55 protein-coding genes and 1 tRNA gene (2 of these 56 only partly in view) are annotated in these 55,393 nt (G+C 68.1%); 32 read left to right on the top strand and 24 right to left on the bottom strand.

What is annotated here, in order from left to right; genetic code table 11:
• On the top strand, positions 1-1,360 hold the 3' portion of the coding sequence (locus Q8K84_RS01480; RefSeq protein WP_305279910.1) for an amidase. 68 nt of this gene lie to the left of the window's left edge; the window shows 1,360 of its 1,428 coding nt (coding positions 69-1,428); the start codon falls outside the window, past its left edge; its stop codon occupies positions 1,358-1,360.
• Between the two features lie 161 nt (positions 1,361-1,521).
• Here Q8K84_RS01480 and Q8K84_RS01475 read toward each other — a convergent pair whose 3' ends face one another.
• Genes Q8K84_RS01475 through Q8K84_RS01465 form a run of 3 tightly spaced genes read right to left on the bottom strand, consistent with a single transcriptional unit; the run spans position 1,522 to position 3,498 of the window.
• On the bottom strand, positions 1,522-2,262 hold the full coding sequence (locus Q8K84_RS01475) for a hypothetical protein (protein WP_305279908.1): 741 nt from the start codon (positions 2,260-2,262) through the stop codon (positions 1,522-1,524).
• Between the two features lie 31 nt (positions 2,263-2,293).
• Positions 2,294-3,130, bottom strand: a complete 837-nt coding sequence (locus tag Q8K84_RS01470) for a heme-dependent oxidative N-demethylase subunit alpha family protein (RefSeq protein WP_305279906.1) — start codon at positions 3,128-3,130, stop codon at positions 2,294-2,296.
• Positions 3,127-3,498, bottom strand: coding sequence for a hypothetical protein (locus Q8K84_RS01465; RefSeq protein WP_305279901.1), 372 nt, complete (start codon positions 3,496-3,498; stop codon positions 3,127-3,129). Before Q8K84_RS01465 ends, Q8K84_RS01470 begins: the two co-directional genes overlap by 4 nt.
• 73 nt (positions 3,499-3,571) lie before the next feature.
• Between Q8K84_RS01465 and Q8K84_RS01460 the strand changes: the two genes are divergently transcribed.
• From Q8K84_RS01460 to Q8K84_RS01450, 3 genes are read left to right on the top strand one after another with little or no spacing between them, the layout of a single operon-like run.
• Positions 3,572-4,234, top strand: coding sequence for an HAD-IA family hydrolase (locus Q8K84_RS01460; protein ID WP_305279897.1), 663 nt, complete (start codon positions 3,572-3,574; stop codon positions 4,232-4,234).
• Positions 4,231-4,524 (top strand): 4a-hydroxytetrahydrobiopterin dehydratase, encoded by a 294-nt coding sequence (locus Q8K84_RS01455; RefSeq protein WP_305279894.1) that lies wholly within the window; start codon positions 4,231-4,233, stop codon positions 4,522-4,524. The genes Q8K84_RS01460 and Q8K84_RS01455 overlap by 4 nt, the downstream gene beginning before the upstream one ends.
• Before the next feature lie 47 nt (positions 4,525-4,571).
• Positions 4,572-5,348, top strand: coding sequence for an SDR family oxidoreductase (locus tag Q8K84_RS01450; protein WP_305279892.1), 777 nt, complete (start codon positions 4,572-4,574; stop codon positions 5,346-5,348).
• Between the two features lie 11 nt (positions 5,349-5,359).
• Here the strand turns inward: Q8K84_RS01450 and Q8K84_RS01445 are convergent, their stop codons facing one another.
• The gene (locus Q8K84_RS01445) at positions 5,360-5,788 is read right to left on the bottom strand and encodes a hypothetical protein (RefSeq protein ID WP_305279890.1); all 429 of its coding nucleotides are present in this window, start codon (positions 5,786-5,788) and stop codon (positions 5,360-5,362) included.
• Between the two features lie 95 nt (positions 5,789-5,883).
• Here Q8K84_RS01445 and pseB point away from each other — a divergent pair, with 95 nt between their 5' ends.
• Both pseB and pseC read left to right on the top strand, forming a co-directional pair.
• A complete protein-coding gene (gene pseB / locus Q8K84_RS01440) occupies positions 5,884-6,939 on the top strand; it encodes a UDP-N-acetylglucosamine 4,6-dehydratase (inverting) (RefSeq protein ID WP_305279888.1) in 1,056 nt (351 codons plus the stop codon).
• A 6-nt stretch (positions 6,940-6,945) separates the two neighbouring features.
• Positions 6,946-8,118, top strand: a complete 1,173-nt coding sequence (gene pseC, locus Q8K84_RS01435) for a UDP-4-amino-4,6-dideoxy-N-acetyl-beta-L-altrosamine transaminase (protein ID WP_305279886.1) — start codon at positions 6,946-6,948, stop codon at positions 8,116-8,118.
• On the opposite strand, the gene Q8K84_RS01430 is transcribed toward pseC, so the two are convergent.
• On the bottom strand, positions 8,115-9,827 hold the full coding sequence (locus Q8K84_RS01430) for a hypothetical protein (protein ID WP_305279884.1): 1,713 nt from the start codon (positions 9,825-9,827) through the stop codon (positions 8,115-8,117). The genes pseC and Q8K84_RS01430 overlap by 4 nt on opposite strands.
• A 181-nt stretch (positions 9,828-10,008) precedes the next feature.
• On the opposite strand from Q8K84_RS01430, the gene Q8K84_RS01425 reads away from it, so the two are divergent.
• From Q8K84_RS01425 to Q8K84_RS01405, 5 genes are all read left to right on the top strand, one after another.
• Positions 10,009-10,719 (top strand): response regulator transcription factor, encoded by a 711-nt coding sequence (locus Q8K84_RS01425; protein WP_305279881.1) that lies wholly within the window; start codon positions 10,009-10,011, stop codon positions 10,717-10,719.
• Positions 10,688-12,325 (top strand): stimulus-sensing domain-containing protein, encoded by a 1,638-nt coding sequence (locus Q8K84_RS01420; protein WP_305279878.1) that lies wholly within the window; start codon positions 10,688-10,690, stop codon positions 12,323-12,325. The genes Q8K84_RS01425 and Q8K84_RS01420 overlap by 32 nt, the downstream gene beginning before the upstream one ends.
• Positions 12,322-12,735 (top strand): HPr kinase/phosphorylase, encoded by a 414-nt coding sequence (locus Q8K84_RS01415; protein ID WP_305279875.1) that lies wholly within the window; start codon positions 12,322-12,324, stop codon positions 12,733-12,735. The genes Q8K84_RS01420 and Q8K84_RS01415 overlap by 4 nt, the downstream gene beginning before the upstream one ends.
• Positions 12,736-12,822: 87 nt before the next feature.
• Positions 12,823-13,227 carry a PTS sugar transporter subunit IIA gene (locus tag Q8K84_RS01410; protein WP_305279872.1) on the top strand — a complete coding sequence of 135 codons (405 nt, stop codon included), beginning with the start codon at positions 12,823-12,825 and terminating at the stop codon, positions 13,225-13,227.
• Positions 13,224-13,496, top strand: coding sequence for an HPr family phosphocarrier protein (locus Q8K84_RS01405; RefSeq protein WP_305279869.1), 273 nt, complete (start codon positions 13,224-13,226; stop codon positions 13,494-13,496). The genes Q8K84_RS01410 and Q8K84_RS01405 overlap by 4 nt, the downstream gene beginning before the upstream one ends.
• A 12-nt stretch (positions 13,497-13,508) precedes the next feature.
• Here Q8K84_RS01405 and Q8K84_RS01400 read toward each other — a convergent pair whose 3' ends face one another.
• The 3 genes from Q8K84_RS01400 to bioB all read right to left on the bottom strand — a co-directional run bounded on the left by Q8K84_RS01400 (position 13,509) and on the right by bioB (position 16,308).
• The gene (locus tag Q8K84_RS01400) at positions 13,509-14,270 is read right to left on the bottom strand and encodes an ABC transporter permease (protein WP_305279867.1); all 762 of its coding nucleotides are present in this window, start codon (positions 14,268-14,270) and stop codon (positions 13,509-13,511) included.
• Positions 14,267-15,202 (bottom strand): ABC transporter ATP-binding protein, encoded by a 936-nt coding sequence (locus Q8K84_RS01395; RefSeq protein WP_305280036.1) that lies wholly within the window; start codon positions 15,200-15,202, stop codon positions 14,267-14,269. Before Q8K84_RS01395 ends, Q8K84_RS01400 begins: the two co-directional genes overlap by 4 nt.
• Positions 15,203-15,312: 110 nt before the next feature.
• Positions 15,313-16,308 carry a biotin synthase BioB gene (bioB, locus tag Q8K84_RS01390; protein WP_305279865.1) on the bottom strand — a complete coding sequence of 332 codons (996 nt, stop codon included), beginning with the start codon at positions 16,306-16,308 and terminating at the stop codon, positions 15,313-15,315.
• A 98-nt stretch (positions 16,309-16,406) separates the two neighbouring features.
• Between bioB and Q8K84_RS01385 the strand changes: the two genes are divergently transcribed.
• From Q8K84_RS01385 to Q8K84_RS01370, 4 genes are all read left to right on the top strand, one after another.
• Entirely contained in the window at positions 16,407-17,882 is a 1,476-nt protein-coding gene (locus Q8K84_RS01385; RefSeq protein WP_305279864.1) for a CHAD domain-containing protein, read from the top strand.
• 125 nt (positions 17,883-18,007) lie between these two features.
• On the top strand, positions 18,008-19,399 hold the full coding sequence (gene ahcY, locus Q8K84_RS01380) for an adenosylhomocysteinase (protein ID WP_305279863.1): 1,392 nt from the start codon (positions 18,008-18,010) through the stop codon (positions 19,397-19,399).
• Positions 19,400-19,498: 99 nt separating this feature from the next.
• Complete coding sequence (locus Q8K84_RS01375) at positions 19,499-20,344, top strand: pyridoxal kinase (protein ID WP_305279861.1); 846 nt, start codon at positions 19,499-19,501, stop codon at positions 20,342-20,344.
• Complete coding sequence (locus Q8K84_RS01370; RefSeq protein ID WP_370867813.1) at positions 20,341-21,477, top strand: serine hydrolase domain-containing protein; 1,137 nt, start codon at positions 20,341-20,343, stop codon at positions 21,475-21,477. Before Q8K84_RS01375 ends, Q8K84_RS01370 begins: the two co-directional genes overlap by 4 nt.
• Here the strand turns inward: Q8K84_RS01370 and Q8K84_RS01365 are convergent.
• Together Q8K84_RS01365 and Q8K84_RS01360 are read right to left on the bottom strand one after the other, a co-directional pair.
• Positions 21,474-22,649, bottom strand: coding sequence for a carboxynorspermidine decarboxylase (locus tag Q8K84_RS01365; RefSeq protein ID WP_305279859.1), 1,176 nt, complete (start codon positions 22,647-22,649; stop codon positions 21,474-21,476). The genes Q8K84_RS01370 and Q8K84_RS01365 overlap by 4 nt on opposite strands.
• Before the next feature lie 6 nt (positions 22,650-22,655).
• Positions 22,656-23,861 (bottom strand): saccharopine dehydrogenase family protein, encoded by a 1,206-nt coding sequence (locus tag Q8K84_RS01360; protein WP_305279857.1) that lies wholly within the window; start codon positions 23,859-23,861, stop codon positions 22,656-22,658.
• A 293-nt stretch (positions 23,862-24,154) separates the two neighbouring features.
• On the opposite strand from Q8K84_RS01360, the gene Q8K84_RS01355 reads away from it, so the two are divergent.
• The 4 genes from Q8K84_RS01355 (at position 24,155) to Q8K84_RS01340 (ending at position 30,310) form a co-directional block, all read left to right on the top strand.
• Positions 24,155-24,856 carry a DUF4336 domain-containing protein gene (locus Q8K84_RS01355; protein ID WP_305279855.1) on the top strand — a complete coding sequence of 234 codons (702 nt, stop codon included), beginning with the start codon at positions 24,155-24,157 and terminating at the stop codon, positions 24,854-24,856.
• Positions 24,857-25,138: 282 nt separating this feature from the next.
• The gene (locus Q8K84_RS01350; RefSeq protein WP_305279852.1) at positions 25,139-26,362 is read left to right on the top strand and encodes a hypothetical protein; all 1,224 of its coding nucleotides are present in this window, start codon (positions 25,139-25,141) and stop codon (positions 26,360-26,362) included.
• 181 nt (positions 26,363-26,543) lie between these two features.
• Positions 26,544-29,381, top strand: a complete 2,838-nt coding sequence (gene polA, locus Q8K84_RS01345) for a DNA polymerase I (protein WP_305279849.1) — start codon at positions 26,544-26,546, stop codon at positions 29,379-29,381.
• Between the two features lie 50 nt (positions 29,382-29,431).
• Positions 29,432-30,310 (top strand): DUF1206 domain-containing protein, encoded by an 879-nt coding sequence (locus Q8K84_RS01340; protein ID WP_305279848.1) that lies wholly within the window; start codon positions 29,432-29,434, stop codon positions 30,308-30,310.
• Here Q8K84_RS01340 and Q8K84_RS01335 read toward each other — a convergent pair.
• The 6 genes from Q8K84_RS01335 to Q8K84_RS01310 all read right to left on the bottom strand — a co-directional run bounded on the left by Q8K84_RS01335 (position 30,307) and on the right by Q8K84_RS01310 (position 37,037).
• Positions 30,307-31,086 carry a metallophosphoesterase family protein gene (locus Q8K84_RS01335; protein ID WP_305279846.1) on the bottom strand — a complete coding sequence of 260 codons (780 nt, stop codon included), beginning with the start codon at positions 31,084-31,086 and terminating at the stop codon, positions 30,307-30,309. The genes Q8K84_RS01340 and Q8K84_RS01335 overlap by 4 nt on opposite strands.
• 69 nt (positions 31,087-31,155) lie before the next feature.
• Positions 31,156-32,907 (bottom strand): SLC13 family permease, encoded by a 1,752-nt coding sequence (locus tag Q8K84_RS01330; protein ID WP_305279843.1) that lies wholly within the window; start codon positions 32,905-32,907, stop codon positions 31,156-31,158.
• A complete protein-coding gene (locus tag Q8K84_RS01325; RefSeq protein WP_305279842.1) occupies positions 32,904-34,547 on the bottom strand; it encodes a DUF389 domain-containing protein in 1,644 nt (547 codons plus the stop codon). The genes Q8K84_RS01330 and Q8K84_RS01325 overlap by 4 nt, the downstream gene beginning before the upstream one ends.
• Before the next feature lie 34 nt (positions 34,548-34,581).
• Positions 34,582-36,186, bottom strand: a complete 1,605-nt coding sequence (locus Q8K84_RS01320; RefSeq protein ID WP_305279839.1) for a methyl-accepting chemotaxis protein — start codon at positions 36,184-36,186, stop codon at positions 34,582-34,584.
• Positions 36,187-36,265: 79 nt separating this feature from the next.
• A complete protein-coding gene (locus Q8K84_RS01315) occupies positions 36,266-36,577 on the bottom strand; it encodes a hypothetical protein (protein WP_305279836.1) in 312 nt (103 codons plus the stop codon).
• A gap of 384 nt (positions 36,578-36,961) precedes the next feature.
• Positions 36,962-37,037 (bottom strand) — tRNA-Ala (locus Q8K84_RS01310).
• A gap of 130 nt (positions 37,038-37,167) precedes the next feature.
• Between Q8K84_RS01310 and Q8K84_RS01305 the strand changes: the two genes are divergently transcribed.
• The 8 genes from Q8K84_RS01305 to pnp all read left to right on the top strand — a co-directional run bounded on the left by Q8K84_RS01305 (position 37,168) and on the right by pnp (position 43,337).
• A complete protein-coding gene (locus Q8K84_RS01305) occupies positions 37,168-37,482 on the top strand; it encodes a YggT family protein (RefSeq protein ID WP_305279833.1) in 315 nt (104 codons plus the stop codon).
• A gap of 7 nt (positions 37,483-37,489) precedes the next feature.
• On the top strand, positions 37,490-37,768 hold the full coding sequence (locus Q8K84_RS01300) for a DUF167 family protein (protein WP_305279830.1): 279 nt from the start codon (positions 37,490-37,492) through the stop codon (positions 37,766-37,768).
• Between the two features lie 34 nt (positions 37,769-37,802).
• Positions 37,803-38,318: a DUF2939 domain-containing protein gene (locus Q8K84_RS01295; protein WP_305279827.1), complete on the top strand. Its 516-nt coding sequence runs from the start codon at positions 37,803-37,805 to the stop codon at positions 38,316-38,318.
• 36 nt (positions 38,319-38,354) lie between these two features.
• A complete protein-coding gene (locus tag Q8K84_RS01290) occupies positions 38,355-39,143 on the top strand; it encodes a dienelactone hydrolase family protein (protein ID WP_305279823.1) in 789 nt (262 codons plus the stop codon).
• Between the two features lie 122 nt (positions 39,144-39,265).
• Positions 39,266-39,709, top strand: coding sequence for a 30S ribosome-binding factor RbfA (gene rbfA / locus Q8K84_RS01285; RefSeq protein WP_305279820.1), 444 nt, complete (start codon positions 39,266-39,268; stop codon positions 39,707-39,709).
• Positions 39,710-39,713: 4 nt separating this feature from the next.
• Entirely contained in the window at positions 39,714-40,646 is a 933-nt protein-coding gene (gene truB, locus Q8K84_RS01280; RefSeq protein ID WP_305279818.1) for a tRNA pseudouridine(55) synthase TruB, read from the top strand.
• Between the two features lie 14 nt (positions 40,647-40,660).
• Complete coding sequence (gene rpsO / locus Q8K84_RS01275; RefSeq protein WP_305279816.1) at positions 40,661-40,930, top strand: 30S ribosomal protein S15; 270 nt, start codon at positions 40,661-40,663, stop codon at positions 40,928-40,930.
• 268 nt (positions 40,931-41,198) lie between these two features.
• The gene (pnp, locus tag Q8K84_RS01270) at positions 41,199-43,337 is read left to right on the top strand and encodes a polyribonucleotide nucleotidyltransferase (protein WP_305279812.1); all 2,139 of its coding nucleotides are present in this window, start codon (positions 41,199-41,201) and stop codon (positions 43,335-43,337) included.
• Between the two features lie 210 nt (positions 43,338-43,547).
• Here the strand turns inward: pnp and dnaA are convergent, their stop codons facing one another.
• The 6 genes from dnaA to mutM form a co-directional block, all read right to left on the bottom strand.
• On the bottom strand, positions 43,548-45,002 hold the full coding sequence (gene dnaA / locus Q8K84_RS01265; RefSeq protein ID WP_305279809.1) for a chromosomal replication initiator protein DnaA: 1,455 nt from the start codon (positions 45,000-45,002) through the stop codon (positions 43,548-43,550).
• Between the two features lie 420 nt (positions 45,003-45,422).
• The gene (gene rpsT, locus Q8K84_RS01260; RefSeq protein ID WP_293321062.1) at positions 45,423-45,692 is read right to left on the bottom strand and encodes a 30S ribosomal protein S20; all 270 of its coding nucleotides are present in this window, start codon (positions 45,690-45,692) and stop codon (positions 45,423-45,425) included.
• Between the two features lie 105 nt (positions 45,693-45,797).
• Entirely contained in the window at positions 45,798-46,391 is a 594-nt protein-coding gene (locus Q8K84_RS01255; RefSeq protein ID WP_305279801.1) for a GDSL-type esterase/lipase family protein, read from the bottom strand.
• A 2-nt stretch (positions 46,392-46,393) separates the two neighbouring features.
• Complete coding sequence (locus Q8K84_RS01250; RefSeq protein ID WP_305279799.1) at positions 46,394-47,179, bottom strand: enoyl-CoA hydratase; 786 nt, start codon at positions 47,177-47,179, stop codon at positions 46,394-46,396.
• A gap of 35 nt (positions 47,180-47,214) precedes the next feature.
• Positions 47,215-48,093, bottom strand: a complete 879-nt coding sequence (locus tag Q8K84_RS01245) for a TraB/GumN family protein (RefSeq protein ID WP_305279796.1) — start codon at positions 48,091-48,093, stop codon at positions 47,215-47,217.
• Positions 48,094-48,098: 5 nt separating this feature from the next.
• Positions 48,099-48,962, bottom strand: a complete 864-nt coding sequence (mutM, locus tag Q8K84_RS01240; RefSeq protein WP_305279793.1) for a bifunctional DNA-formamidopyrimidine glycosylase/DNA-(apurinic or apyrimidinic site) lyase — start codon at positions 48,960-48,962, stop codon at positions 48,099-48,101.
• Positions 48,963-49,061: 99 nt separating this feature from the next.
• Here mutM and Q8K84_RS01235 point away from each other — a divergent pair, with 99 nt between their 5' ends.
• Positions 49,062-49,820, top strand: coding sequence for a class I SAM-dependent methyltransferase (locus Q8K84_RS01235; RefSeq protein ID WP_305279792.1), 759 nt, complete (start codon positions 49,062-49,064; stop codon positions 49,818-49,820).
• A gap of 1 nt (position 49,821) precedes the next feature.
• Positions 49,822-51,324, top strand: a complete 1,503-nt coding sequence (gene ubiB, locus Q8K84_RS01230; RefSeq protein ID WP_305279789.1) for a 2-polyprenylphenol 6-hydroxylase — start codon at positions 49,822-49,824, stop codon at positions 51,322-51,324.
• Between the two features lie 12 nt (positions 51,325-51,336).
• Here ubiB and Q8K84_RS01225 read toward each other — a convergent pair whose 3' ends face one another.
• Positions 51,337-51,837: a hypothetical protein gene (locus Q8K84_RS01225; RefSeq protein WP_305279787.1), complete on the bottom strand. Its 501-nt coding sequence runs from the start codon at positions 51,835-51,837 to the stop codon at positions 51,337-51,339.
• Positions 51,838-51,962: 125 nt separating this feature from the next.
• Here Q8K84_RS01225 and coaBC point away from each other — a divergent pair, with 125 nt between their 5' ends.
• A complete protein-coding gene (gene coaBC, locus Q8K84_RS01220) occupies positions 51,963-53,159 on the top strand; it encodes a bifunctional phosphopantothenoylcysteine decarboxylase/phosphopantothenate--cysteine ligase CoaBC (RefSeq protein ID WP_305279784.1) in 1,197 nt (398 codons plus the stop codon).
• Positions 53,156-53,611, top strand: coding sequence for a dUTP diphosphatase (gene dut / locus Q8K84_RS01215; protein WP_305279781.1), 456 nt, complete (start codon positions 53,156-53,158; stop codon positions 53,609-53,611). The genes coaBC and dut overlap by 4 nt, the downstream gene beginning before the upstream one ends.
• Positions 53,612-53,678: 67 nt before the next feature.
• Here the strand turns inward: dut and zwf are convergent, their stop codons facing one another.
• Entirely contained in the window at positions 53,679-55,148 is a 1,470-nt protein-coding gene (gene zwf, locus Q8K84_RS01210; RefSeq protein ID WP_305279780.1) for a glucose-6-phosphate dehydrogenase, read from the bottom strand.
• Between the two features lie 180 nt (positions 55,149-55,328).
• Here zwf and otsB point away from each other — a divergent pair, with 180 nt between their 5' ends.
• Positions 55,329-55,393: the beginning of a trehalose-phosphatase gene (gene otsB, locus Q8K84_RS01205; RefSeq protein ID WP_305279778.1), read on the top strand. Its footprint extends 685 nt past the window's final position; the window shows 65 of its 750 coding nt (coding positions 1-65); its start codon is at positions 55,329-55,331; its stop codon lies beyond the right edge, outside the window.

The following is a 55,393-nucleotide window of genomic DNA, read 5'->3' as shown; positions in this document are numbered from 1 at the left end:
CAGCCCCGCAGAACTGGTCGAGGCCGCCATCGAGCGGGTCGAACGGCACAACGGCGTCCTCAACGCCGTCGTCCACAAGGCCTATGACGAGGCCCGGACCACCGCCGCAGGCGACCTGCCCGACGGGCCTTTCAAGGGCGTGCCCTTCCTGATCAAGGACCTGGGCGCCCAGGTGAAGGGCTGGCCCCGCACCTCGGGCAGCCGGTTCGCCCAGGTGGCCGCCGATGAGACCGACAGCGAACTGGTCGCCCGCTACCGCGCCGCCGGCGTCGTCCTGCTGGGCAAGTCCAACACGCCGGAATTCGGCATTCCCGGGGTGACCAATTCCGATCAGCTGGGCGCCTGCCGCAACCCCTGGAACCCCGATCACATCTCCGGCGGCTCGTCTGGCGGCGCGGCCTCGGCCACGGCGGCCGGCCTCGTCCCCCTGGCCCACGCCAGCGATGGCCTGGGTTCGATCCGCATTCCCGCCGCCTGCTGCGGTCTGTTCGGCATGAAGATCACCCGGGACCGGACCCCGATCTGCGAGGTGGTCGACGGCGCGCTGGGCTTTTCGGTCCACCATGTGGTCAGCCGCACCGTGCGCGACTCCGCCGCCATGCTGGACGCCACAGGCTATCCCCAGGCGGGAGATCCTTTCCAGGCTCCGGCCAAGGACGGCCCCTATCTGGCGGAGGTGCAAAAGAGCCCCGGGCGCCTGCGCATCGCCTGGTCGGCGGAGACCCCCAGCGGCCGGCCCGTCCCCGACGAGATGCTCGCCCACCTGATGCGCACGGTCGAGCTGTTGGAGGGCTTGGGCCACGAGGTGTTCGAGCAGGGGCTGGGCGTCGACTACCGTCAGCTCTACCGGGCCCAGAGCCTGGCCAGTGCGTCGAACTTCTCAGCCAATGTCGCCCGCTGGGTGGAGAAGTTGGGCCGTGAGCCCGGCGACGATGAGCTGGGTCCCCTGGCGCGGCGCGGCTACGAGGCCGGCAAGCGTCTGAACGGTCAGCAGGCCTTCTGGGGCTTCCAGCAGCTGCGGCTGATGAACCGGCAGATCCTGTCGGCTTTCGAGGCCTTCGATGTCTATCTGACCCCGGTGATGAGCACGCCGGCGCCCCGGATCGACTGGCTCGACCCCAACATGGCCGACACCCGGGAGTTCGATAAGCGCCAGGCGGCCACCTACGCCACCACCCCGCCGGCCAACTTCACCGGCCAGCCGTCCATGTCCGTGCCGCTTTGGGAGTCGGACGAGGGCCTGCCCGTGGGCATGATGTTCACCGGCCGCTTCGCCGACGAAGCGACCCTCTATCGCCTGGCCGGCCAGCTGGAGAAGGAACAGCCCTGGAAGGACCGCCGTCCGGCCCTCTGGAACTGAGGCCTCAGAACACCATGCCGAGCTTGGCCAGGACCAGGGCCACGCTGCCAAAGGCGACGAAAGCCACCACCTCGTACCACTTGAACCAAGGGCCGCTCGGCGAACGCATTCTCATAGTTTTTCCCCCCCGGGAATACGGATCGATGTGAGAGCCCGGCGGCTCAGTAGTAGGGCGCAGGCGGGCGCTTGCCGGGCCAGGTGAGATAGCCGCCGGAATCCCGGCCAGCGGCCTGGACCGGCGGGCCGGCGCAACAGGGACCGGCGGCGACCCCATGGGCGTAGCCGCTGGATTGCTGCGAATAGCTGCGATGTTCGCTGTAGGACTGATGCTGCTCGGCATAGCCCCGCACTTGCGGCGGCGGCGGCGGCGCGTAGGCGTAGCGATCCTCGCGGTAGGCCTGGCCCCGATACTGTTCTTGGTGGCCCTGGTAGGCGTCCGCCCGGCGCTCATAGCCGCCGCGGGTGGCGATATCGGGGCCCTGGTAGCGGCGATAGTCCTGCTGATGGCCCGTCCGCGGCGCCTGATGGGCGTAGTCGCGGGGGGCCGGGGCGGGATGTCGGGGCGCAGGCTGGCGGGGCGCAGGGGCGCGGGCGGCCTGGCGGACCGGCGCAGCCCGTTGTCGGGTGGCGGGCTTGGCCGGCGCCTTGGCGGTCTTCGCGGGCTTGGCGTCCGGGCAGGCGGCGGCGGCAGGCGGACAGGCGCAACAGTTGGCCGCCTGAGCCGGCGGCGGCAGGGTCAGCGGCGCGGCGCCCTGACCGGACGCCGCCTCAGTGGACGGGGCGGCGGCGGTCGGGGCCGACTTGTCCGCGAAGGGCGGCTTGGGCGGCTGCTCATCGCAGGCGGACAGGGCCAGGGCCAAGCCCAGGGCGGCGATGATCGACGAAACTGTACACGTACGCATAGCGAAACTCCCTCGCCCGCACGCTGCGCGTTTACACCTCGTTAACGCTGTAGGATTCTCCTCTTGCGCGAAGAAACCCCTCGACCAAGGTGTCGTAGGAGGCGAACCCCTTGTAATTGCGAAACTCTGCCGTAGCGCCCCGCCAGGCCCTGGCGAAGGCCGCCAGGCGCTCCGGGTCCTGATCCAGGGTCTCCAGGGGCGCGCGCCAGATGCGGATGGTGAACAGGGCGCCGCCGGTGGCGGGAAGGCGGCGCAGGGTCTGGCGCTCCACCCGCAGGTGGAGAGCCCGGCCGGCCTCTTGGACGGGGATGTAGGGAATCTCAGCGCGGATCGGCGCAGAGTCCGGCGTGAAGAGAGCGTCGGTGTTCACCACCGTCCAGTTGCGGCGCTCCAGGATCAGGTCCGGCCGCAGACCTGCAAAGACGCGCTCCAGCCGCCCGCCGAACCGTGCGGCGAAGCCATCGACCGGAGCATGCAATTCGGCCAGGCTTCGCCCCAGGGCGGCCTCTGCGGTGAAAAAACTCGGCGCGCACAGGCTGAGCGCGGTCAGCCGCCAGACTCCGTCCCGTGGCTCCATCAGGCAGAGATCGTCCGGCACCCTGCGGGCCGCCGCCAGCAGGGGCGGCAGGCCCGCCTCCCCGCCCTGTTGTCCCCGCACCGCATCGATCAGGGCCAGGACCTCAGCCTGACCGGGACGCGAGCCAGGCGTCTCGCCCCAGACGATCGCAGGGGACTTGGCGATCAACGGGTCCTTGCGGCCGGCAGGATCGTCCTCGCCGCCCTCCAGCCAGGCGGCGGCGGGAATAGGGCGCAGGCCGATGGCGAAGTCGCCGCCCGCCTCGACCCAGGGGCTGTGGGGCAGGCTCACCGCCGCAACCTCAGTCGCTCCCAGCCCAGCCAGACCAGAAGCGCCAGGGCCTCGCCGCTCAGATTGGCCGCCAGATCCGCAAGGTCCCCCTCGCGACCCAGGCCCATGGACGCCTGGGCGATCTCCACCCCGGCCCCGAGTAGCAAGACGCCCCCCAGGAGGACGAGGCGCGGGCCGAACGCGAAGAGACCTAGTCCCGTGAGAACGAAGTAGGCCAGGGCGTGGCGGATCTTGTCGCCGCCCAGGTCCGGCGCCGGCGTAACCGCCGTCGGCGCGAGGGACAGGAACAGGATGGCCAGGAGGCAGAGCCCGAAGGCCGCGCCCCCGTAGCGGCGGGCCAATGGGGAGAGGTGGGGACGAAAGACCATGGCCCTAGCTTGCACGTCAGTCGCGCCGTCTCTAGCTTCGCGGCGTAAAACAGGCGTTTGAAGGACGGGTGTGATGGTGATCGAGGCGGTGATCTGGGACTTCGGCGGCGTGTTCACCACTTCCCCCTTCGAGGCCTTCGCCCGGCATGAAGCCGCTATCGGGGCGCCCAAGGATCACATCCGCCGGGTCAATGCGACCAATCCCGACACCAATGCCTGGGCCCTGTTCGAGCGCAATGAGGTCGACGCTGCGGGGTTTGACGCCCTGTTCCTGGAGGAGTCCTCGGCTCTGGGCTTTCCCATCCGCGGCGCCGACGTCCTGCCCCTGATCTCCGGGACCGTGCGGCCGCGCATGGTCGAGGCGCTGAAGCTCTGCAAGGCGCGATTCAAGGTCGGCTGCATCACCAACAACATGGTCAGCCACCACAGCCCGGGCCCCGATGGCGCGCAGAAGCCCCGCGGCCTGATGGGCGAGATCATGCCCCTGTTCGACCATGTGATCGAAAGCTCCAAGGCCGGCGTGCGCAAGCCCGACCCGCGCATCTATCAGATGATGTGCGAGGTCCTGGCCGTGGCGCCGGGGAATTGCGTCTATCTCGATGACCTCGGGGTCAATTGCAAACCTGCCGCCCAACTGGGGATGAAGGCCATCAAGGTGATCGACGTGGACCAGACCCTGGCCGAGCTTTCAGCGGCCACTGGCCTGGTCTTTCCGGTCGCAGAGCCCGCCCAGTGAGCCGCCCGGAGCGCATGGGCGCAGACGCCGCCCTGGCCCAGTTGCCGCAGTGGCGAGCCGGCGAAGGGGCCCGTGAGGCCCTGGTGCGGACCTATCGGTTTGAAGACTTCAACGCCGCCTTTGGCTTCATGACCCAGGTCGCCCTGATGGCCGAGAAACTCGACCACCACCCCGAATGGTTCAATGTCTACAACCGGGTGGACGTGACCTTGACGACCCACGACGCGGGCGGCGTGACCGAGCTCGACCTGAAGCTGGCGCGGTTCATGGACCAGATCGCCGGCGGTTGAGGCGAGACCTCACCACCACACAAGAACAGATCCCAGGGAGGGACCAGATGAGCGGACGGGTCGCAGGAAAGAAGGCCTTCATTACCGGGGGCGCCCAGGGACTCGGCGCGGCCATGGCCGCAGCCCTGGCGGCGGAAGGGGCCAAGGTCACCCTGGCCGACATCAATCATGAAGGGGCCAAGGCCCAGGCCGCGGAGATCAACGCCGCGATCGGCGCCGAGGTCGCCTTCGCCCTGCCCCTGGACGTGACCCGGGAGGATCAGTGGATCTACGCCCTGGAGGAGGCTGACGCCGCCATGGGTGGGCTGTCGGTGCTGGTCAACAATGCCGGGATCAGCCGCGGCGGCGACATCGAGCAGCTGTCCTATGAGGACTGGAAGCTGGTGATGAACGTCAATGTGGACTCCGTCTTCCTGGGGACCAAGCACGCCCTGAAGTACATGCGCCGCTGTCAGCCGGGATCGATCATCAATATCAGCTCCATCGCCGGCCTGATCGCCGCACACAACAGCCCGGTCTACAACGCGTCCAAGGCCGCGGTCTGGCTGCTGTCCAAGGGCATCGCCCTGCACTGCGCCAAGCAGGGTCTGGATATCCGCTCAAACTCGATCCACCCGACCTTCGTGGACACGCCGATCCTCGACCCCCTGCGCCAGCGGTTCGGCAAGGAGGTGGCCGAGGGAAAGCTCGCCCGGCAGGTGCCGCTGGGGCGCATCGGCGCGCCCTCGGACATCGCCAATGCGGCCCTCTACCTGGCGTCGGACGAAAGCCGGTTCATGACCGGGGCCGAGCTCAAGCTGGACGGCGGCATTTCGGCCATGTGAGCTGGGCCGGGTCAGTTCACCAGGATGGTGCCGAGCAGCAGGGTGGCGCCGCTCTTGCCCAGGACCCGGTCGGCGTCCCGCTGCAGCTGGCGGCCGATATAGTCGGCGTCTGGCAGCCCGGCGGGCGCAAGGCCAGCGGCATAGACCCGCAGGGTCTGGGAGAAGGACGCCCGCAGGCGTGGCTCTGACAGCTCGGCATGGGCCCGCAGCTTCTCGTCGGGGATGTCGAGGCCGACCTCCAGGGTCAACACCGCCCGGCGCCCCCGCTCACCGGCGACCGTGGCGGTCAGGGTCTGGAACTGCAGAAAGGTGAGCCCGCCGCCCTTTTTCTTGTCACCGCCCTTCGGGGGGCCGGCCGCGGCGGCCGGGCTGGCGGTCAGGGCGACAAGGCCGCTGAACAGGACGGGCAGGGCGAGGCGCAGGCGATGGATCTGTTCCATACGCGTCGGTGTGCCGCATTCATGGTTAGCGGTCTCTTTACGCGAGCGGCCGAAGACTGCGACCAAGATTCGCACCGACCGCATCGGAGGCCGCCTTGGGCCGTTTCGCGCCAGATTCTCTCGACCTCGACGGCAAGGTCATCCTTGTCACCGGCGGCACCGGCTCATTCGGCCGCCGCTTCATCGACACGGTGCTCAGCCGCGCCGCGCCGCGAAAGCTGATCGTCTACAGCCGCGACGAACTCAAACAGCATGACATGCAGATTGACCTGGCCGAGCGCTACGGGCCTGAGGACATGGCCAGGATGCGGTTCTTCCTCGGAGACGTCCGGGACCGTGAGCGCCTGACCCTGGCCCTGCGGGGCGTCGACATCGTCATCCACGCCGCGGCCCTCAAGCAGGTGCCCGCCGCGGAGTACAATCCCTCCGAATGCATCCACACCAACGTCCTGGGCGCGGAGAACGTGGTCTGGGCCTGCCTGACCAACCGGGTGAAGAAGGTCGTGGCGCTCTCCACTGACAAGGCCTGCAACCCCGTCAATCTCTACGGGGCCACCAAGCTCGCCTCGGACAAGACCTTCGTCGCGGCCAATAATCTGGCCGGGGATATCGGCACGCGCTTTTCTGTCGTTCGATATGGCAACGTCGTGGGATCGCGCGGGTCCGTGGCTCCGCTTTTCCAGCGACTCCTGGACCGAGGCGCGACAGAGCTGCCGATCACCGATCCGCGCATGACCCGCTTCCTGATCACCCTGGACGAGGGGGTCGACTTCGTCCTGTCGTCCCTCGACATCATGCGCGGAGGTGAAATCTTCGTACCGAAGATCCCCTCCACCAGGATCGTCGATCTGGCGGAGGCCATGGCGCCTGGCCTGCCGCACAAGATGGTCGGCATCCGGCCCGGCGAGAAGCTGCACGAAATGATGATCTCCGCGGATGACGCCCGCTCGACCGCCGACCTGGGCGACCGCTACGCCATCGAACCGGCCTTTGTGGAGTATGCGCGGACGCCGTTCTCGACGACGTATGGGATGGTCGCCGAAGACTTCTCCTACGCCAGCGACACCAATGAGGACTGGCTGACGGGCCCTGGCCTGCTGGCCCTCCTGGACAAGGCGCCGCCCTCGCGTCGGCGTCGCGCCACAGACTGAGGTTCCATGGCCGACCCCTTCCTGCCCTACGGTCGCCAGACCATTGAGGACGACGATATCGCCGCGGTGAGTGCGGCCCTTCGCGACGACCTCTTGACCACCGGCCCCCGGGTCGAGGCCTTCGAGGCGGCGTTCGCCGAGGCGCTCGGCGCCGAGCACGCTGTGGCCTGCTCAAACGGAACCGCGGCCCTGCACCTGACCATGCTGGCCCTCGGCGTGCGTGAGGGCGATGTCTGTATCGTCCCCTCCACCACCTTTCTGGCGACCGCCAACTGCGTCCGCTATGTGGGCGCCGAGGTGGTCTTCGCCGACGTCGACCCCGACAGCGGCCTGATGCGGCCGAGCGATCTGGCCCAGGCGATCGCCAGGGCCGGCCCCCGTGCGGTGACCGCCGTGCTGCCGGTCCATCTGCGCGGCGAGGTTCTCGACCTTCCCGCCATCGCCGCCCTGGCCGACGCCGCCGGCGCTGTGGTGGTGGAAGACGCCTGCCACGCCCTGGGCTCGCGCCTGTTGAGCGGCAATATGGAAGATCCGGTGGGCTCCGGCCGCTGGTCCTCGGCCTCGACCTTTTCCTTTCACCCGGTCAAGACGATCGCCACCGGCGAGGGCGGCATGATCACCACCCCCGACGCCGGACTGGCCGAGCGGCTGCGACGCCTGCGCAGCCACGGCATGGTCCGACCACCCGGCGCTGATCCCTGGTGGTATGAAATGGCCGAGCCGGGGTTCAACTACCGCCTGCCCGACATCCTGTGCGCCCTGGGTCACTCACAGCTGGCCAAGCTGCCCCGCTTCGCCGCAGCCCGACAGGCCCTGGCGGCCCACTATGTGGAGGCTCTCGCGCCGCTGGCGCCAGCCGTGCGCCCGGCCACGTCCCCCGAGGCCAGTCTGGCGACGCCGCATCTGATGTGTGTGCTGATCGACTTCGCCGCCCTGGGTCAGTCTCGCCGGACGGTGATGGAGGCCTTGAAGGCCCGCGGGATCGGCAGCCAGGTGCATTACATCCCCGTGCACACCCAGCCCTACTACCTCGCCCGCTATGGCGCGCTCAGCCTGCCCGGCGCCGAAGCCTGGTACGAGCGGACGCTCAGCCTGCCGCTCTATCCGGGCATGGACCTGAAGGATGTCGACCGCGTGGTCAGGGCCCTCGGCGAGGTGCTCGGCCTTAACCCGGCCTAGGCCGCCAGGCCCGCGGCCTGGATCAGGGTTCGAACCTCGGCCATGCGCTCTGGCGAGCGGGCGAGTTCGGCCCGGGTGTCGTCCAGCCGCACCAGTTTCAGCGCCTCGGCCTTGGCCCGGTCGGCCGCCGGCCCCAGGGGCGCGGCCTCGCCACAGGCCAGCTTCAACAACAGGGTCAGGCGGGTGGTGGCCGGCGCATTGGCCCGGGCCAGGCCCTGGGTCACCTTGGCGTCAGCCTCGGCCAGTCCGCCCAGGTCCCCGAGCTTCTGCTGAATGGGCAGATAGTCCTCAGGGATCAGTCCCCCGCGGCCCGCGCCACGGTAAAGCTTGGCCAGGGAAAACAGTCTCTGGGCTGCGGAAACGTCGAGGTTGCGGGCGTCCTTCTCGAAGGCCAGGGAGCCGACCACCGCCGAGAGCCAGCGCACGGCCAGACGCTTGTTGGCGGCCCCGATCACATTCTCCACCAGCCACATGAGCGCCTCGGCCTCCTGCAGGGCGTTCTGGCCCTTGCCGAGATAGGCTTCCACAAAGTCGCCGGTGACCAGCATCTTGGAGCGGTTGACGAAAGCCTGATGCACATCGTCCAGGGGCACCAGGTCGCCAGCGGCGGCGGTCAGGGACATGGCCAGGCCGCGCAGCAGGTCGATCTCGCCGGCGCCGTCGCCGGGCTTCAGCCTGCGGGGGCCGTTGAGTTCCTTCAGCACTCGCTTGGTGATGGCGCCGCGAACCGCCCGGAAATCTTCGGTGGCCAGCCAGCGGGCCAGGCGCTGCGCCGGCTCCGACAGCTCGGGCATGATCTTGGCGACCGAGGGCTCAAGCCGGATCAGGGCCTCGACGGCGTCGTGGGCCGCCAGCCGGGTCATGGCCGCCAGCCGGACACCTAGGTCCAGATCCTTGCCGATGAGGCCGTCCAGGCCGGCTGAGGATCCGAGAATTTCCGCCAGCGGCTGTTCGATGGTCTGCAGGGCGAGACCCCGGGGCGGTCCGGCGATCGGCGAGGCGTCGGCCAGGTCCAGCAGCCGCGTGACCTTTTCACTCCAGTTGCGGGCCGGCGCGATAGAGGCGGCCACGCCGGCGCCCAGCAGATAGGCCCGCTCCGGCGCATGCGAAATCCGCTCGGCGGCGGCGGCGAAGCCTTCCTTGTCGACGTCGGGCAGGTCGCCCCGGCGGGCATCCCCCAGAATCCGCTCAATGGCCCGCTCCACCAGGCCCTGGAAGGCGCGCATGATTTCATGAATGGAGACGCCCCGGGCCTGGGACTCCGGCACCGCGATCTTCTGGATCGCGTGCTGAAGCTCCACGCCGGAGGCTTCCAGACGCTCCACAAGGTCGGCCCGATGCAAGAGCTCAAACGGGGTGGCGTGGTTGCGCGCGAGCCAGCCGTCCAGCAGACGGCCGATCCGCTCCCGGACATGGGCGGTGTAGAGGTCTTGCGGCGTCACACAGAGCGGATCATTCCGCTCTGGCGCCTTCTTGACCTTGGCGGTGTCGGGCAGGCCCAGGGATTGGATGACGACGCTCTGAAACTCGTTGGTCTCAGGGTCCATGGACTCCTTTGTGACGCGGGCCGAAGCCACACGCCGTTCGGCCACCAGCTCCTCGGCCACAGCCACAGCCTGGGCGCGGCTCTCCGTCGCCATTTCCAGCGTCCAGCCGGATCCGACGGTCTTTCTGACGAACACCTCAAAATGCACTTTGGCCCGTCCCATTTGGTCGCTCCCCAGGACCCGGGGCGCATACTGGGCCAATAGAATTAAGGTCCCCTTGATTGCGGAACGGCTTATTCTGTCGGGGATTTAACCTTGACCGAGTCGGCCGCGCCACATTGAGGCCATCAGGCGGAACCACTAGCTTCGCCTCAAGCCGAAGACTTCAGGAGTTCTGTTTCCCATGGCAAAGATCACCCTGGTCGATGACGACGAGAACATCGTCACCTCGGTCAGCCTCGCCCTGGAAAGCCACGGCCACACCGTGAAGGCCTTCTATGACGGCGCTGCGGGTCTGGCGGCCCTGGAGAACGAGCCCCCGGATCTGGCCATCCTCGACGTCAAGATGCCGCGGATGGACGGCATGGAGGTCCTGCGCCGTCTGCGTCGCACCAGCGACCTGCCGGTGATCATCCTGACCTCCAAGGACGACGAGATCGATGAGATCCTGGGCTTCAACCTCGGCGCCGACGACTACATGCACAAGCCGTTCAGCCAGCGCCTGCTGCTGGAGCGGGTGAAGGCGGTCCTGCGACGGGCCGGCGCCGATGGCGGCGAAGGGGTGGCTGGCCCGGTGTCCGAGGCCGAGGCCCGGGCGCTGAAGCGCGGCAAGCTGACCCTCGATCCCGCCCGTCACGACTGCCTGTGGGAGGAGCGGCCGGTAAAGCTGACCGTCACCGAGTTCCTGCTGCTGCAGTCTCTGGCCCAGCGTCCCGGCTTCGTGAAGAGCCGCGACAACCTGATGGATGCGGCCTACGACGATCAGGTCTATGTGGACGACCGCACCATCGACAGCCACATCAAGCGCATGCGCAAGAAGTTCCGCGAGCTGGACCCTGAGTTCGACGCAATCGAAACCCTCTATGGCGTCGGATACCGATATCGCGAGTCCTGAGCGACCGCCCCGGCGCGGGGGATGGCGATGGCTGCCCGGCTCGCGCCTGGGCCGGCTGATCATCGTCCTCAACCTGTTCGGTCTGACGATCCTGATCTCTGGCGCCCTGGTGCTGAATGAGCTGCGCCGGGGCCTGGTCAACGCCCGCATCGACAGCCTGACCACCCAGGGCGAGCTGCTGGCCACCATCATCGACCAGGCCGCTACGGTGGGCGAGCCGGAACCGATGATGGACGGGGCCTATGCCTCGGAAGTCCTGCAGCTTCTGTCCAATCCCCGCTCGCAGCGCGCGCGGCTGTTCGATGCCCAGGGCCGGCTGATCGCCGATTCCTACTGGGTGTCGGACCGCGTCGAGTGGCGCACGCTGCCCCCCGCCCGGGCCCGGGGGGATGGCCCCGGCCTTGACCTGAATCTGAGCAGCGGGACTGAGGAGAACGCCGACAGCACTGAGGCCGCCAAGGCCCAGGCCGCCCTGCGGGCCGAGGTGACGACCGCCCTGCGCGGCGTCCATTGGGCGGGCCTTCGGGTGGGCGCAGACGGAGAGCGCGTGGTCTCGGTGTCCATCCCGATCCAGCATGTGAAGGCGGTGCTGGGGGTGCTCACCCTGGAAGCCCGGGATGTGGACGAGATCATCGCCGCCGAACGGGCCGCTCTCCTGCCCTTCATTCTGATCGCGGTGGCGGTCTCCCTGATGTCCTCGCTGATTCTGAACCGGCTGATCGCCCACCCGGTCCGCCGGCTGGCCAGGGCCGCCGACCGGGTGCGCCTGGCCCGGGCCCGGGCGATCTCCGTCCCGGACATCTCCCGGCGGGATGACGAGCTGGGGGACCTGTCCCGCTCCCTGGAAGACATGACCCACGCCCTGTCGGAGCGGATTGACGCCATCGAGCGTTTCGCCGCCGATGTGGCCCATGAGATCCGCAATCCCCTGACCTCCCTGCGCTCGGCGGTGGAGACCCTGGGTCTGGTCGAGGAACCGGCGGCCCGGGACCGGCTGATGGCCGTGCTGCAGAACGACGTGCAGCGTCTGGACCGGCTGGTCACCGACATCTCCAACGCCTCGCGCCTGGACGCCGAACTGTCCCGGGAGCCGCCGACCCCGGTGGATCTGCGCCGGCTTATCTCTGACGTCGTCTCCCTCTACCAGGCCACCGTGCGGGCGGGGGAACCGACCGTGACCTTCACCATCCCCGAGGGTGTTGAGACCGTGATGGTGTCGGGCCAGGAAGGCGCGCTCGGCCAGGTCCTGCGCAACCTGATCGACAACGCCCGCTCCTTCAGCGCCCAGGACGGCGTCGTGCGGGTGGCCCTGGGCCGCCAGCGGGGCCTGGCGTTGATCACCGTGGATGACGATGGCCCCGGGATCCCGCCCGAGAACCTCGAGACCATCTTCGAGCGCTTCTACACCTCCCGGCCCAAGGGCACGGCCTTTGGCGGCAATTCAGGCCTGGGCCTGTCCATCGCCCGACAGATCATCCTCGCCCACGATGGAACCGTCAGGGCCGAGAACAGGCCGCGCCTCGACGACGGCGCTGGCGCGCCCGAGGCGGGGGACGAGATCGCCGGCGCCCGCTTCACCGTGATCCTCCCCGAGGCCCGCCGGTGATCCTGCATGCGGGACTGATCGCGAGGTTGGGGCCGGCCGGCTGGCGCGGCGTTCTGATCGAGGGGCCGTCGGGTTCGGGCAAGAGCGATCTGGCCCTGCGCTGCCTCCAGGAGGGCTTTCGCCTGGTGGCCGACGACCGGGTTCTGACCTGGGTTTCGGGGGGAAGGCTGTATGGCCGCGCCCCTGACAGTCTCGCCGGGCGCCTGGAGATTCGGGGGCTTGGCGTGCGGAGGATCTCAGCCCTTCCGCAGGCGCCGGTGGTCCTCTGGATCCGGCTGGGCGCCCCGGCGCGGATGCCCGATCTCGAAACTGTGACACATCTTGGGGTGGAAATACCCCTGCTGACGCTCGCGGGACTGGAGAATTCGGCCCCTGTGAAACTGAGTCACGCCCTGGACTCACTTGGATGAAGGCCGGAAGGCGCGTATCACACCCGGCTTCTGGTCCGCATTCTGCGACAGCGCGGCCGACAGGGGATAGCCTTTGAGAGCGTGGGCATGATCGGGCTCGTGATCGTCACGCACGGGCGATTGGCCGCAGAGTTCGTATCGGCGATGGAGCATGTGGTCGGACCGCAGAGCGCGGTAGAGGCCATTTGCATCGGACCCGATGACGACATGGAACGGCGACGGATGGACATCCTCGCCGCCTGCGCGCGGGCGGATTCCGGAACAGGCGTCATCCTGCTCACCGACATGTTCGGCGGCACGCCCTCCAACCTCGCCATCTCGGTGATGGAACAGACCCGGGCCGAGGTGATCGCCGGCCTCAACCTTCCCATGCTGATCAAGCTGGCCAGCGTCCGCACCCGGTGTGGTCTGGAAGACTGCGTCTCCGCCGCCCAGGAGGCGGGACGCAAGTACATCTCCGTCGCCTCCTACGTCCTGGCGGGCGAAAAATGACCGCCGAACGAACGATCGAGATCCTCAACAAGCGGGGTCTGCACGCCCGCGCCTCGGCCAAGTTCGTCAAGCTTGCCTCGGCCTATGACGCCGAGGTCCTGGTCTCCAAGGACGGCCAGAGCGTCGATGCCCGCTCGATCATGGGCCTGATGATGCTGGCCGCCGGCCCCGGCAGCACCATCCATATCGCCGCCGAGGGCGAGCAGGCCGCAGACGCCCTTGAGGCCCTCTGCGCCCTGGTCGCCGCCCGCTTCGAGGAAGACCAGTAGGTCTTCGCCGCCTCAGGCCTTCAGCTTGTAGCCGGTGCGGAAGATCCAGATGATCGCGGCCAGGCAGAGCGCCATGAAGCCGAGCGTCATGGCGATGCTGATCCCGATATCGACGTCGGAGACCCCATAGAAGCTCCAGCGGAAGCCGCTGACCAGATAGACCACCGGATTGAACAGGGTGATGGTCTGCCAGACCGGCGGCAGCATGCTGATCGAATAGAAGCTGCCGCCCAGGAAGGTGAGCGGCATCACCACCAGCATCGGGATGATCTGCAGCTTTTCCCAGCCGTCGGCCCAGACCCCGATGACGAAGCCGAACAGGCTGAAGGTCACCGCCGTCAGCACCAGAAAGCCCAGCATCACAAACGGATGGGCGATCTCGTAGGCCACAAAGATCCGGGCCGTGGCCAGGATGATGAGCCCCAGGATGATCGACTTGGTGGCCGCGGCCCCCACATAGCCCGCGACGATCTCCACCACCGAGATCGGCGCCGAGAGCACCTCATAGATGGTGCCTGAGAACTTCGGCATATAGATGCCGAACGAGGCGTTGGAGATGCTCTCCGTCAGCAGGGACAGCATGATCAGGCCGGGGATGATGAAGGCGCCGTAGCTGATCCCGTCGATCTCCACCATCCGCGAGCCGATGGCCGAACCAAACACCACGAAATAGAGCGAGGTGGAGATCACCGGCGAGGCGATGGACTGCATCAGGGTCCGCCAGGTCCGCGCCAGCTCGAACTGGTAGATGGCCTTGACCGCATAGAGGTTCATTGGGGCGCCCTCACCAGGCTGACGAAGATGTCCTCAAGCGAGCTCTGCTTGGTCTGCAGGTCCTTGAAGTCGATGCCGTAGGTCTCCAGCCGGCGCAGCAGGGCGGCGATGCCGGTGTCCTCGGCCTGGGCGTCGAAGGTGTAGATCAGCTCGTGGCCATCAGCCGCCAGCTCCAGGGGCTCCCCGGCCAATTCGGGCGGAATGGCGGCCAGCGGGCTCTGCAAGTGCAGGGTCAGGCGCCGTTCGCCCAGCTGCCGCATCAGGACGTCCTTGTCCTGGACCAGGATGATTTCGCCCTTGCGGATCACCCCGATCCGGTCGGCCATCTCCTCGGCCTCCTCGATATAGTGGGTGGTCAGGATGATGGTGACCCCGCTCTGGCGCAGGGCGCGCACCATCTCCCACATGTCCCGGCGCAGCTCGACATCGACGCCGGCCGTGGGCTCGTCGAGGAACAGGATTTTGGGCTCATGCGACAGGGCCTTGGCGATCATCACCCGGCGCTTCATGCCGCCTGAAAGCGCCATGATCTTGGAGTCCTTCTTGTCCCAGAGGGACAGGTCCTTGAGCACCTTTTCCAGATGCGCCGGATTGGGGCTCTTGCCGAACAGCCCGCGGCTGAACTTGACGGTGTCCCAGACCGTCTCGAAGGCGTCGGTGGACAGCTCCTGGGGCACCAGGCCGATCTTGGATCGCGCCGCGCGGAACTCGCGGACGATGTCGTGCCCGTCAGCCAGAACCTCGCCGGAGGTCGGATTGACGATGCCGCAGATGATCGAGATCAGGGTGGTCTTGCCGGCCCCATTCGGGCCCAGCAGGGCGAAGATTTCCCCCTCCCGGATATCCAGGTCGACGCCCTTGAGGGCGGAAAAGCCTCCGGCATAGGTCTTGGTCAGACCCTTCACGGAAATAATTGACGACAACCGCAGCACTCCCCTCGGCGTCACAGCCAGATAGGCGTCCCGACGAGGCGAGACTAGGTCCTAGGACGTCCAAAGGTTGTCCGGGCCGACAGCGCCTGTGGGAAAGTGACTGTCGCCGCCTAGACGGCCCCAGCTGAGGCGGTCCCCATGGGGCGGAGGCCAAGCTCGGCCATCAGGGCCGCGTCGGTGTCCTTGTCAGGGTTGCTGGTGGTCAGCAGCTTGCCGCCGACAAACATGGAGTTGGCGCCGGCCAGGAAGCAGAGGGCCTGCAGCTCCCGGGACATGTGCTCGCGCCCGGCCGACAGGCGGACCACCGCCTTGGGGCAGACGATCCGGGCCACGGCGATCATGCGCACGAATTCCAGCCCGTCCACCGCCTCGCTGTCGCCCAGCGGCGTACCGGGAATGGGCATCAGGTCGTTGATCGGCAGGCTGTCGGGATGGGCCGGCAGGGTGGCCAGGGCGTGCAGCAGGCCCGCGCGGTCCCGGCGGGTCTCGCCCATGCCGACAATGCCCCCGCAGCAGGTGGAGAGCCCAGCGTCCCGCACCGCGGCCAGGGTGTCCAGTCGGTCCTGATAGGTCCGCGTGGTCACCACCTGATCGTAATAGTCCGGCCCGGTGTCGAGGTTGTGATTGTAGTAGTCGAGGCCGGCGTCCTTGAGCGCCTGGGCCTGATCCGGCTTCAGCATGCCCAGCGTGGCGCAGGTCTCCAGGCCCAGCGCCTTCACGCCGGAGATCATGGCGGCGACCTTGGGCAGGTCGCGATCCTTCAGGTCGCGCCAGGCCGCCCCCATGCAGAAGCGCTGGGCGCCCCCGGCCTTGGCCTCGGCGGCGGCGGCGATCACGGTCTGCGCCTCCATCAGCTTGCTGGCGGCCACCCCGGTCTGGAAGTGCTGGGACTGGCTGCAATAGCCGCAGTTCTCGGCGCAGCCCCCGGTCTTGACCGACAGAAGCTGGGACAGCTGCACCTCGGACGGATCGAACCAGCGCCGGTGGATGGCGGCGGCCTCGAACACCAGCTCCATGAACGGACGCTCGAAAAGCGCCTCGATTTCCTCCAGCGTCCAGTTTTGACGCGGCAGGGCGGGGTCGACATGGCGGATCGGGGCGTTCATGGGGAGCACTCCTGGTCTGCGCCGCGGCGCAATCGCTATGGCCTCCCCTATAGGATGCTTGGCCGGGGAGGAAAACGCCTTCGCAACGGAGCCGACTCTTGAGCGTCACCCCGGAAGAGACCGAATTGAAATTCCTCTGCGAGCCCGCCGACATAGAGGCGGTGCTCAGCGCCGCGCCCGAGGGCGAGGACGGGGCGATCGAGCTGGCGGCCATCTATTTCGACACCCCGGAACGACGCCTGCGCGACCTTGGCGCGGGCCTGCGTATCCGCCAGGAGCCGCAGGGCCGGCGCCAGACCCTGAAGGCCGGCAAGGGCCTGCGTCGACAGGAGCATGAGATCGCCGTCGACAGCGATCAGCCTGACGCCAGCCACGGACCCCTGCGCGATCTCCTGGGCGACGAGCAGGTGGCGCGGCTGGAGCCGTTGTTCGCCGTTCAGGTGCGCCGCCGAGTGCGCAACCTCGTCTGGGACGACGCCCAGATCGAGCTGGCCCTGGACCAGGGCGAGATCCTCGCCGGGGGTCACCGGACCAGCCTCTGTGAGGTGGAACTGGAGCTCAAGACTGGTGATCCTGCCGCTCTGTTCTCCCTCGCCCGACGGCTCTTTGAGGCCGCGCCCCTCTATCTGAGTTTCGAGACCAAGGCGGACCAGGGGTTCGCCCTGGTCGAGGGCGAAGAAGACTCCCGTCGCCACGGCGTCGTGGGGCTGAACCCTGAGGTCAGCGCGGCCACCGCCTTCCAGGCCATCGCCCGCACCGCCCTGGCCCAGATCGCCGCCAACGGCCTGATCCTGCGGCGGGGCGGTGATTCCCCCGACGCCGTACATCAGCTGCGGGTGGCCGTGCGCCGCCTGCGCAGCGCCATGAGCACCTTCAAGCCCCTGGTGGCCGGAGAAGCTCTGGACATCCTCAAGGCCGAGCTCAAATGGCTGGCCGGGACCTGTGACGAGGCCCGCAACCTCGACGTCTTTCTGGAAGAGACCTATCGGCCCGCAGCGCAAGGGACCGCCGCCATTCATGGGCTCGCCGATCTCGGGCAAGCCCTGGAGGCCGCCCGGGGCAAGGCCCACGCCCGGGCCCGCGGGGCGGCGGCCTCGACCCGCTTCCGCGCCCTGCTGCTGGACCTGCACGCCTGGATCGAAACCGGTGACTGGCTCGACGGGTTGGCGGACGGGGGCGGGACGGGGGCGGATTTCGCCATCGCCGCCCTCAGCGGCCGTCGGCGCAAGCTGGCCAAGCGCGGCCGGGGCCTGATGGAGCTGTCGGACGGCGAACGCCACCAGGTGCGCATCCAGGCCAAGAAGCTGCGCTATGCCGCCGAGGCCTTCCGGCCCCTGCTCAAGGACAAGGCCGCCCGCCGGCTGATCAAGAAGACCAAGGGGCTGCAGAGCGCCCTCGGCGCCCTGAACGACGGGGCCACCGCCGAGGCCCTGCTGACCAGCCTCGCCCTGGACGGCCCGGCGCTCTATGCCGCCGGACATCTGGCCGGCGAGATCGCCAGCCATCGGGATGGCCGGCTGCGGGCTGCGGCCCGGGCCTGGAGCGCCTATCGCGACGTCGATGACCCTTGGTAAGAAAGATATAAGGATATCCTTATACGTTCCTTGCTCCGGACCGGCGTCCCGGCTATAGAGCGCCAAAACCGAACGTAGAGGCGCGCCATGCGTGCGCCGGCGACAGGACCGCAGGACCCACCGACATGACCGACTACATCGTCAGGGACATCAGCCTGGCTGACTTTGGCCGCAAGGAAATCGAGATCGCCGAGACCGAAATGCCCGGTCTGATGGCCACCCGCGAAGAGTTTGGCGCCAGCCAGCCCCTGAAGGGCGCCCGCATCGCCGGCTCCCTGCACATGACGATCCAGACCGCGGTCCTGATCCAGACCCTGGAAGCCCTGGGCGCCGAGGTCCGCTGGGCCTCGTGCAACATCTTCTCCACCCAGGACCACGCCGCCGCCGCCATCGCCGCGGCCGGCACGCCGGTGTTCGCCATCAAGGGCGAGACCCTGGTGGAGTACTGGGAGTACGCCCACAAGATCTTCGAATGGGCTGACGGCGGCTATCCCAACCTGATCCTCGACGACGGCGGCGACGCCACCCTGCTGACCGTGCTCGGTCCCAAGGCCGAGAAGGACCCCTCGGTCCTGAACAACCCGCAGAACGAAGAGGAAGAAGCCCTCTATGCGGTGATGAAGCGCTACCTCGCCGAGAAGCCCGGCTTCTATTCGGCCATCCGGGAATCCATCAAGGGCGTGTCCGAAGAGACCACCACGGGGGTTCACCGCCTCTATCAGATGGCTGAGCGGGGCGAGCTGCCCTACCCCGCCATCAATGTGAACGACAGCGTCACCAAGTCGAAGTTCGACAACCTCTATGGCTGCCGCGAGAGCCTGGTCGACGCCATCCGCCGCGGCACCGACGTCATGTTGGCCGGCAAGACTGCCGTGGTCATGGGCTATGGCGACGTGGGCAAGGGCTCGGCCGCTTCGCTGCGCAACGGCGGCGCCCGGGTCATGGTCACCGAGGTCGATCCGATCTGCGCCCTGCAGGCGGCCATGGAAGGCTATGAGGTCGTCACCGTCGAGGACGTGGCCGACAAGGCCGACATCTTCGTCACCGCCACCGGCAACAAGGATGTGCTGACCGTCGATCACATGCGGGCGATGAAGAACAACGCCATTGTCTGCAACATCGGCCACTTCGACTCCGAGATTCAGATCGCCGGCCTGCGCAACTTCAAGTGGGACAAGATCAAGGATCAGGTCCACCACGTGGAATTCCCCGACGGCAAGAAGATCATCGTCCTGTCGGAAGGCCGGCTGGTGAACCTGGGCAACGCCACGGGTCATCCGAGCTTTGTGATGAGCGCCTCCTTCACCAACCAGACCCTGGCGCAGATCGAGCTGTGGCAGAACGGCGGCCGCTACGAGACCAAGGTCTACACCCTGCCCAAGCACCTGGACGAGAAGGTCGCCATCCTTCACCTGGAAAAACTCGGCGCCAAGCTGACCCGTCTCAGCAAGGAACAGGCCGACTATATTGGCGTGCCGGAAGCTGGCCCGTTCAAGCCGGACCACTACCGATACTAGAACTGCACCTGCGACTTTCGCGGGTCTCGGGAGAATTATTTGCAACGCTGCGTCGTGTCCCCTTGCGGGACCCGGCGCGGCGCTTCTCTATGCGGCCCCATGCCGCTCGCCCTCATTATTTCCAGTCACGTCGCCGCCAGCCAGGTTGGCGGCTCCGCCCAGGCCCTGGCGCTGGCGCCCTTCAAGGTGGACGCCATGGTCGTCCCCACCGTCCTCTATGGACGTCATCCCGGCTGGGGCCCCCCTGGGGGGGCGGCCGTGCCGGTGGACGCCATTGACGGCATGCTCGATGGCATCGAGGCCAACGGCTATTTCTCCCAGATCGACCTGGTCATCACCGGCTATTTCGCCAGCGCGCTGCAGGTGCGCTCCGCGGCCCGGGCCATCGACGCCGTCCGCGCCGCCCCCCGGGACGCCGGCGCCCGCAAGCCCTTCGTCATCGTCGATCCAACCCTGGGAGACTCGGGCAAGGGCCTCTATGTGCCCATCGACGTGGCTGAGGCGGTCACCGCCGACCTGGTCCCCCGGGCCGACCTCATCGCCTGCAACACCTGGGAGCTGCAGCGGCTCACCGGCGCCGAGACCCGCAACCCCGCCCAGGCCCTGGCCGGCGCCCGGCTGCTGGGCAAGCCAGCCCTGATCTCCTCGGTCGCCCGGGGGGAGGAGATCGGCGTGATCTATGCCGACCGCAAGGAGGCCTGGCTGGCGGCTCACGCCCCCTCGCCCGACGCTCCCAAGGGAACCGGCGACCTGCTGACCGCCCTCTATGGCGCCGCCGTCCTCGACGGTCTCGCCCCGGCCTACGCCCTGCCCCGGGCCGTCGGCGGGGTGGCCGAAACGGTTTCAGCGGCCCATATGTGGAAGGCGCGGGAACTTCCCCTGGTGGCCATGGCCCAGCGGCTGAAGGCCACCTCCCCGCATGTCCGCATGGAGCGACTGAACTGACGACGACGGCGAGGGATATTCACGGCCATTGCGCGGCGGGCTTCGAGGCTGTCGCGAGCGCCTTCGAAGACAACTTCGCCCGGGGCGAGGAGCTTGGCGCGCGGTTTGCCCTGGTCAAGGATGGCGAGCTGATCGTCGACCTCTGGGCCGGCCACGCCGATCGCGCCCGCACCCAGCCGTTTACCGCCGACACCCTGACCCCGCTGTTTTCCACCACCAAGGCGCTCGCCGCCCTGATGATCGCGCGCCTCATTGAACAGGGACGCCTGGCCTATGACCAGCCGGTGGCCGAGGTCTGGCCGGAATTCGCGCAGGCCGGCAAGGGCGAGATCACCGTCGAACAGGTCCTGTCGCATCAGGCCGGCCTGTCGGGCTTTGTGGAGGCCATCGAACCGTCCCTGTGGTTCGACTGGGACGCCATCTGCGCCAGGCTGGCGGCCATGACGCCCCTGTGGCCGCCGGGAACCGCCAGCGGCTATCACCCGGTGACCTACGGCTACCTCGCCGGCGAGATCTTCCGCCGGGTCGACGGCCGGACGATGGGGACGGCCCTGCGCGAAGACATCGCCCGCCCCTTCGACCTCGACCTGTGGATCGGCCTGCCGGACTCAGAACACGGCCGTTGCGCCGACTTGCAGCGCCCGCCGGCCTTTCCCGACTTCGGCGAGATCAATGCCCCCACCAAGGCCGCCTTCCTCGAGCCCTGGTCCTCGCCGGGCGGTCGCGGTCAGGCGGAATGGCGGCGCGCCGAGATCCCGTCGGCCAACGGGCACGCCACAGCGCCTGCGCTGGCCCGGCTGATGGGCGCCCTGGCGTCCGGCGGCTGGCTGGAGGGCGAGATGATCCTGTCGCCGGCCCTGATCGCCGAGATGGCCCGCGAGCGGATCGCCGGCCAGGACCTCGTCCTGCCTTTCGTGATGAGCTGGGGGGCCGGCGTCATGCGCAATGGGCCGCTGAAACCCTGGGGGCCGGGGGAAGCGACCTTCGGCCATTCCGGCTGGGGCGGCTCATGCGCCTTTGCAGACCCTCAGACCGGGCTGGCCGGGGCCTATGTGATGAACAGGCAGTCGGCCCACCTGATGGGCGATCCCCGCGCCAAGCGGCTGATCGAGGCGGCTTACGCCAGCCTCTAGGACAGGCGGTCGCGGAACTCGGTGTAGTCGAACTCGCGCACCATCTTCAGGGCGTCGGTGTCGCTGTTCCAGAGCGCGATGGCCGGCAGGGGCACGCCGTTGAAGGTGTTGGTCTTGACCATCGAATAGTGCGCCTGATCGAGGAAGGCGATGCGGGTCCCAGGCGCCGGGCGCTGCTCAAACAGGTAGTCGCCGATGATGTCGCCGGCCAGGCAGGACGGGCCGCCCAGGCGAACGCTGACCCCGTCATCCGGCTCGCCCATCATCGCCGGGCGGTAGGGCGCCTCGATCACATCGGGCATGTGGCAGGTGGCCGAGATGTCGGTGATGCCGATGGCCATGCCGTTGTCGAAAACGTCCAGCACCTCGCCCACCAGGATGCCGGCGTCGAGCGCGATGGCTTCGCCCGGCTCCAGGAACAGCGCGATCCCATGGCGCGCCTTCACCTCGGCCAGGAAGGCCACCAGGGCCTCGCGGTCATAGTCGGCCCGGGTGATGTGGTGGCCGCCGCCTAAGTTCACCCACTTGATCTGCTGGCCCAGCACGCCGGCGAGCCGCGGCTCCAGCGAAGCCCAGATGCGGCTGAGCGGCTCGAACCCTTGTTCACAGAGCGCATGGATGTGCAGGCCATCAACGCCCCGCAGGCTTTCAGGCGTCAGTTGCGAGACCGGAAAGCCCAGGCGTGAGCCGATCTGGCAGGGGTCGTACTTGGCGACCTCGGCCTCGCTGTGCTCGGGGTTCAGCCGCAGGCCGATCTGGAAGGTCTCGCCCGCCGCCCGCGCGGCCTCGATCAGGTCTGAGAACCGCGCGATCTGGTCGGGTGAGTTGAAGATCACCGTGTCTGACAGCCGCAGAATCTCCGGCAGGTCAGCGGCCTTGTAGGCCGGCGAATAGGTGGTCAGCTCGCCGGAAAAGAACTCCCGCGCCAGCCGGGCTTCCCAGAGGCCCGAGGCGCAGACCCCGTCCAGATGCTCGCCCACCAGACCGGCCAGCGACCACATGGAAAAGGCCTTCAGCGCCAGCAGCACCTGGGCGCCGCCGCGCTCGCCCACATCGGCCAGGACGCTGAGATTGCGCGCAATCGCCGCCTCATCGACCACGAAACAGGGGGACGGCACGCGGGCCAGGTCAAACCGGGAAAACGCGCCGGCGCCGCCGGCCTTGGTCTCCATGACGCCTCAGAAGTCCAGGGGTGCGGGCAGGTCGCGGACCTTCCACGGCAGGCCGTGGGTGTTCAGCATGTCCATGAACGGGTCGGGGTCCATCTGCTCCATGTTGAACACGCCCTTGCCGGCATAGACGCCCTGCACCATCAGGGCCGCCCCGATCATGGCCGGGACGCCGGTGGTGTAGCTGACCGCCTGGCTGCCGGTCTCGGCATAGGCCTCTTCGTGGTCGCAGACATTGTTGATGTAGACGGTCTTCTGAGCGCCATCCTTCAGGCCCGTGGCGATGGTGCCGATATTGGTCTTGCCCTTGGTGCGCGGGCCGAGCGAGGCCGGCTCGGGCAGGAGCGCCTTCAGGAACTGTAGCGGGATGATCTCCCGGCCCTCGAACATCACCGGATCAATGCGCAGCATGCCCACATTGCCCAGCACGTCGAGGTGCTTGAGGTAAGCGTCGCCAAAGGTCATCCAGAACCGGATACGCTTGATTTCAGGGTAGAATTTGGCCAGGGACTCCAGCTCCTCATGGTACATGAGGTACATGTTTTTTTCGCCCACCTGGTCGAAGTCGAACACCTGCTTGTGCGCCAGGGCCGGCCCCTCGACCCACTGGCCGTTCTCCCAGTGGCGCGACGGCGCGGTCACTTCGCGCAGATTGATCTCAGGGTTGAAATTGGTGGCGAACGGGTGGCCGTGGTCGCCGCCGTTGCAGTCGAGGATGTCCAGGGTCTCGATGGAGTCCAGCAGGTGCTTGGCGGTGTAGGTGGTGAATACCGAGGTCACGCCGGGATCAAAGCCGCAGCCCAGCAGCGCCATCAGCCCGGCTTCCTTGAAGCGGTCCTGATAGGCCCACTGCCAGCTGTATTCGAACTTGGCCTCGTCGCGCGGCTCGTAATTGGCGGTGTCGAGATAGTTCACGCCCGCCGCCAGACAGGCCTCCATGATCGCCAGGTCCTGGTAGGGCAGGGCCAGATTGACCACCAGCGCCGGCTTCACCGACTGGATCAGGGCCGTGGTCGCGGCGATGTCGTCGGCGTCCAGGCTGGCGGTCTCCACCACCACGCCGGTGCGCGCCTTCACCGAGGCGGCGATGGCGTCGCACTTGGACCGCGTGCGGCTGGCCAGAGTGATGTGACTAAAGATGTCGGCCGACATGGCCATCTTATGGACCGCCACCGAGCCCACGCCGCCCGCGCCGATCACCAACACTCTGCTCATCTCGCGCCCTTCCCTGCCGCCGCCGGCAAATCACAGTCCCAAAACGCCCGCATCGCGGGGAAGGGGCCATATCACGGGACGGGGCCCGGGGCTAATGGGGCGCGACGTATCGCGGTGAAGGTTCGGTGACAGGGTGCTGGTGACGCCCCCCTCCCGTCACCCCCGGGCTTGATCCGGGGGTCCATGCACACCGCGGCCGGCCCCAGTGTTCATGGATGGTCGGATCCAGTCCGACCATGACGGTGGGGGGAGAGGTCTCTTGCCCAAGCCCCAGAGCCGTGCACCCTGCCCCCATGCTGCACCCACTGGACGAGAACATCTGGACGGCGGCGGGGCCGCAGGTGCGCGTCCTGGGGTTCGCCTATCCGACCCAACTGGTGGTGATCCGGCTGGCGAACGGCGACCTCTTCATCTGGTCGCCCACGACGCTCAGCCCTGAGCTGAAGGCCGCCGTCGACGCCCTGGGGCCCGTGCGCCACCTGGTCTCGCCCACGGCCATGCACAACCTGTTCCTGAATGAGTGGCAGGCCGCCTATCCGGACGCCCGGCTCTACGCCCCGCCGGGCCTGCGCCAGCGCCGCCCCGACCTCGCCTTCGACGGCGACCTGCAGGACGGGACGTCCCAGGACGGCGGCCACCCCTGGTCGGCGGAGATCGATCAGGTCCACATGGCCGGCAACAGGATCGCCACGGAGGTGGTCTTCTTCCACCGGGCCAGCCGCACCGCCCTGTTCGCCGACCTGATCCAGCACCTCGACCCCGCCAGCCTGAAGGGCTGGCGCGCCCTCATCGCCCGGCTGGACCTGATGACCGGGGATGCGCCCCAGACCCCGCGCAAGTTCCGCCTGGCCTTCACCGACCGGAAGGCGGCCCGGACGGCGCTCACCCGCATCACCGCCTGGCCGACCCGCCGCGTCCTCATGGCCCACGCCCCGCCGGTGCTGGAAGACGGCCAGGCCTTCATCACCCGCACCTTCGCCTGGCTGCGGGATTAGGCGCGCACCACCCCACCCCCAACGCCGTCATGCTCGCCCCTGTGGCGAGCATCCCTGTCGAAGGCGGGCGCGAGCGTCACCAGCGATCCTGGGCACAAGGCCCAGGATGACGCGGTGGAGGGCGCCGCGAGCGCCGGTCGTCAGCGCGGACTGGGATGCGCACTGACTTGAACCGGGAAAAGGGTGGGTGCCCTCACTTTTCAACTCTAACCCGTGCAACCCATTGATTACAGTTGCGCGCGCAGATGAGAGCTGATCCGCTCCTATCAAATGCTAGAGCGCGTGATTCTTCTTCCTAACGGACTTCAACTCGCCGCGTTTGCCGAGGCGCTCGTATACTATGGCCATGTCGAGATTCTATATCAGAATGGATCTCTTTGCGACCTGATAGAAGCAGTGGGAATTGATGAAACAATTCGGATTGCAGAGAGTGACCTTGTTACGATCTTATATGATTTCGGGATATCGGCAATCCTGACGGAGGAAAGCGATCTCCTACCTTATTCATTTTGCACGATAACATTGGCAGGAGATGCTTCTGGCCGCCGTGTAAACGGCGCCGAGGATGAGATGATCGTCACTACGCGGCGTCGCTTTGGTACAGGAGCTATCCCAGCGCGCAAAATTCGTCGCTTGATGGAATCTGTTCAGGTTAGAGAGACTCCAAACAAAAACGTGACGACGGCGGCGCTATCCGACATGCTTGATAGCGACTTCCTAAGCCAATGCGTTCGATTTGCTCTTCATGATATGGCACCGGAATATCCCTTCCTAAACCTCGTGCGAGCCGATTCGGTTCAGGATGATTCGAGATTCTTGGTTACGAGCAACATCAATCTGCGTCTAGCAAACCTGCTATCGAAGACCAAGCATCTAACTGAAGACGACACCATAACATATCCCCACCTCATAAACCCAATTTACAATGTTCGCGCGGAGATGTTTTTTGCGGGTGACAGTTTTTGCGATATATGGGCAAGTGATCTTCATTCATCGATTTTAAGACATAAGGTTAAAAGTTTTTTCGACAAAATTGACAGGGGCCGAGAAAATATAGACCGATTCGAGGATATTAAATTCCAAGGCCGATCCTTTGGGGTCGCCATCAATAGTGGCGAGAGAACCATTGTCGATATTCTTAACTTCGCAGAATCTAAATCAACCCGCAAATTCAAGTCATGGCTCAGAGAGCGACCATCAAATGGCGATCTCATCTCCGAATACGAGAAGTCGGTAATATCGGGGTCAAGGGTAGTTTCCGGACTTCCATATAAGATGACCAAAATCGTGCTAATGTCGGCCCTCGGGACGGCGATCGGACACTCGCTATCCGGCACCGGACTTCCAGGGCTGGCGGGTGGGATGGTCGCTAGTTTCGCTACGGATAGTCTGGATGATATTTTGCTATCTAAGCTAAACCTTGGGTGGCGACCCGATCATTGGGTTTCCGGTCCCGCGAAACATTTTCTGGGCCCACACAAGAATGTTCCCGCGCGCCCTGCGTGAGGCCATTCGCCTCTCACCAGGCGGAATTCTGAGGCCCCAACACAATGCCCTGCCGGCATCGTTTTTTAACCCTAGCGCGACGTGTCCCGTCAATTCGAGCTGCTACTCGCCAGTCCTTGCGATCAACAAGAAGTAGCTCTCCGCACGTGACCACCGCCGCCCGCGCGCCTATCTTCCGCGGATGACCGACACCCTCGACGCCGCCCCCCTGCCCGACCTGCCCAGGACGCCCACTCAGGATGGGCCGCCGGTGCGGCTCTATCTGGTGGATGGGTCGGGCTATATTTTTCGCGCCTATCACGCCCTGCCGCCGCTGACGCGCAAGAGCGACGGACTGCCCATCGGGGCGGTGTCGGGCTTTTGCAACATGCTGTGGAAGCTGCTGGTGGAGATGCGGGCCCAGGCCGATGCGCCGACCCACCTGGCGGTGATCTTCGACCATTCGGAGAAGACGTTCCGCAACAAGCTCTATGACCAGTACAAGGCCCACCGGCCGCCGCCGCCGGAGGACCTGATCCCGCAGTTTCCCCTGGTGCGGGAGGCGACCCGGGCCTTTGGCGTGCCGAGCCTGGAACTGCCCGGCTATGAGGCCGACGACCTGATCGCGGCCTATGCCTGCAAGGTGCGGGACATGGGCGGCGAGGTGACCATCATCTCGTCCGACAAGGACCTGATGCAGCTGGTCGGCGACCGGGTCTCCATGCTCGACACCATGAAGAACCTGAAGATCGGCCGCGAGCAGGTGATCGAGAAGTTCGGGGTGCCGCCGGAAAAGGTGGTGGACGTCCAGGCCCTGTGCGGCGACTCCGTCGACAATGTGCCGGGCGCGCCCGGCATCGGCGTCAAGACCGCCGCCCAGCTGATCAACGAATATGGCGACCTCGATACGCTGCTGGCGAGGGCGTCTGAGATCAAGCAGCCCAAGCGGCGCGAGACCCTGATCAACTTCGCCGACCAGATCCGCCTGTCGCGCCTGCTGGTGCAGCTGGACTGCGACACTCCCCTGCCCGCCGCCATCGACGAGCTGGTGGTGGCCGAGCCGGAACCCGCCACCCTGGCCGCCTTCCTGGAAGAGATGCAGTTCCGCAGTCTGGCCCGCCGGGTCAGCGCCGGCGACGCCGCGCCCTCCCAGCCGGCGCCGGAGCCCCGGGCCGCGCCCGAGGCGCCGCCCATCGACGTCAATGGCTATGAGTGCGTGCGCGATGTGGCCACCCTAGAGGCCTGGATCGAGAAGGCCCGGGCAGTCGGCGTCGTCGCCTTCGACACCGAGACCGACGCCCTGTCGTCAGCCAGCGCGGGCCTGTGCGGCGTGTCCCTGGCCATCGCGCCCGGCCAGGCCTGTTACATTCCCCTGGCCCATGAGGAGCTGGACGGCCTGGCGCTCGACGCCCCGTCGGACCTGACGCAGATCCCCCTGCCCATCGCCATCGAGCTCTTGAAGCCGATGCTGGAGGACCCAGCCGTCCTGAAGATCGCCCAGAACGCCAAGTACGACCTGGCCGTCCTGTCGCGCTATGGCGTGCGCGTGGCGCCGGTCGAGGACACCATGCTGATCTCCTACGTGCTGGAGGCGGGTCTGCACGGCCACGGCATGGACGAACTGTCGCGCCTGTGGCTGGGCCATGAGCCGATCCCCTTCAAGCAGGTGGCCGGGACCGGCAAGGGGCAGAAGAGCTTCAAGAAGGTCGCCCTGAAGGAGGCCACCTGTTACGCCGCCGAGGACGCCGACGTGACCCTCCGTCTCTATCAGGTGCTCAAGCCCAGGCTGGCGCCCGCAGGCCTGCTCACCGTCTATGAGACCCTGGAGCGTCCGCTGGCCGCCGTGCTGGCCGACATGGAGGTGGCCGGCATCGCCGTCGACCCCGAGCACCTGCGCAAGCTTTCCAACGACTTCGCCCTGCGCATGGCCGAGTTCGAGCAACAGGCGCATGGGTTGGCCGGCCGGCCGTTCAACCTGGGCTCGCCCAAGCAGGTCGGCGAGATCCTGTACCAGGAGATGGGGCTGGCGCCGAAGCGCACCACCGCCTCGGGCGCCTCGTCCACCGACGCCTCGGTGCTGGAGGAACTGGCCCTGCAAGGCCACGAGCTGCCGCGGGTCCTGCTGGACTGGCGCCAGCTGTCGAAGCTGAAGGGCACCTATACCGACGCGCTGGTGGCGGCCATCGCGCCCGACACCAGGCGCGTCCACACCTCGTTCGCGCTGGCGGCCACCACGACGGGGCGGCTGTCGTCCTCGGACCCCAACCTGCAGAACATCCCGATCCGCACCGAGGAGGGGCGCAAGATCCGCAAGGCCTTCGTAGCCGAGCCGGGCCACCTGCTGATCAGCGCCGACTACAGCCAGATCGAGCTGCGCATTTTGGCCCATATGGGTGACATTCCGCAGCTTAAACGCGCCTTTTTGGACGGTCTGGACATCCACGCCATGACGGCTTCGGAGATGTTCGGCGTGCCCATCGAGGGCATGCCCGCCGAGACCCGCAGGCGCGCCAAGGCGATCAATTTCGGTATCGTCTATGGCATCTCGGCCTTTGGCCTGGCCAACCAGCTGTCGATCCCGCAGGACGAGGCCGGGGCCTATATCCGCACCTATTTCGACCGCTTCCCCGGCATCCGCGACTATATGGATAAGGAGAAGGCCAAGGTCCGCGCCCAAGGCTTCGTCACCACGCTGTTTGGCCGCAAGGTGAACATCCCCGAGGTGGGCGCCAAGGCCGCCGGCATGCGCGCCTTCGCCGACCGCGCCGCCATCAACGCGCCCATCCAGGGCACGGCGGCCGACGTGATCCGCCGGGCCATGATCCGCATGCCCGGCGCGCTGGCCAGGGCGGGTCTGTCCACCCGCATGCTGCTGCAGGTCCACGACGAACTGGTGTTCGAGGCCCCTGAAGCCGAGGCGCAGGCGGCCATCGGGGTGATCAAGGCCGTGATGGAGACCGCGGCCGAACCCACCGTGGCGTTTTCCGTGCCCCTGGTGGTGGAGGCCCGGGCCGCGGCCAACTGGGACGACGCCCACTAAGCCTCAGGCGGGCCGGAACCTGCGCCGTTGCGGCGTCGTTTCTCCCGGCCATGGCCACCGCTTCCGAACACGACGCCGAGACCGCCCTACGCCAGACCCTGCGCTGGCTAGGCGAGGCGCCGCTTGGGGCCTTGGCGCAGCTGGCCTGCCGGTTCGGCTATGCCGCGCGCGGGTTTGTCTATCTCAGCATCGGCGCCATCGCGGTGATGGCCGCCCTGGAAATGACCCCGGAGGCCGAAGGATCGCTGGGGGCCGTGGAGGCCCTGGCCCAATGGCCCCTGGGCTTCATGCTGCTGGGGGCGGCCGGGTTCGGCCTCTATGGCTTTGCGGGCTGGCGTCTGCTGCAGTCGGTGTTCGACGCCGAGCGGCAGGGGACCTCGCCCAAGGCGCTCGCCACCCGGGCGGGCCAGGCGATCAGCGGCCTCGTCTATGGGACGCTGGGCTTTTCGGTGTTCAGCGCCCTGGACCTGCTGGAGGACCTCGGCGACGCCGAGGAGGGGGCGAGCGAGCAGGAGGCCGCCGCCCAGGCCCTGGCCATCCCCGGCGGCGAGTGGCTGATTGTCGGCGTCGGGGTCTTCATCCTGGCGGCCAGCGCCTCCAACATCATCAAGGCCGTCATGGGCGGGCTCTGCAAGAAACTGGTCTGCGACGGCGCTGTCGGCCGGCTGGCCGAGCCCCTGGGCCGGCTGGGCTATGGCGCCCGGGGGGCGGCCTTCGCCGTCATGGGGGTGATGCTGGTACAGGCGGGTCTGCACGCCAACGCCGCCGAGGCTGCGGGCCTGGCCGAGGCGCTCCAGGCCCTGGAGCGCGCGCCCTGGGGGGATGGTCTGCTGATCGGCGTGGGGCTGGGCCTGATTAGCTTCGGCGCCTTCGCCCTGGTGGAGGCCCGCTATCGCCACATCCCCGCCGGTGAGGTTCTTGACGACTAGGCCGCCGCGCGGCTGACCCGAGCCTGGATGATCTTCTGGCCGCTGTCGTCCAGGCGCGCGGCGGTGAGCACGCCGGTGGCGTAGGCGCCGGTGTCGAGGCCGAGACGGTGAGGCGTCATCTGCGGCTCCTCCATCGGCGTGTGCCCATGGACGATGATCTTGCCGAAGGGGCCGGGCGCCTGGAGGAATTCTCCGCGGATCCACAGCAGGTCCCGCTCAGCCTGCTGGGCCAGGGGCACGCCCGGCCGCACGCCGGCATGGACAAAGGCGTAGTCCCCCACCTCGGTCATCAGGTCGAGATCGTCATAGAAGGTCCGGTGCGCGCCGGGCAGGGCCTCGCCAAAGGCCGCCCGCGCCACCGCCCAGGCCTCGGGATCAGTGCGGGTGACCGGAGGCTGGACGCCATAGGAGGCCAGGGTGGCGTTGCCCCCATGCTCGGCCCAGGTGGCGCCGAACGCCGGCTCATCGAGAAAGCGCAGCAAGGCCTCCTCGTGATTGCCCTTCAGGGCGCGGACCTCGAAGCCGGGCTCGCGGCGCAGGGTCAGGATGGTCTCCACCACCTGATGGGAGCCAGGACCCCGATCCACATAATCGCCCAGGAAGACCAGGATCGGCTGGGCGGCTGGGGGTTCGGCGCTGACGTCCAGGGCGATCTCGCGCAGCAGGCCGACCAGCAGATCATGGCGGCCGTGGATATCGCCGACGGCATAGACCCTGCGCCCGCCAGTGGACGGCGGGGCCTTGGGCGTCTTCTTGCCGAACAGGCTTTTGAACAAGGGGCGGTCCTGGTCTCTCTGCGCGCCGACATAGTGGCGGGGCCGCGTGGCTCAATGCAAGGGCCGCGCCTAGGTATAGATCATCGAGATCATGCCTGAGGAGACCAGGACCACCAACGCGGTCAGGGCCGCCCCCACCCGGGCATAGTCGCGGAACTTGTATCCCCCCGGGGCCATGACCAGCAGGTTGTTCTGGTGGCCGATGGGGGTCAGGAAGTCCGACGAGGCGGCGATCAACACCGCCAGCAACAGGGCGTCTGGCGGAAAATTCAGCTGGACGGCCATGCCGATGGCCACCGGGCCCATGATCACGGCGGTGGCGACATTGTTCAGGAACAGCGACAGCACGATGGTCGCCACAGAGATGGCGGCCGCGGCGGCGAACAGGGGCGCCCCGCCCAGGCCAGCCCCCATGGCGTCGGCGACGTAGGCCGCCGCCCCGCTGGTCTGGAAGCTCTGGCCCACCGGGATCATGGCCGCCAGCAGCACGATGGCCGGCCAGTCGATGGACGAATAGATCTCGCCCGAGGGCAGGAAACGCAGGGCCGCCAGGCCAGCCGCCGCCGCCGCGAAGGTCAGCGCCGTGGGCATGCCAAAGGCCACGGCCGCGATCACGGCCGCCGCATAGATGCCAAGCGCCAGGGCTGCGCGCCTGGGCTGCACCACCACGGCCGACTTGCGGTCCAGCTCGAGCAGACGACCATAGCGAAGATAGGCCTCCAGCTTTTCGGCGGGCCCGTGCAGCACCAGCTGGTCGCCGGCCCGGATCTCCATGGCGCCCAGGGAGCCGTCGGCGCCGGCCGCCCGGGGACCTGCGGCCACCACCCGAAGCTCCTGGTCAGTCTCAGCGGCGATGGTGTCATAGGGCCGTCGGATCAGCGGCGAGCCGTGGGCCACGGCGACCCGGGAGGTCACCGCATCGGCGGCGGTGGAGCGCTCCACCGCCAGGCTGGCGCCCAGCTTGTTGGCCAGGTCCCAGGGGTCCTCAGGCGAGACCACCAGCACCCGGTCGGTGGGCGCCAGCCGGTCGAGCTTGTCCAGCTTGATCCGTCGATGGCGACGGATCACGGCCAGAACATGGGCGCCCGAGGCCTTGATCTCGGCGAACAGGGCCTCGTGGTCGATCTCCACCGGCTTGCCGTCTTCACCAAGCTCAGCCTTGGGCGGGATGAGCTCGAACACGTTGCGCCCGCCGCTGGCGGCTTCCTCGCCACTCCGCCGGGGGGTCAGCCGCCAGCCGATCAGGCAGAGATAGAGCAGGCCAGCGCCGGCGACGGTGACGCCGAGGGGCGACATGGCGAAGAAGCCGAAAGGCTCGCCCAGCTCCTCCCGGCGGACCGAGGACAGGATCAGGTTGGCGGGCGTGCCGATCAGGGTGGTCATGCCCCCCAGGATGGTGGCGAAGGCCAGCGGCATCAGGCCCGCAGCAGCCGGCAGGCGGGCGGCGCGACAGACGCTGGCCACCACCGGCATGGTGATCGCCAGGGCGGCGATATTGTTCATGAAGGCCGAGAGCGCCGCGGCCGCAATCAGCAGAATACTGAGCTGCAGGGGAAAGGGCATGCGCAGGGCCGCCAGCCGTGCGGTCGCCGCCGCCGCCACGCCGGTCAGCTCGATCGCCCGGCCGATGATGAGCACGGCGGCCACGACCACCACGGCGGGGTCGGAAAACCCCTGCAGGGCCTGGTCGGGGGTGGTGAGGCCGAGGATCAGACAGGCGCCCAGGGCGCAGACCGCCACCAGGTCGTGGCGCACCTTGTCCCAGGCGAACAGGGTGAGGGCGAAGATGAGGACCAGCCCGGCCAACAGAGCGTCGTTCACGGGGCGACCTCGTCAGGGCTGGAGTTTGCAGCAGGGTCAGCGGCGCCGGGCAGGCCCAGGGGGCGCACAGCGGCGAACCACAGGGCCGAGGGGTCCCGTGGCGAGACGTCCGGCGTCTCGCTTCTGATTTCAATGTCGCGCACGCCCAGGGCCTCCAGCCGATCGGCCACGGCTTGCGCTCGGGCCTCGGCCACACGGAGATCCCGGGGCCTTGGCCCCCGAGGTCCGGGGCTGGCCGACCCAACGACTTCGGCCCCCTGAATGTTCCATCGCCTGAAGGCCCAGGCGATCAGCGCCACGCGGCGCTCGGCGGCCGGGTCGAGGGTGCTGCGGCCCTCCGCAAAGGCGATCACCGGAAGATCAAGGAAGGGCGGGGTCAGGTCGAGGCTCACCTCGGGCAGGAAGCGCTGGGCGGCGGCCTCCAGAGCGGCGTAGTCGTCCAGGCTCGCGGGCCGGTTCAGGCGCACCGAGGCGCGCAGGCGGCCGGCCTCGTGCACCTCGACGGCCTCCACCACGCCCACCCCCGCAAGCATGTCCCGAAGCTTCTGTTCCGGCGTCGTGCGCAAGGGCCTGGAGGTGGCCAGCGCCCTGTTGGCCAGGGCGCCGCCGCTGGGGTCAGCCCGGGGCAGCCCATCGGCGGTGAGAATCTGTTCGATCTGCACGTCTGGGCCGCCGCCCAGGGCCTCGGCCACCCGCTGTTCAGCCTGGGCCTGGAAACGCCCCGTGACCACCACGGCGCGCACCTGCTCGACGCCGCCGCCGCCGGCGAGCACCTGCAGGTCGGTGATGTGCTGATCGCCGGCCTCGAACACCGCCTGAATCGCGCCCCGCACGCGGGCCGTTTCTCGCGCCTCAACGACGATATCGCGAAGCGAGACGGCGAGCGGCAGGGACAGCAGCAGCAGGGTCGCCACCAGGGCCATCTCTTCCCAGCGCCTGCGGCCGCGGACCGCCGGCTGGAAGCCGTAGCGCCGGGCGACGGCGAACACCGCCCCCAGGATGGCCACCACATTGGTCAGGAACAGCAGGAAGGCGCCCCCGGCCATGTTCCAGGCCCCTGTAGCCAGGCCATACCCCACCACCGCCAGTGGCGGCATCAGGGCCGTGGCGATGGCCACCCCGGCCACAACGCCCGGCCGCTTGGTGATCAGGACGTAGGCGCCGACGAACCCCGACAGGATGGCCACCACCAGATCCAACAGGGTGGGCCTGGTCCGGGCGAGGATTTCCGGGGTCACGTCCTTGAGCGGCGAGGCCCAGACGATCAGCGCCGAGGCGGCCACCGAAACCGCCGCCCCCAGGGCCAGGGCCACCGCGGCGCGCTCAAAGGCCCGGGCGTCGAGCCTGGCCACACCCATGCCCATGCCCATGATTGGCCCCATCAGAGGCGAGATCAGCATGGCGCCGATGACCACGGCGGCGGAGGATTGCAACAGCCCCAGGGCGGCGATGCCACAGGAACAAAATAGCAGGGCGAAATACCCGCCCGATATGCGGGCGCCGTCGGCGATTTCCGCCTCGATCTGCAGCCGATCGGCGTCGGTATGCGGCGCCGCCCCCTCCGACAGCAGCCTCCGGAGAGAGGCCGTGGCGAGTCGGAGACGCGCGCGCAGGCGAAGGGTAGCAGGGGCTGACAGCATACCGCCCCTTAGCGGATCAGGGCCGCGTCTGTCTTCAGGCGGCGCGTCGGCCAAGCGCCGTCGCGGCCCCCGGAGTTCCGATATCGAAGCGCGCGACACTGTCAGCCAACAAGCGCGCCTCGCTGGCCAGGGCGTGACTGGCCGCGGTGGTCTCTTCGACCATGGCGGCGTTCTGCTGGGTCACCCGGTCCATATCGTTTACCGCCGCGTTCACCTCGTGAAGGCCCGTGGCCTGCTCCTGGGCGCCGGCGGCGATCTCTCGCACCAGTCCGTCGATCTCGGCCACCTGGGCGACGATCCGCTGCAGGGCCTCGCCGGTCTGGCCGACCAAGCCGACTCCCTGGGCCACCTGCTGCGACGAAGCGCTGATCAGGGACTTGATCTCCTTGGCCGCATCGGCCGAGCGTTGGGCCAGAGCCCGGACCTCGGAGGCGACCACGGCGAAGCCACGGCCGGCGTCGCCGGCCCGGGCGGCCTCGACCCCGGCGTTCAGGGCCAGAAGGTTAGTCTGGAAGGCGATCTCGTCGATCACGCCAATGATCTGGGTGATCTGCTCGGAGGACTTTTCGATCTCACTCATAGCCTGAACGGCGTCGCCGACCACCTGGCCCGCCTTCTGGGCGTCCTGGCGGGAGCGGGCGACAACCTCGGCCGCCTCCTTGGCGCCTTCGGCGGATTTGCGCACCGTGGCGGTGACCTCGTCCAGGGCCGCAGCTGTCTCCTCCAGACCGGCGGCCTGCTGTTCGGTGCGCCGCGAGAGGTCGTCGGCGGCCTGACTGATCTCGCCTGCCCCCCCGCTCATGTTGGTCGCGGCCTGGGCGATGACGCCCAGAGCGTCCTGCAATCGCTCGGCGGCGCTGTTGAAGTCCCGACGCAGGGCCTCGTACTGGGGGGTGAAGGCCTGGCTGATGCGATAGGTGAGGACCCCCTGGGCCAGCTTGCCCAGGCCCGTCGCCAGGCCGTCGACCACGGCCTTGCGCTCCTCGTCCACCGCCTGTTGAAGGTCCAGGCGTTCCTGGGCGGCGGTGGCTTCGGCCGCCCGGGACTGTTCCACCGCCAGGGTCGCGCCCTCGGCGGCCTGGCGGGCGGCGTCGGCGTCGGCGACAGCAGCGGTGGAGGTGGCGAACATCTGCAGGATCCGCAGGGCCGCCCAGACCAGGACTGCGGCCTCGATCACCAGGATCACCGCATGGACCAGGACCCGGCCGATGTCGCCGCCGCCCGGGAACACCGCCGCAGGCAGAACAAAGCTGAGCACCAGGTGATGGACGGCCACCGTACCGGCGCCGGCCACGATGACTCGCCAGTCGCAAAACACGATCAGGGTCGCCAGGGCCGCGAAATAGGCCATGTGCATGTCCACCTGCCACGGCGCCCCGGCGAAGGCCGCGACCAGCAGGGACACCGCCCCCATCAGCGCGACGCTGAGGGTCAGCCGCGCCGCGGCCCCGCCTGTCCGTGACATCAAAAGCGAGGCGCCCGCCAAGGCCGTCGCGGCCAAGCCGAGCCCCATCCAGGGTCCGTCATTCAAGAAGGCGGCCAGACCCACGAGGGGGATGAACAGGCAGATCAGGCCATTCAGCACCTTGAGGCCAAAGGCCCGCTGGTCTTCGAGGGTGAGCGCACGGGAGCCAGTCATGGGGCGTAAACTCTTGCGAGGGCTGGCCGATCGGCCGGGAGGGCCGGGACGGCCAGGAAGGAGCGGGAAGGGCGGAGGATCATGCGGGGGTCTCGCACAGGCCTGCCAGGCCTGGATCGACCACAAGCCAAGCGCCCTGGGCGCGAAGCGACGCAGCCAGGGCGCGATCCTGTGAGCGGTTGGGGTCGCGGGTGGTTATAATGATGAAAGGTTGGGCGCCGACGCCCGTGACGGCCCCAGCCCGGTCAGCCGCAGCCAGGGCCCGCGGGGCGCTCCACCATGGGGGAAAGATGGCGGCGGCGGCGCTCGCTTCGCGTGGGGCCGCGCCGAAAACCAGGGCCGCCACGAGGCTCAGGACACCCAGACCGATCGCCAGCAGCCACGTCGCCACTGAAACAGCTCCCCAATTTGAGGAACAGTTCTAGAGGCCGGGTGATTAACCGAAGATTAGTCAGACCCTGGCCGGCCAAGTTGTCGCAGGCTCTCGACCCTGGCGTCAAGATACGGGGAAACACACCCCTGCGTGGTGTTCAGTAAGGGAGAGTCGCTGCGAGGGGAGGTTTCCAGCACTCGCAGCGGCTCACCGGGACAGCACTTGGTCTCAGAACACAAAGGCGAGCACGGCGCCTACGACGACGACCAGGCCGACAATATAGATGATCGAGTTCATGACATCTCTCCAGGGTTGCGTGTGCTGGAAGAACGTCACGCCCTGGCTTGGGTTCCCCGCCCCAGAGACCACGGCGTCATAGTCGTCTGCGTCAGGGGAGAATCCTGGTGGAGCCGAGCGGAATCGAACCGCTGACCTCCTCATTGCGAACGAGGCGCTCTACCAACTGAGCTACGGCCCCCAGGAAGGCGCGGAGTTAGGCGTGCGGTGGATTTCTGTCAAGCCGCTCAACGGATAAGCGCGCGGCGCCGCCTTGTCAGGGGGGACCGGGGGCCGCTAGAACCGGCGCTCAAGTCAGATCGGGACGCCCCATGGCCGCCATCCTCCAGTTCGTCTTCTTCATCATCGGGGCGATCCTCCAGCTGTTGATCTACGCGATCATCATCAATGCGATCCTGTCCTGGCTGGTGGCCTTCGACGTGATCAACCTGCGCAATCGGTTCGTCTACAATATCGCCCGGGCCCTGGAGGCGATCACCGCCCCGGTGATGCGGCCAGTGCAGCGGATCATCCCGCCGCTGGGTGGGGTGGATATCAGCCCGATCATCGTGATCCTGGTGCTGATCGGGACCAAGGACATCCTGTTGCCGGCGCTCTATCGCGCCCTGGTCACGCCGGTCATCTGAGCCGCCCATGCGCCTGGCCGTGCGGCTGACGCCCAGGGGCGGGCGGGACGCCGCCGACGGGTGGGGGCAGGACGGGGAGGGCCGGGCCTATCTGAAGGTCAGGGTCTCGGCCGCCCCGGTGGACGGCGCGGCCAATGACGCCCTCATCGCCTTTCTCGCCAAGTCGCTGCGCTGGCCCCGCTCCGGCATAAGGATCGTCTCCGGTGAAACCGCGCGGCTGAAGCTGGTCGAAATCGCCGATCTGGGGGATGAAGAGATCGCCCGCGCCTTCGGATCGCCACCTTGAGGCGGTCCTGATCTCCCGCTTCCGGAGGACCCCGATGCTGAAATCCCTGCGCCTGCTGATCCCGATCGCCCTTGTCCTGACGCTCAGCGCCTGCGCCGGGGGCGCCCAGCGGCTAGACGCGGCCGGGGACGTCCACACCCTGCTGACCGCCATCCGCGACGGCGACGAGGCGACCTTTGATCGCCACGTGGACCGCCCGGCCCTGCGCAGCCAGATCGAGGCCCGCATCGCCGCCGAGACCACCCGCGCCGGCGGCAATGACGAGATGCGGGCCCTGGCCGCCCTGCTCGGTCCCTCCATCGCCAAGGCCGCCAGCGAGCAGCTGGTTCGCCCACAGGTGTTCCGCGGGGTGGCCGAACACTACGGCTATGACGCCAGCCAGCCCCTGCCCGGCCGGGTGGCCATCGCCGGCTCTCTCCGGGCTCTGGACGACGGACGGGTCTGCGCGACCCGAAGCAAGGACGGGCCCTGCCTGCTGATCTTCACAGAGACCGAGGGAGTGTGGCGGCTGTCGGGCTTCGAGGGCGAGATCGACATGCTGCGCCGCTGAGCTAGTCTCCCCCTCAGACCTTGTGGGGAGCGCGACATGCCGGCGGCCGATCTGGAAGGCTTCGAGCGGTTCGAGTTCGACGACGGGCGCTGGACCCGGCCGGTCTATCGGCGGGGCTCGGGGCCTGCGGTCATTGTCATCCATGAGATGCCGGGCCTGCATCCTCTGGTCCTGGCCTTCGCCACGCGGCTGGCCGAGGCCGGGCTCACCGCCTGGTGTCCCAGCCTGTTTGGTGAGCCGGGCAAGCCGGTCAGCCAGGCCTATCTGGCCGCCGAGGCCCTGAAGGCCATCTGCGTGCGGCGGGAATTCCACGTCTGGTCCACCGACACCTCCAGCCCCATCGTCGACTGGCTGCGCGCCCTGGCCCGTCAGGCCCATGCCGAGTGCGGCGGCGCGGGGGTCGGCGCGGTGGGCATGTGCTTCACCGGGGGCTTCGCCCTGGCCATGATGACCGAGCCCGCCGTGGTGGCGCCGGTCCTGGCCCAGCCTTCCCTGCCGCTCGCCGCGGGGTCGAAGAAACGGGCGGCCGCCATCGGGGTCAGCGCGGCGGAGATCGCCTGCGCCAGGACGAGGTTCGAGACCGAGGACCTGTCGATGATCGGCCTGCGGTTCAAGGGCGACGCCCTGGTGGGCCAGGCCCGGTTCGACCGCTACCGGGCCGAGTTCGGCGAACGGTTCGAGGCCATCGAACTGGAGGACACCGACGCCGCGGCCTCGCCCATTCCGCCCCATTCCACACTCACCCTGCACTTGGCGGCTGATGGCCCGACCAAGGCCGCCGAGGCTCGGGTGATCGCCTTCTTCCGCCAGCGCACGGGGGCGTGAGCGCCCTGGCGGGCCGGGCCGACGGGGCCTAGACTTCGAAGGGCGCGGCCACTAGAAGCGCGCCCTTCCCTGCGCCGAGCGTTCGAGCCGCCGGCCAGGCCAGATCTTGCGAGAGCCTCGCCATGAAACGCCGTCCCCCTTCCCGCACGCCAGCTTCCCGCACGTCTGGCGCGCGCCCCGCCCTTCGCGGCCCCAGCCAGCGGCAACTGCGCGCTGGCGAACTGGTCCGTCACGCCCTGGTGGAGATCATGCGGGAGGAGGACCTGGACGATCCGGCCCTGGCCGGCGATCCGGTCACCATCACCGAGGTCCGCGTCAGTCCCGACCTGCGCCACGCCGTCTGCTTCATCCAGCCCCTGGGGGGCGAGAACGCCACCGAAGTGGTGGCGGCGATGAACCGGGCCTCGAAATTCTTCCGCGGGCGTCTGGGCCGGATGATCGAACTGCGCGCCACGCCGGAGCTGAAGTTCCTGCATGACGAGACCTTCGACGCCGCCGACCAGATGAGCCGGCTGTTCGATGACCCCAAGGTCCGCCAGGACCTCGACGCCCCCGAAGAGGACTGAAGCCATGGGCCGTCGGCGCAAGGGAGAGGCGGTGTCCGGCTGGATCTGCCTGGACAAGCCCTATGACCTGACCTCCACCCAGGCGGTGGGCAGGGTCCGCCGGATCTTCAACGCCCAGAAGGCTGGCCATGCGGGCACGCTGGACCCCCTGGCCACCGGGGTCCTGCCCCTGGCGCTGGGGGAGGCGACCAAGACCGTGGCCTATATGGTCGAGGCCGATAAGGGCTACCGCTTCACCATCGCCTGGGGCGCCTCGACGACAACCCTCGACCGGGAGGGCGAGATCACCGCCCGCTCCGACGTCCGGCCGACCCCCGATCAGGTCAAGGCCGTCCTGCACGAGTTCGAGGGCGAGGTGATGCAGGTCCCGCCCATCTATTCGGCCATCAAGGTGGACGGGGAGCGGGCCTATGACCTGGCCCGGGCCGGGGAAGCGGTGGAGCTGAAGGCCCGCCCGGTGATGATCCACGGCCTGGCGGTGGGCGAGGCGCCCGACGCCGACCACATCGAGCTGATCATGGACTGCGGCAAGGGCGCCTATGTGCGCTCGGTGGTCCGCGACCTGGCCCTGCGGCTGGGCGCCGAGGCCCATGTCAGCGCCCTGCGCCGCACCCGGGTGGGCGCCTTCACCGAGGCCCGGGCGATCGGGCTGGATTTACTTGAAGAATTGGGTCATAAGGCCCGGCAGTCGGAGGCATTGCTTCCGGTCGAGACCGCGCTGGACGACATCCCGGCGTTGGCCGTGACCGACGAAGACGCTTTCAGACTTAAGCAGGGACGGTCGATCGTTCTCGTTCCCCGACAGGTCGAAACCTTGAGAGCCGGGCTTGCGCCGGGCGCTCGAACTGTTTCGGCCATGTGTCGTGGCGTGATGGTGGCCCTCTGCGAGATGCGCGCCGGCAAGCTCGAGCCGTCCCGTGTCTTTCATCTGGAATAGAGCGGAGACGCACGATGTCGGTTACCCCGGACCGTAAGGCCGAACTCATCAAGACCCACGCTCGCAGCGAGGGTGACACCGGAAGCGCCGAAGTCCAGGTCGCGATCCTGACCGAACGGATCGTCAACCTGACCGAGCACTTCAAGACCCACAAGAAGGACAACCATTCGCGTCGGGGCCTGCTCAAGATGGTCTCCCAGCGCCGGTCGCTCCTCGATCACCTGAAGAAGTCCGAGAACGCGCGCTATCTGGCGCTCATCGAATTGCTCGGCCTTCGCCGCTAGAACGTCTCTGCGCCCCCGCGAAAGCGGGGGCGTCGCATATGGGGTCCTGCCTGAAGGACCCTGCCGCCGCTTCGGCGGCGAACGACAACCGCCCCCTCCGAGACAGGCCGGAGACTTTCGGGCGGCGGGGCCAAGGCCCCAAGACGCACGCTGAGGGTTGCGACGAAATCCTCATCACGCCTGTTCACCTGGAGAGGATTTCGGAAGTCCGACGCCCTGTCCGCCCCCGCCAGGAATACGCCTGCGGGACCTGAAAGAAGAAAAACTCATGTTCGACATCAAACGTAAGACGATCGAGTGGGGCGGTAAGACGCTGACCCTCGAAACTGGCCGCATGGCCCGCCAGGCCGACGGCGCCGTGCTCGCCACCTACGGCGAGACCGTGGTGCTGGCCACCGCCGTGTTCGCCAAGAGCGCCAAGCCCGGCCAGGACTTCTTCCCCCTGACCGTGAACTATCAGGAGAAGACCTACGCCGCGGGCAAGATTCCCGGCGGCTTCTTCAAGCGCGAAGGTCGCCCGTCGGAAAAGGAGACCCTGGTCTCCCGCCTGATCGACCGCCCGATCCGCCCCCTGTTCGTCAAGGGCTTCAAGAACGAAGTCCAGGTGGTCTGCACCGTCCTGGCCCACGATCTGGAAAATGACCCCGACGTCGTCGCCATGGTCGCGGCCTCGGCCGCCCTGGTGATTTCCGGCGCCCCCTTCATGGGCCCGATCGCCGCGGCCCGCGTCGGCTTCATCGAGGGCGAATACGTCCTCAACCCGACCCTGGACGAGCTGAAGACCAGCCAGATGGACCTGGTCGTCGCCGGCACCGCCGACGCGGTGATGATGGTGGAGTCGGAAATTCAGGAACTGACCGAAGAGCAGGTCCTGGCCGGCGTCTCCTTCGCCCACAAGTCCATCCAGCCGGTGATCGAAGCCATCATCGACCTGGCCGAGCATTCGGCCAAGGAGCCCTTCGACTTCGCCGCCGACGACACCGACGCCCTGAAGGGCCAGATGAAGACCCTGGTCGGGGCCGATATCGCCGCGGCCTACAAGATCACCAAGAAGCAGGACCGCCAGGAGGCGCTCAGCCAGGCCAAGCAGAAGGCCACGGCCTCCATGGCCAAGTCTGACGCCAATCCCGACGGCGCCGACAGCCAGAAGCTGGGCGGCGTGTTCAAGGAGCTTGAGGCTGACGTCGTCCGCCGCGGCATCCTCGACACCGGCCTGCGCATCGATGGCCGCACCGTCGACAAGGTCCGTCCCATCGTCTCGGAAGTGGGCATCCTGCCCCGGGCCCACGGCTCGGCCCTGTTTACCCGCGGCGAGACCCAGGCCCTGGTGGTCGCCACCCTGGGCACCGGCGACGACGAGCAGTTCATCGACGCCCTGGAAGGCACCTACAAGGAGAAGTTCCTTCTCCACTACAACTTCCCTCCCTTCAGCGTCGGGGAAGCTGGCCGCATGGGTTCGCCCGGCCGTCGTGAAATCGGCCATGGCAAGCTCGCCTGGCGCGCCGTGCGTCCGGTCCTGCCGGCGACGGAAGACTTCCCCTACACCATCCGCCTGGTCTCGGAGATCCTGGAGTCCAACGGCTCCTCCTCCATGGCCACGGTCTGCGGCGCTTCGCTGGCCATGATGGATGCGGGCGTGCCCCTGAAGAAGCCGGTCTCCGGCATCGCTATGGGCCTGATCCTCGAGGCCGACGGCTTCGCGGTTCTGTCCGACATTCTGGGTGACGAAGACCACCTGGGCGACATGGACTTCAAGGTCGCCGGCACCGCTGATGGCATCACCTCGCTGCAGATGGACATCAAGATCGCCGGCATCACCGAGGAGATCATGAAGAAGGCGCTGGAACAGGCGAAAGCCGGCCGCCAGCACATTCTTGACGAGATGACCAAGGCCATGGACGCGCCGCGCGCCGAGCTCGGTGAGTACGCGCCCAAGATCGAAACCATGAAGATCGCGGTCGACAAGATCCGCGAAGTGATTGGTTCGGGCGGCAAGGTGATCCGTGAGATCGTCGCCGAAACCGGCGCCAAGGTGGACATCTCCGACGACGGCACGATCAAGATCGCCGCCTCGGAACAGTCCAAGATCGATGCGGCCCGCGACTGGATCCGTTCCATCGCCTCGGAACCCGAGCTGAACGCGATCTACACCGGCAAGGTGGTCAAGGTCGTCGACTTCGGGGCCTTCGTGAACTTCTTCGGCGCCAAGGACGGCCTGGTTCATGTGAGCCAGATCTCCAGCGAGCGCGTGGCCAAGGTCTCCGACGTGCTGACCGAAGGCCAGGAAGTGAAGGTCAAGCTCCTGGGCTTCGACGATCGCGGCAAGACCCGCCTGTCCATGAAGGTCGTCGACCAGGTGACCGGCGAAGACCTGTCCAAGAAGGAAGGGGCCGAGGTCGAGGCTTAAGCCTCACCCCGACCTGCTGACGAATGAGGGGCGGCCGCAGCGATGCGGCCGCCCTTTTTCGTGGCCGATTGGCGGATTGCGAGGCGCCGACGGACTGCTCGCCCCCGGGGCCCAAGCCCTGATCGGCCGGCTGCGGCGAGGCTGAAAAGCGAAAGGCCCGCCGGGGGTGGCGGGCCTTCTGGCTTGCGGACCTCTGGGTCGGCTAGGGGATCAGCCGCGCAGCTTGCGCAGCAGGACGTCCAGGTCGCGGGTGAGCACCGGGTCATCGACCTTCAGGGCCTCGATGCGGCGCACCGCATGCAGGACGGTGGTGTGATCGCGGCCGCCGAACCGCCGGCCGATGTCGGGCAGGGAGCGGGTGGTGATCTGCTTGGCGATCCACATGGCCGCCTGGCGGGGCCGCGCCACGGCCCGGGCCCGGCGCTCCGACAGCAGGTCAGCCTGGGTGAGGCCATAGTGCTCGGCCACGGCCTTCTGGATGTGGTCCACCGTCACCTTGCGCTCCGGCGCCGACAGGTGGGGCCTCAGGATGCTCTGAGCCTCGTCCAGGGTCAGTTGGGCCAGTTGGGGTCCGATCCGGGCCACAAGGGTGTTCAGGGCCCCTTCCAGCTCCCGCACGCTGTCGCTGAAGCGGTCGGCGAGGAATTGCAGCACCTCGGGGCGGACCTCGGGGGGGAAGCCCCCCTGGCGGGCCAGCATGTCCAGCTTGCGCTCCAATATGCCCTGGCGAAGGTCGCGGTCGGCAGGCTCGATGCCACAGACCAGGCCGGCCTGCAGGTGCGAGCGCAGGCGCGGCTCCAGGTCGGACAGCTCGTGGGGCGGCCGGTCGGCGGTCATCACCACCCGGCGGCCGTCCTGAACCAGGGCGATCAGGGTGTGGAACAGCTCTTCCTGGGTCGAGGCCTTGCCGGCCACGAAGTGCACATCGTCGATCAGCAGCAGATCAGCGTCCCGCAGCTCGTCCTTGAAGGCCGCGGTCTGACGGTCCTGGACCGCCTTGACGAAGGTCTGGGTGAAGCGTTCGGCGGTCAGATAGACCACCTTCTTGTCCGGCGCGGTGCGCAGGGCCTCCCAGCCCAGGGCGTTCAGCAGGTGGGTCTTTCCGAAGCCGTAGGGGCCATGGAAGACCACCGGGTTGAAATGGCCGTCGGCCCAGCACCCGACGCGGCGGGCGACGGCGAAGGCGAACTCATTGGCCGGACCCGGCACGAAGGTGTCGAAGGTGAAGCGCTCTTGCAGGCCATGGGTCCGGACCGGGCGGGCGGCGGGCGCCTCAAAGGTCGCAGGGGCCTCGTGGAGGGTCAGAACCGGGGCGGGCGATGCCTGGGCCTTGGACAGGCTCACCTCGGCGATCAGGGGCTCGGCTGGGGCGGCGCTGTCGAACTCCATCCGGGACTTCAGGTCCAGCGCCCGGCCTTCGGGGTCATTCTGCGCCCAAAGCTCGCCGATGCGGCGCCAGGCATGACGACGGATCCAGTCGCGGGCCACGCCGGTGGCCGCCACGAGACAGACCTCGTTGTCAGACCGCTCCCGCAGGGCGGCATGGCCCAGCCAGGAGCCAAAGGTGGCGTCGCCCAGCTCGCGCTTGAGGGTCAGGCAGGTCTTTGTCCAAACCGCCCCGGCCGGCGTCGCCGTCGTCCTGTCCGCCAATCCCCCAGAAGCCATTTTCGCCACTTCCCCCAACATTCGCCATCATTGGCCGCAACCCCACGCCGCGGCCACGCTTATTCAACAAACACAGAGGCTTACCCGGAGAGCGCATAGAGTCTCGCCCCCCGTTGTTTCATCCGAATTCAGATGGAAAACACGTCTGTGTTGAAGTCCCAGAGACTAGTCCCGGACCGGGGGGGGTCAACGGTGATTCTTCGCGCCGTCCGCGGATATTTTCGTTGACTCAAGCGCAGGCCCTCGCGCCACAAGGGAAAAGCCGAAATGACCTGTCGGGCATGAGAACATTGGTCGCAGGAGTCGCACCCCGGCCGTCCGGATACGACAAAGCCCGCACGCCATTGAGGCGCGCGGGCTCGTTCATTCTTCAAACAAATTCAAGCGACTAGGCCGCCCGAAGGCGGCGAAGATCACGCTTTAGGCGACGGCCAGCTTCTTCAGCCGGGCGGCCAGTCGCGAGACCTTCCGCGAGGCGGTGTTCTTGTGGATCACGCCCTTGGTGACCGCCCGCATGACTTCGGACTGGGCCTCGACAAAGGCGGTCTTGGCGACCGCGGCGTCGCCGGCGGCGACCGCCTCTTCGAACCGTCGGAGATAGGTCCGAACGCGCGAGCGGCGGGCGGTGTTGACTTCGGTGCGACGGGCGATCTTGCGGATCGCCTTCTTGGCGCCGGGCGTGTTGGCCATTCTTCAGCTCTCGAATAGTAGCGCGCTCGAACTCAGGTCCGGGCGGTGAAAATCGGAGGCGCGGATATACGGGATGGCGGAGAGCCGGTCAATGGCGCCTGGCCTTCATGTCGGGATTCCGTCGATCCCGGTGAAGCGACGCCAGGCCGGATGGGCGGCGATCAGATCCGCCATCTGCTGGTAGCCTGCAGCGCCCGGATGCGCGCCGTCCCCCGCCCGGGCCTCGGCCAGCCAGGTCCCGCTGACGGCCAGGGGACGCAGAACGTCGATATAGGGCGTCTGCAGGCGGGCGCAGAGAGCCTTGAAGGCCTCATTGAGATCCTCCACCCGTGCGGCCAGGGCGGGGGCGTCGGCGGGCGGCGGCCCGACCATCAGCACAGGCGCCCGCAGCGCCCCCTGGCTCAGGAGCTGATGGGTGTTCTTCAGGCTCTCAGCCGCCGACAGGCGTGGGCGGTCCTCAAAGGCGTTGGCGTCATTGCGCCCGAAGGCGAAGACCAGGCCACAGGGCTCGACCATGGTCAGCCGGACCTCAGCCTCCGCCGACCAGCGGGCGAGAACGTCGGCGCTGGTGTCGCCCCGGACGCCGAGATTGTAGGCGGTCACCTCGGGCCGGCCGACCAGGGCGCGGCCAAGCCAGCCCTGGTGGGCTGGATCGCCGGCCCCGGCCACGAAGGAGTCCCCGAAGGCGAGGATCCGCAAGGCTAGCGCCCCTTGAAGTCGGGCTTTCGCTTTTCGACGAAGGCGGCCATGCCCTCCTTCTGGTCGTCGAAGGCGAAGAGGGAGTGGAACAACCGCCGCTCCACCGCCACGCCGGCCGACAGGGTGGTCTCGTAGGCGGTCTCCACCAGCTCCTTGTTCATCATCACCGCCACCGGCGACTGGGCGGCGATCTTGGCGGCCGCGGCCAGGGCCTCCTCGATCAGCGTGTCGGCAGGCAGGATCCGCGAGACCAGGCCCGCCCGCTCGGCCTCGGCGGCGTCCATCATCCGCCCGGTCAGGATCATCTCCATGGCCTTGGACTTGCCCACGAACCGCGTCAGGCGCTGGGTGCCGCCAATGCCCGGCATGACGCCGAGATTGATCTCCGGCTGGCCGAACTTCGCCGTATCGGCGGCCAGGATGAAGTCGCACATCATGGCCAGCTCGCAGCCGCCCCCCAGGGCGAAGCCTGCGACGGCGGCGATGATCGGCTTGCGGCAGGCCTCGATCCGACGGGCGCTGCGGGCGAAGGTGTCGGCCAGGAACATGTCCGCATAGGACTTGTCGGCCATCTCCTTGATGTCGGCGCCGGCGGCGAAGGCCCGGGCCGAGCCGGTCAGGACGATGCAGCCGACCGCCGCATCGGCCTCGGCGACGTCCAGGGCGGCCTCAAGATCGGCGAGCAGCTGGGCGTTGAGGGCGTTCAGCGCCTCTGGCCGGTTCAGGCGGATCAGGGTGACGGGGCCGTGGGCCTCGATGAGCAGGGTCTCGTAGCTGGGCGCGGACATGGCGGCTCCTCGTCGTTCAGGCGCGTCCCTGCCGATTAAGGCCCCTCGACCTCATAGCCAAGGGCGCGCAGGCGTTGGGGCAGGCCCACCTCGCCCACCAGATGGCCGGCGCCGACCACCACCACCGTGCGGCCGGAGCCTGCAAGCCTGTCCTGCAGCTGCGCCAGCCAGTCGGCGTTCCGCTCGACGATCAGCGCCTGATAGAGGTCTGGCGCGAGGGCCTTGAGGGGCTCCAGGGCCTCAGCCTCCAGGGCGGCGAGGTCGGCCGCCATCCAGATCGCCACCAACCGGTCGAAGGCCTCAGGATCCTCCTCCATGGCCCGCAGATTGTAGACGAGGCTGGCGAGCTGCGCCTCCAGCGGAACGTCGTCGAAGGCCGACAGCTGATCTTCGATGGTTTCCAGGGCCTCGCGCCGGACCCCGACCGGGGCGGTGGCGCTGATCTGCTGCTCGACCCCATGGGCGATGTCGCCGCCCTGGGCGCCCACCATGCTGGTGATCAGCAGCACCTCAGCGAACCAGGGCTTGAGCTGGTCAAGAAGATTGGGGGGCAGGCCATAGGTCACGGCCAGTCGACCCAGGCGCAGCCGGCTCTCCTCGGGCAGGCGCTCATAGAGTCCGGGGCCCGGGGGCAGCACCCCGAGCCGCATGGCCAGGCGGGCGGCCTCCTGCTCGGTCGCAGGATCGACCGGCAGCTCGAACCACAGGTCGTCAGCCTCGGCCAGGGCGCTGTCGAGGGCCGCTGGACGCCAAGACAGCCCCGGCGGCAGGAGATGCATGGAGCCGAACAGCACCATTTCGGAATCGTGGTCGCGGACAATCCACATGGCCGGCTCGGCGCGGGCGGGATGCGGCGCGCAGGCGGCCGCCGTCGCGATGAGGACGAGGACGCACAAGCCCCGAAGATGTCGCATCAAACTCACCTCTGGCAGGCGGGGCAGTGGAAGGTCGAGCGGCCGGCCTGGACCTGGCGCTCGATGGTTCCGGCGCAGCCGGGGTTCGGACAGGCCGCGCCTTCCCGTCCATAGGCCCTGAAACTGTGTTGAAAATAGCCCAGCGCCCCGTCGGCGCCCGCATAGTCACGCAGGGTCGACCCGCCTGCGGCGATGGCCGCGGCCAGCACCTCGCGAATGGCGTCGACCAGGCCGGAAAGGCGCCGCTTGCTGATCTTGCCCGCCGGGCCGAAGGGGGAGATGCGGGCCATGTGCAGGGCCTCGCACACATAGATATTGCCCAGGCCCGCGACGATCCTCTGATCCAGCAACAGAGTCTTGGGGCCCTGCCTGCGGCCCTCGAAGGCGCGGGCGAGATGGGCGACGTCGAAGGCGTCCGACAGGGGTTCTGGCCCCATGCCGGCGAACCAGGGATGCTCGGCCAGGGCCTCGGTGGGGATCAGGCCCATATAGCCGAACCGACGGGGGTCGTAATAGGTGACCCGGCCGCCGGCCTCGGTCTCGAAGACCACATGGGCGTGGCGGGGATCGGGATCAGCCGCATAGACGAACTGGCCCGGTCGGATCGTCCCCTCGGGTCGGGCGATCTCGAAGCGCCCGCTCATGCCCAGGTGCATGACCAGGGTGTCGCCCCGGTCGGTAGGCGCCAGCACATACTTGGCCCGCCGCGACAGGGTCTCGATCCGCGCCCCGGCCAGCCGCTGGACGAAGCCCTCGGGGAAGGGGAAGCGCAGGTCGGGGCGCCGCGCCTCCACGCGGGTCAGGCGCTGGCCGTCCAGGACAGGCGCCAGGCCGCGGCGGACGGTCTCGACCTCGGGAAGTTCAGGCATGTCGCTTCGATTGGCAGAGGCCGGGCCCGTGATCAACTTCAACCGCGCCCTGCGGCCTTGCGCTGGCGCGGGCGGCTCAGGGAGGCTAAGAGGCGAGCCATGACCGGACCTGCCGCCACCTTCGGCTTTCGCGACGTTGCGGCCGACGAGAAGCCGCGCCTGGTGCGCGGCGTCTTCGACAGCGTCGCCCACCGCTATGACCTGATGAACGACCTGATGAGCGGCGGCGTCCACCGCCTCTGGAAGGACGCCGTCGCCGCCCGCCTGAACCCCCAGCCCGGCGAGGTGATCATCGACTGCGCCGGCGGCACCGGCGATATGGCGAGACGTTTCGCCAAGATGGCCCGGCGAGCCCAGCAGCGCCGGGGCGGCCCCGACGCCACCATCCTGCTGATGGACTACAACGCCGAGATGATTACGGCCGGCCGCGAGAAGGGTTCCGAGCCGGAGATCTGCTGGAACGTCGGCGACGCCCAGGGCCTGCCCCTGCCCGACGCCTGCGCCGACGCCTATGTGATCTCGTTCGGCATCCGCAATGTCACCGATATTCCCGCAGCCCTGCGCGAGGCCCGGCGTGTGCTGAAACCTGGCGGCCGGTTCCTGTGCCTGGAGTTCTCCCGGCCGGTCACCGAGCCCCTGCAGAAGGCCTATGACGCCTATTCGTTCAAGGTCATCCCCGCCGTGGGCGAGCTGGTGGCGAAGGACCGGGAGTCCTACCAGTATCTGGTGGAAAGCATCCGCCGCTTCCCCGACCAGGAGAGCTTCGCCCAGATGATGCGCGAGGCCGGTTTCGCCCGGGTCAGCTACACCAACTTCACCGCCGGGGTGGCGGCCCTGCATCAGGGCTGGGCCATCTGACATGGCGCGTCCCGCCGCCTATGGCCGGCTGATCGCCGCCGCCTGGACCCTGGCCAGGCACGACGCCCTGCTGCCCGCCGAACTTGAGGCCCTGTACCCGCCGCCGGTCCGCGACCTTGGGCGGACCTTGCGTCTGCTGGCCGGAAAGCAGGCCAAAACCGGTCGGCCGGGCGAACGGCTCGCCCAGGCCCTGGTCCAGCTCGGGCCCGTGGCCATCAAGCTCGGCCAGCTCATGTCCACCCGGGCCGATATCTTTGGCGCCCCGTTCGCCGAGGATCTGTCACGGCTGAAGGACAGACTGCCCCCCTTCCCCGCCGAGATCGCCCGGGCCCAGGTCGAGGCGACCCTCGGCGCCCCCGTCGAGAGCCTGTTCGCGGAGTTCGGCGAGGCCGTCGCCGCCGCCTCGCTGGCTCAGGCCCATGACGCCCGCCTGCGGGATGGCCGCCGGGTGGCGGTCAAGGTGCTGCGCCCGCATATCGGGGTGCGGGTCGCCCAGGACTCCGCGGCGCTCGCCCAGGCGGCCCGGCTGGTGGACCGCTATGTGCCCGCCGCCCGCAGGCTGGAGCCCCGGGCCTTCGCCCAGACCGTCATCCGCGCCACCGAGCTTGAGCTGGATCTGCGGCTGGAGGCCGCTGGCTGCGATGAGTTGGGCGAGGTCATGGGGCGGGATGGCTATATGGCGGCCCCCACCGTCGTCTGGGAGGGCGTCGGCAAGCAGGTCCTGACCCTGGAGTGGGCGCCCGGCGCGCCCCTGTCTGATCCCGCCGCCCTGGAGCTGCCGGGCCTCGACCGCCCGACCCTGGCCATCAACCTGCTGCGCGCCTTCCTGTCCCAGGCCCTGGACCACGGGGTCTTTCACGCCGACCTGCATGAGGGAAACCTGTTCGTCGAGGCGCCGGCGAAGATCACGGCGGTGGACTATGGAATCGTCGGCCGCCTTGGCCCTGACGAGCGGCGCTACCTCGCCGAAATCCTCTGGGGCTTCCTGGACCGGGACTATCTCCGGGTGGCCGAGGTGCATTTCCGCGCCGGCTACGTGCCCGCCCACCACGACCGGGCGGCCTTCGCCCAGGCCCTGCGCGCGGTCGGCGAGCCGGTGTTCGGTCGCTCCGCCAGCCAGGTCTCCATGAGCCGCGTGCTGATCCAGCTCTTCGAGATCACCGCCCTCTTCGACATGCGCCTGCGCCCCGAGCTGGTGCTGCTGCAGAAGACCATGATGACCGTGGAGGGCGTGGCCCGCCGGATCGATCCCGATCACGACATCTGGGCCGCCGCCGATCCTGTGGTGCGCCGCTGGATCGCCCGGGAACTGGCCCCGCCCGCCCAGGCCAAGCGCCTGGTCCAGGAAAGCCTCGACATCCTGCAGGGCCTCAAGCGCCGGCTGCAGGACCCCGAGCCCTCGGTGGCCGTGGTCGCGGCGCCTGAGCGGGACTCCGGGTGGCTATGGTTCTTCCTCGGCGCCCTGACGGCCGGCGGCGCCTTCCTGCTCGGCGCGCTCGCCTGAGTTCCATCAGGCTCAGTCGTCGCCCCGTTCGGCCTCGCGCACCTTCTGCTCTTCCCAATAGGCCGCCCCATTGTCGGGCTTGAACATGGTCCGCGGCGAACCCTGGGCGGTCGCGACGGCGAAGATGTTGCCGGAAGGATCGTAGATCAACGTGTCCCCATTGCCCCGCTTGATCGTCTCAGACCCGGCCGGGGGATTATTGACGAAGGCGTGGGCCTTGCGGACGAAGTCGTCCAGGTCCCGGGCGCCAAAGGCCTCGCCGTTGCGGGCATAGGCGCGCTCGGCGTTCTCCTGGGCGGAATAGCGCTGGGTCTCTGACCACAGGGGACGGCCATCCACCTTGGGAACCGGGGCCCGGGCCGTGCTGCTGGACGCCGCCGGGGCGGTGGCCGACGCATCCTGCGCCGCCTCGCCCGCGCTGGGCGCCGGCGTCACCGCCGAGGGCCCGTTGTCGCAGGCTGTGAGAATGAAAAGGCTGGCGCCCGCCGCGAGCGCCCCGACTGACCGCATCATCACCGTGTCTCTCCCCAGAGGTTCAGCCCCAAGCTGTAGCGGAACGAACAAAGAACAGATGTGGCGGTTTGTCCAGAGGCCAGTTGCGGCTATAGCGTGGGCCGTGAGCGAAAGGGCCTGTGACCTTGGCTGAGAAGCGAGTTCTCCTGATCGTGGGCGGCGGCGTGGCCGCCTATAAGGCCCTGGAGCTGACGCGCCTGCTGCGCAAGGCCGGGATCGGCGTGCGGCCGATCCTCACCAGCGCCGGCGCCCAGTTCGTCACGCCCCTGTCCCTGGCGGCGCTGGCTGAGGACAAGGTCTATTCCGAGCTCTTCTCCCTGACCGACGAGGCCGAGATGGGGCATATCCAGTTGTCCCGGTCGGCCGACCTTGTAGTGGTCGTCCCCGCCACCGCCGACCTGATCGCCAAGGCCGCCCACGGCCTGGCGGGCGATCTCGCCTCGACCACCCTGCTGGCCACCGACAAGCCGGTGCTGATGGCCCCGGCCATGAATGTCCGCATGTGGACGCATCCCGCCACCCAGCGGAACCTGGCGACCCTGAAGGCTGACGGGGTGAGCCTTGTCGGGCCCGATGAGGGGGCCATGGCGTGTGGCGAATTCGGGCCAGGCCGCATGGCCGAGCCAGCGGCCATCTTTGAAGCGATCATGGGGATGCTGAGCGGAGAGGCGTCCCGTCCATTGGCCGGCCGCCGCGCCATCGTCACCGCGGGCCCCACCGCCGAACCCATCGACCCGGTGCGCTACCTGACCAATCGCTCCAGCGGCAAGCAGGGCTATGCGATCGCAGAGGCCCTGGCGGCCCTGGGCTGCGAGGTCACCCTGGTGTCTGGCCCCACGGCGCTGTCGGCGCCTGCGGGCGTCAAGCGGGTGCAGGTGGAGACGGCCCGGCAGATGCTGGCCGCCTGTCAGGCCGCCCTGCCCGCCGACCTGGCCGTCTGCGTCGCCGCCGTCGCCGACTGGCGTCCCGCCGACGAGGGCGCGGTGAAGATCAAGAAGACCGGCGAGGCCCCGCCCGCCCTGCAGCTGGTGGAAAACCCCGACATCCTGGCGACCCTGTCGGCGCCAGGGTCTGCGCGGCCCCGCCTGGTGGTTGGTTTCGCCGCCGAGACCAATGATGTGGAGGCCTATGCGAAGGCCAAGCTCGCCCGCAAGGGCTGCGACTGGATCGTGGCCAATGATGTCAGCGTAGAGGGCGTCATGGGCGGCGACGACAACACCGTCTCCATCGTCAGCGCCACAGGCGTGGAGCGCTGGGACAAGACCGCGAAATCCGACGTGGCGACCAAGCTCGCCCAGCGTATGGCGAAGGCCCTGGCATGACCCCGAAGATCAAGATCGTCCGCCTGGCCCACAATGGCGACCTGCCCCTGCCGGCCTATGAGACTGCGCTGGCCGCCGGCATGGACCTGCGCGCCGCCGTGCCCGAGGACGCGCCGATCGTGCTGCGGCCCATGGAGCGGGAAATGGTCCCCACGGGCCTGGCCATGGCCCTGCCGCCCGGGTTCGAGGGCCAGGTGCGCCCCCGCTCTGGGCTCGCCGCCAAGTTCGGGATCACCTGCCTCAATTCGCCCGGCACGGTGGACGCCGATTATCGCGGCGAGATGAAGGTCATCCTGATCAATCTCGGGGAAGAAGACTTCACCATCCGCCGCGGCGACCGGATCGCCCAGCTGGTGATCGCGCCGGTGATCCAGGCGACCTGGGAAGAGACCGAAAGCCTGGACGAAACCGCCCGCGGCGCCGGCGGCTTCGGCTCCACCGGCGCAGGCTAGGCCCCGCCAGAGCGGGTTCCGATAAGTGGGAGCCGGTTATCGGACGAAACGCGCTCAAGACTTAGGTCTAGTCGTACCAGGCCCGGCCGGCCCGCTCGATCAGGGCGAACGCGCCCGCAGGCCCCCAACTGCCGGCGGCATAGGGCTTGGGCGCCATGCCGGCTTCGGCCCAGGCCTCGGCCACGCCGTCCACCCAGCGCCAGGCCTGCTCCACCTCGTCGCGGCGGACGAACAGCGCGCTGTTGCCCAGGATCACGTCGAGGATCAGCCGCTCATAGGCGATACGCCGGCGCGCGTTGGGCGCCGAATAGGCCCGCAGCAGGGAGAGTGACAGCGGCAAAGACTGCAGCCGCATACCCCCTTGGGAGATCCCCGGCGCCTTGTTCATCAACAAAAGCTCGATGTCTTCGTCCGGCTGCAGATCGATGACCAGGCGGTTGGCCACCAGATCGCCCTCGGCCTGGCCGCCGAAGATCGAGTGGGGCACGCCCTTGAACTGGATGGCGATCTGGGTCCGCCGCTCGGGCAGCCGCTTGCCGGTGCGCAGGAAGAAGGGCACCCCGGCCCAGCGCCAGTTGTCGATATCCACCCGAAGCGCCACGAAGGTCTCCGTGGCGCTCTCCTGGCCACGCTCCTCCTCATAGGAGGTCGCCGACTGACCCTGGGCGACGCCTGCGGCGTACTGGCCGCGCACGCTGGCCTGGGCCACGTCCTGGCGGGTGAAGGGGCGGAGCGACCGCAGCACCTTGACCTTTTCGTTGCGCAGGGACTCCGCCTCCATGTCCGAGGGCGGCTCCATGGCCACCAGGCAGAGCAGCTGCAGCACATGGTTCTGGACCATGTCGCGCAGGGCGCCGTGCTCGTCATAATAGGGCCAGCGGTCGCCCACCCCTTCGGTCTCGGCCACGGTGATCTGGACGTGGTCGATGGTCAGGTTGTTCCAGAGGGGCTCGAACAGGGTGTTGGCGAACCGCAGGGCGATCAGGTTCTGCACCGTCTCCTTGCCCAGATAGTGGTCGATACGGAAGACCTGCTCCTCCTCGAACACCTCGGCGAGCGCGCCGTTGATTCCCCGGGAGCTTTCGAGGTCGTGGCCGATGGGCTTTTCCAGGACGATCCGGCTCTGCGCCGAGATCAGGCCGGCCCCGGCCAGGGCCTCGCAGACCCCCACATAGAGGCTTGGTGACAGGGCCAGATAGAAGATCGGCGCCTTGGCCTCGCCCAACGCCTCGGTGATGGCGCCCAGGCGATCAGCCTGGGTGGCGTCCACGGCCCGGTAGTCCAGCCGCTGGACGAACCGGTCCCACACGCCTTCGTCCAGGCCCTGGGGCTTGGCTCGCTCGGTCACAGCCTCCCGAACCATGGTCTGGAAGGCTTCAGGCGCGATCTCGGCCCGGGCGGCGGCCACGATCCTGAACCCGTCGGGCAGGAAGCCGTCGGCGTCGAGGAAATAGAGCGACGGGAACAGCATCCGCAGGGCGAGATCCCCGGCGCCTCCGAACAGGACGATCGCATCGGCTTGAGGCACCTTGGGCATGGAGTCACCTTCCTGGCAGGAAATCGGTCGGGCGGCGGTGGAGGTCGGGGCCAGTTAGCCTTAACTCCGTTGAGGCAACGTCAAGGCCATGGAGCGGTTCGCATCAAACCGCCATGGCGTCTGGAGAGGGAGCCAACACCGCCCCGGCGCGTTCTGCGCCCTGTGGGGCGCATTCACGACATGACGATTATCGAACACACACCTGCAGAGCTGGCGCCCCCAGCCCTGGACCTCACCCGCTCGGC

The sequence above is a fragment of the Phenylobacterium sp. genome, from assembly GCF_030679875.1.
Classification (GTDB): Bacteria; Pseudomonadota; Alphaproteobacteria; order Caulobacterales; family Caulobacteraceae; genus Phenylobacterium.
Note: the sequence above shows the minus strand (reverse complement) of the source record. Positions and strands in the feature narration are given on the sequence as shown.

Bases quoted from the DNA above. Each gene is read 5' to 3' on its own strand.
- dnaA (WP_305279809.1), bottom strand. From the start codon at position 45,002: ATGGCTTCTGGGGGATTGGCGGACAGGACGACGGCGACGCCGGCCGGG.
- Q8K84_RS01295 (WP_305279827.1), top strand. From the start codon at position 37,803: ATGCTGAAATCCCTGCGCCTGCTGATCCCGATCGCCCTTGTCCTGACG.
- Q8K84_RS01400 (WP_305279867.1), bottom strand. From the start codon at position 14,270: ATGAACCTCTATGCGGTCAAGGCCATCTACCAGTTCGAGCTGGCGCGG.
- Q8K84_RS01405 (WP_305279869.1), top strand. From the start codon at position 13,224: ATGACCGCCGAACGAACGATCGAGATCCTCAACAAGCGGGGTCTGCAC.
- Q8K84_RS01325 (WP_305279842.1), bottom strand. From the start codon at position 34,547: ATGCTGTCAGCCCCTGCTACCCTTCGCCTGCGCGCGCGTCTCCGACTC.
- Q8K84_RS01305 (WP_305279833.1), top strand. From the start codon at position 37,168: ATGGCCGCCATCCTCCAGTTCGTCTTCTTCATCATCGGGGCGATCCTC.
- Q8K84_RS01235 (WP_305279792.1), top strand. From the start codon at position 49,062: ATGACCGGACCTGCCGCCACCTTCGGCTTTCGCGACGTTGCGGCCGAC.
- Q8K84_RS01430 (WP_305279884.1), bottom strand. From the start codon at position 9,827: ATGGGACGGGCCAAAGTGCATTTTGAGGTGTTCGTCAGAAAGACCGTC.
- Q8K84_RS01340 (WP_305279848.1), top strand. From the start codon at position 29,432: ATGGCCACCGCTTCCGAACACGACGCCGAGACCGCCCTACGCCAGACC.
- bioB (WP_305279865.1), bottom strand. From the start codon at position 16,308: ATGAACGCCCCGATCCGCCATGTCGACCCCGCCCTGCCGCGTCAAAAC.
- Q8K84_RS01365 (WP_305279859.1), bottom strand. From the start codon at position 22,649: ATGGAGACCAAGGCCGGCGGCGCCGGCGCGTTTTCCCGGTTTGACCTG.
- polA (WP_305279849.1), top strand. From the start codon at position 26,544: ATGACCGACACCCTCGACGCCGCCCCCCTGCCCGACCTGCCCAGGACG.
- rpsO (WP_305279816.1), top strand. From the start codon at position 40,661: ATGTCGGTTACCCCGGACCGTAAGGCCGAACTCATCAAGACCCACGCT.
- rbfA (WP_305279820.1), top strand. From the start codon at position 39,266: ATGAAACGCCGTCCCCCTTCCCGCACGCCAGCTTCCCGCACGTCTGGC.
- Q8K84_RS01250 (WP_305279799.1), bottom strand. From the start codon at position 47,179: ATGTCCGCGCCCAGCTACGAGACCCTGCTCATCGAGGCCCACGGCCCC.
- Q8K84_RS01300 (WP_305279830.1), top strand. From the start codon at position 37,490: ATGCGCCTGGCCGTGCGGCTGACGCCCAGGGGCGGGCGGGACGCCGCC.
- rpsT (WP_293321062.1), bottom strand. From the start codon at position 45,692: ATGGCCAACACGCCCGGCGCCAAGAAGGCGATCCGCAAGATCGCCCGT.
- ubiB (WP_305279789.1), top strand. From the start codon at position 49,822: ATGGCGCGTCCCGCCGCCTATGGCCGGCTGATCGCCGCCGCCTGGACC.
- Q8K84_RS01320 (WP_305279839.1), bottom strand. From the start codon at position 36,186: ATGACTGGCTCCCGTGCGCTCACCCTCGAAGACCAGCGGGCCTTTGGC.
- pseC (WP_305279886.1), top strand. From the start codon at position 6,946: ATGGCCGACCCCTTCCTGCCCTACGGTCGCCAGACCATTGAGGACGAC.
- pnp (WP_305279812.1), top strand. From the start codon at position 41,199: ATGTTCGACATCAAACGTAAGACGATCGAGTGGGGCGGTAAGACGCTG.
- Q8K84_RS01420 (WP_305279878.1), top strand. From the start codon at position 10,688: ATGGCGTCGGATACCGATATCGCGAGTCCTGAGCGACCGCCCCGGCGC.
- truB (WP_305279818.1), top strand. From the start codon at position 39,714: ATGGGCCGTCGGCGCAAGGGAGAGGCGGTGTCCGGCTGGATCTGCCTG.
- Q8K84_RS01355 (WP_305279855.1), top strand. From the start codon at position 24,155: ATGCTGCACCCACTGGACGAGAACATCTGGACGGCGGCGGGGCCGCAG.
- Q8K84_RS01375 (WP_305279861.1), top strand. From the start codon at position 19,499: ATGCCGCTCGCCCTCATTATTTCCAGTCACGTCGCCGCCAGCCAGGTT.
- ahcY (WP_305279863.1), top strand. From the start codon at position 18,008: ATGACCGACTACATCGTCAGGGACATCAGCCTGGCTGACTTTGGCCGC.
- Q8K84_RS01445 (WP_305279890.1), bottom strand. From the start codon at position 5,788: ATGGAACAGATCCATCGCCTGCGCCTCGCCCTGCCCGTCCTGTTCAGC.
- zwf (WP_305279780.1), bottom strand. From the start codon at position 55,148: ATGCCCAAGGTGCCTCAAGCCGATGCGATCGTCCTGTTCGGAGGCGCC.
- Q8K84_RS01245 (WP_305279796.1), bottom strand. From the start codon at position 48,093: ATGCGACATCTTCGGGGCTTGTGCGTCCTCGTCCTCATCGCGACGGCG.
- Q8K84_RS01475 (WP_305279908.1), bottom strand. From the start codon at position 2,262: ATGCGTACGTGTACAGTTTCGTCGATCATCGCCGCCCTGGGCTTGGCC.
- dut (WP_305279781.1), top strand. From the start codon at position 53,156: ATGACCCCGAAGATCAAGATCGTCCGCCTGGCCCACAATGGCGACCTG.
- Q8K84_RS01225 (WP_305279787.1), bottom strand. From the start codon at position 51,837: ATGATGCGGTCAGTCGGGGCGCTCGCGGCGGGCGCCAGCCTTTTCATT.
- Q8K84_RS01425 (WP_305279881.1), top strand. From the start codon at position 10,009: ATGGCAAAGATCACCCTGGTCGATGACGACGAGAACATCGTCACCTCG.
- Q8K84_RS01360 (WP_305279857.1), bottom strand. From the start codon at position 23,861: ATGAGCAGAGTGTTGGTGATCGGCGCGGGCGGCGTGGGCTCGGTGGCG.
- mutM (WP_305279793.1), bottom strand. From the start codon at position 48,962: ATGCCTGAACTTCCCGAGGTCGAGACCGTCCGCCGCGGCCTGGCGCCT.
- Q8K84_RS01410 (WP_305279872.1), top strand. From the start codon at position 12,823: ATGATCGGGCTCGTGATCGTCACGCACGGGCGATTGGCCGCAGAGTTC.
- Q8K84_RS01460 (WP_305279897.1), top strand. From the start codon at position 3,572: ATGGTGATCGAGGCGGTGATCTGGGACTTCGGCGGCGTGTTCACCACT.
- Q8K84_RS01450 (WP_305279892.1), top strand. From the start codon at position 4,572: ATGAGCGGACGGGTCGCAGGAAAGAAGGCCTTCATTACCGGGGGCGCC.
- Q8K84_RS01465 (WP_305279901.1), bottom strand. From the start codon at position 3,498: ATGGTCTTTCGTCCCCACCTCTCCCCATTGGCCCGCCGCTACGGGGGC.
- Q8K84_RS01290 (WP_305279823.1), top strand. From the start codon at position 38,355: ATGCCGGCGGCCGATCTGGAAGGCTTCGAGCGGTTCGAGTTCGACGAC.